This window comes from Pseudoalteromonas sp. BSi20429, assembly GCF_000238895.1.
GTDB classification, from domain to species: Bacteria; Pseudomonadota; Gammaproteobacteria; order Enterobacterales; family Alteromonadaceae; genus Pseudoalteromonas; species Pseudoalteromonas arctica.
Window position 1 is genome coordinate 1 of record NZ_BADV01000100.1, and the last position, 57,671, is coordinate 57,671.

At 38.4% G+C, this 57,671-nt stretch carries 52 protein-coding genes (1 of these 52 running past the window's edge); 17 read left to right on the forward strand and 35 right to left on the reverse strand.

Annotation, left to right across the window (positions count from 1 at the left end; translation table 11 throughout):
* From P20429_RS19950 to P20429_RS01740, 13 genes are all read right to left on the reverse strand, one after another.
* The coding region (locus P20429_RS19950; RefSeq protein ID WP_033027162.1) for a response regulator at positions 1–265 on the reverse strand (265 nt) is incomplete at its 3' end.
* Between the two features lie 37 nt (positions 266–302).
* On the reverse strand, positions 303–3,188 hold the full coding sequence (locus P20429_RS01795) for a hybrid sensor histidine kinase/response regulator (RefSeq protein ID WP_007586673.1): 2,886 nt from the start codon (positions 3,186–3,188) through the stop codon (positions 303–305).
* Positions 3,185–4,351 carry a hypothetical protein gene (locus tag P20429_RS01790; RefSeq protein WP_007586674.1) on the reverse strand — a complete coding sequence of 389 codons (1,167 nt, stop codon included), beginning with the start codon at positions 4,349–4,351 and terminating at the stop codon, positions 3,185–3,187. Before P20429_RS01790 ends, P20429_RS01795 begins: the two co-directional genes overlap by 4 nt.
* A gap of 9 nt (positions 4,352–4,360) precedes the next feature.
* Positions 4,361–5,176 (reverse strand): type II secretion system F family protein, encoded by an 816-nt coding sequence (locus tag P20429_RS01785; protein WP_007586675.1) that lies wholly within the window; start codon positions 5,174–5,176, stop codon positions 4,361–4,363.
* Entirely contained in the window at positions 5,173–6,048 is an 876-nt protein-coding gene (locus P20429_RS01780; RefSeq protein WP_007586676.1) for a type II secretion system F family protein, read from the reverse strand. Before P20429_RS01780 ends, P20429_RS01785 begins: the two co-directional genes overlap by 4 nt.
* Positions 6,041–7,339, reverse strand: a complete 1,299-nt coding sequence (locus P20429_RS01775) for a CpaF family protein (protein WP_007586677.1) — start codon at positions 7,337–7,339, stop codon at positions 6,041–6,043. Before P20429_RS01775 ends, P20429_RS01780 begins: the two co-directional genes overlap by 8 nt.
* 6 nt (positions 7,340–7,345) lie before the next feature.
* Complete coding sequence (locus tag P20429_RS01770) at positions 7,346–8,113, reverse strand: hypothetical protein (protein WP_007586678.1); 768 nt, start codon at positions 8,111–8,113, stop codon at positions 7,346–7,348.
* A gap of 97 nt (positions 8,114–8,210) precedes the next feature.
* Positions 8,211–8,600, reverse strand: a complete 390-nt coding sequence (locus P20429_RS01765) for a hypothetical protein (protein ID WP_007586679.1) — start codon at positions 8,598–8,600, stop codon at positions 8,211–8,213.
* Between the two features lie 373 nt (positions 8,601–8,973).
* Positions 8,974–9,651: a lipopolysaccharide assembly protein LapB gene (locus P20429_RS01760; protein ID WP_007586681.1), complete on the reverse strand. Its 678-nt coding sequence runs from the start codon at positions 9,649–9,651 to the stop codon at positions 8,974–8,976.
* On the reverse strand, positions 9,648–11,567 hold the full coding sequence (locus P20429_RS01755; protein ID WP_033027164.1) for a pilus assembly protein N-terminal domain-containing protein: 1,920 nt from the start codon (positions 11,565–11,567) through the stop codon (positions 9,648–9,650). Before P20429_RS01755 ends, P20429_RS01760 begins: the two co-directional genes overlap by 4 nt.
* 213 nt (positions 11,568–11,780) lie before the next feature.
* On the reverse strand, positions 11,781–12,353 hold the full coding sequence (locus P20429_RS01750) for a tRNA-(ms[2]io[6]A)-hydroxylase (protein WP_007586685.1): 573 nt from the start codon (positions 12,351–12,353) through the stop codon (positions 11,781–11,783).
* A 47-nt stretch (positions 12,354–12,400) separates the two neighbouring features.
* Positions 12,401–13,033 carry a sulfotransferase gene (locus P20429_RS01745; protein ID WP_007586687.1) on the reverse strand — a complete coding sequence of 211 codons (633 nt, stop codon included), beginning with the start codon at positions 13,031–13,033 and terminating at the stop codon, positions 12,401–12,403.
* A gap of 14 nt (positions 13,034–13,047) precedes the next feature.
* Positions 13,048–13,419 (reverse strand): MAPEG family protein, encoded by a 372-nt coding sequence (locus P20429_RS01740; RefSeq protein WP_007586689.1) that lies wholly within the window; start codon positions 13,417–13,419, stop codon positions 13,048–13,050.
* A 153-nt stretch (positions 13,420–13,572) separates the two neighbouring features.
* On the opposite strand from P20429_RS01740, the gene P20429_RS01735 reads away from it, so the two are divergent.
* The gene (locus P20429_RS01735; protein ID WP_007586690.1) at positions 13,573–14,919 is read left to right on the forward strand and encodes a DUF2254 domain-containing protein; all 1,347 of its coding nucleotides are present in this window, start codon (positions 13,573–13,575) and stop codon (positions 14,917–14,919) included.
* Between the two features lie 134 nt (positions 14,920–15,053).
* Here P20429_RS01735 and P20429_RS01730 read toward each other — a convergent pair whose 3' ends face one another.
* The 3 genes from P20429_RS01730 to ggt all read right to left on the reverse strand — a co-directional run bounded on the left by P20429_RS01730 (position 15,054) and on the right by ggt (position 19,549).
* Positions 15,054–15,779 (reverse strand): SIMPL domain-containing protein, encoded by a 726-nt coding sequence (locus tag P20429_RS01730; RefSeq protein ID WP_007586691.1) that lies wholly within the window; start codon positions 15,777–15,779, stop codon positions 15,054–15,056.
* 154 nt (positions 15,780–15,933) lie between these two features.
* Positions 15,934–17,628: an NAD-dependent malic enzyme gene (locus P20429_RS01725; protein ID WP_007586692.1), complete on the reverse strand. Its 1,695-nt coding sequence runs from the start codon at positions 17,626–17,628 to the stop codon at positions 15,934–15,936.
* A 142-nt stretch (positions 17,629–17,770) separates the two neighbouring features.
* Entirely contained in the window at positions 17,771–19,549 is a 1,779-nt protein-coding gene (ggt, locus tag P20429_RS01720; protein ID WP_007586693.1) for a gamma-glutamyltransferase, read from the reverse strand.
* 97 nt (positions 19,550–19,646) lie between these two features.
* Here ggt and rrtA point away from each other — a divergent pair, with 97 nt between their 5' ends.
* Entirely contained in the window at positions 19,647–20,255 is a 609-nt protein-coding gene (gene rrtA / locus P20429_RS01715) for a rhombosortase (protein WP_007586699.1), read from the forward strand.
* Positions 20,256–20,344: 89 nt separating this feature from the next.
* Here the strand turns inward: rrtA and P20429_RS01710 are convergent, their stop codons facing one another.
* The 5 genes from P20429_RS01710 to P20429_RS01690 all read right to left on the reverse strand — a co-directional run bounded on the left by P20429_RS01710 (position 20,345) and on the right by P20429_RS01690 (position 27,664).
* Positions 20,345–22,849 (reverse strand): prolyl oligopeptidase family serine peptidase, encoded by a 2,505-nt coding sequence (locus P20429_RS01710; RefSeq protein ID WP_007586701.1) that lies wholly within the window; start codon positions 22,847–22,849, stop codon positions 20,345–20,347.
* 132 nt (positions 22,850–22,981) lie between these two features.
* Positions 22,982–24,157, reverse strand: coding sequence for an endonuclease/exonuclease/phosphatase family protein (locus tag P20429_RS01705; RefSeq protein WP_007586703.1), 1,176 nt, complete (start codon positions 24,155–24,157; stop codon positions 22,982–22,984).
* Positions 24,158–24,279: 122 nt separating this feature from the next.
* Positions 24,280–25,428, reverse strand: coding sequence for a 5-(carboxyamino)imidazole ribonucleotide synthase (locus tag P20429_RS01700; protein WP_007586704.1), 1,149 nt, complete (start codon positions 25,426–25,428; stop codon positions 24,280–24,282).
* Between the two features lie 2 nt (positions 25,429–25,430).
* A complete protein-coding gene (gene purE, locus P20429_RS01695) occupies positions 25,431–25,913 on the reverse strand; it encodes a 5-(carboxyamino)imidazole ribonucleotide mutase (protein ID WP_002962540.1) in 483 nt (160 codons plus the stop codon).
* Positions 25,914–26,074: 161 nt separating this feature from the next.
* On the reverse strand, positions 26,075–27,664 hold the full coding sequence (locus tag P20429_RS01690) for an ABC-F family ATPase (protein ID WP_076915491.1): 1,590 nt from the start codon (positions 27,662–27,664) through the stop codon (positions 26,075–26,077).
* 903 nt (positions 27,665–28,567) lie between these two features.
* Between P20429_RS01690 and P20429_RS01685 the strand changes: the two genes are divergently transcribed.
* Positions 28,568–29,776, forward strand: a complete 1,209-nt coding sequence (locus P20429_RS01685) for a porin (protein WP_007586708.1) — start codon at positions 28,568–28,570, stop codon at positions 29,774–29,776.
* A gap of 90 nt (positions 29,777–29,866) precedes the next feature.
* Here P20429_RS01685 and P20429_RS01680 read toward each other — a convergent pair whose 3' ends face one another.
* Positions 29,867–30,778, reverse strand: coding sequence for a LysR family transcriptional regulator (locus tag P20429_RS01680; RefSeq protein WP_007586709.1), 912 nt, complete (start codon positions 30,776–30,778; stop codon positions 29,867–29,869).
* Positions 30,779–30,886: 108 nt separating this feature from the next.
* Between P20429_RS01680 and P20429_RS01675 the strand changes: the two genes are divergently transcribed.
* Both P20429_RS01675 and P20429_RS01670 read left to right on the forward strand, forming a co-directional pair.
* Positions 30,887–32,059 (forward strand): MFS transporter, encoded by a 1,173-nt coding sequence (locus tag P20429_RS01675; RefSeq protein ID WP_007586711.1) that lies wholly within the window; start codon positions 30,887–30,889, stop codon positions 32,057–32,059.
* 24 nt (positions 32,060–32,083) lie between these two features.
* Complete coding sequence (locus P20429_RS01670; protein ID WP_007586712.1) at positions 32,084–33,223, forward strand: MFS transporter; 1,140 nt, start codon at positions 32,084–32,086, stop codon at positions 33,221–33,223.
* Positions 33,224–33,743: 520 nt separating this feature from the next.
* Here the strand turns inward: P20429_RS01670 and P20429_RS01665 are convergent.
* The 3 genes from P20429_RS01665 to P20429_RS01655 form a co-directional block, all read right to left on the reverse strand.
* Complete coding sequence (locus tag P20429_RS01665) at positions 33,744–34,625, reverse strand: alpha/beta hydrolase (RefSeq protein WP_007586713.1); 882 nt, start codon at positions 34,623–34,625, stop codon at positions 33,744–33,746.
* A gap of 30 nt (positions 34,626–34,655) precedes the next feature.
* Positions 34,656–35,267, reverse strand: coding sequence for a MarC family protein (locus tag P20429_RS01660; RefSeq protein WP_007586716.1), 612 nt, complete (start codon positions 35,265–35,267; stop codon positions 34,656–34,658).
* 167 nt (positions 35,268–35,434) lie between these two features.
* Positions 35,435–35,917 (reverse strand): GNAT family N-acetyltransferase, encoded by a 483-nt coding sequence (locus tag P20429_RS01655; protein ID WP_007586723.1) that lies wholly within the window; start codon positions 35,915–35,917, stop codon positions 35,435–35,437.
* Between the two features lie 107 nt (positions 35,918–36,024).
* On the opposite strand from P20429_RS01655, the gene P20429_RS01650 reads away from it, so the two are divergent.
* Positions 36,025–36,225: a hypothetical protein gene (locus tag P20429_RS01650; protein ID WP_007586727.1), complete on the forward strand. Its 201-nt coding sequence runs from the start codon at positions 36,025–36,027 to the stop codon at positions 36,223–36,225.
* A 58-nt stretch (positions 36,226–36,283) separates the two neighbouring features.
* Here P20429_RS01650 and P20429_RS01645 read toward each other — a convergent pair whose 3' ends face one another.
* Positions 36,284–36,478, reverse strand: coding sequence for a CPXCG motif-containing cysteine-rich protein (locus P20429_RS01645; protein WP_007586729.1), 195 nt, complete (start codon positions 36,476–36,478; stop codon positions 36,284–36,286).
* Positions 36,479–36,765: 287 nt separating this feature from the next.
* Between P20429_RS01645 and msrA the strand changes: the two genes are divergently transcribed.
* Positions 36,766–37,365 carry a peptide-methionine (S)-S-oxide reductase MsrA gene (gene msrA, locus P20429_RS01640; RefSeq protein ID WP_007586731.1) on the forward strand — a complete coding sequence of 200 codons (600 nt, stop codon included), beginning with the start codon at positions 36,766–36,768 and terminating at the stop codon, positions 37,363–37,365.
* Between the two features lie 226 nt (positions 37,366–37,591).
* Positions 37,592–38,506: a 2OG-Fe(II) oxygenase family protein gene (locus P20429_RS01635; RefSeq protein ID WP_007586733.1), complete on the forward strand. Its 915-nt coding sequence runs from the start codon at positions 37,592–37,594 to the stop codon at positions 38,504–38,506.
* Between the two features lie 96 nt (positions 38,507–38,602).
* Here P20429_RS01635 and P20429_RS01630 read toward each other — a convergent pair whose 3' ends face one another.
* Genes P20429_RS01630 through P20429_RS01615 form a run of 4 tightly spaced genes read right to left on the reverse strand, consistent with a single transcriptional unit; the run spans position 38,603 to position 44,213 of the window.
* Entirely contained in the window at positions 38,603–40,714 is a 2,112-nt protein-coding gene (locus P20429_RS01630; RefSeq protein WP_007586734.1) for a TonB-dependent siderophore receptor, read from the reverse strand.
* A 24-nt stretch (positions 40,715–40,738) separates the two neighbouring features.
* The gene (locus P20429_RS01625) at positions 40,739–42,052 is read right to left on the reverse strand and encodes a DUF3526 domain-containing protein (protein ID WP_007586736.1); all 1,314 of its coding nucleotides are present in this window, start codon (positions 42,050–42,052) and stop codon (positions 40,739–40,741) included.
* Complete coding sequence (locus P20429_RS01620; RefSeq protein ID WP_007586747.1) at positions 42,049–43,497, reverse strand: DUF3526 domain-containing protein; 1,449 nt, start codon at positions 43,495–43,497, stop codon at positions 42,049–42,051. The genes P20429_RS01625 and P20429_RS01620 overlap by 4 nt, the downstream gene beginning before the upstream one ends.
* Complete coding sequence (locus P20429_RS01615) at positions 43,497–44,213, reverse strand: ATP-binding cassette domain-containing protein (protein ID WP_033027182.1); 717 nt, start codon at positions 44,211–44,213, stop codon at positions 43,497–43,499. Before P20429_RS01615 ends, P20429_RS01620 begins: the two co-directional genes overlap by 1 nt.
* Before the next feature lie 456 nt (positions 44,214–44,669).
* On the opposite strand from P20429_RS01615, the gene P20429_RS01610 reads away from it, so the two are divergent.
* From P20429_RS01610 to P20429_RS01590, 5 genes are all read left to right on the forward strand, one after another.
* The gene (locus P20429_RS01610; protein WP_007586752.1) at positions 44,670–45,932 is read left to right on the forward strand and encodes a hypothetical protein; all 1,263 of its coding nucleotides are present in this window, start codon (positions 44,670–44,672) and stop codon (positions 45,930–45,932) included.
* A gap of 2 nt (positions 45,933–45,934) precedes the next feature.
* Positions 45,935–46,381, forward strand: a complete 447-nt coding sequence (locus P20429_RS01605; protein ID WP_007586754.1) for a hypothetical protein — start codon at positions 45,935–45,937, stop codon at positions 46,379–46,381.
* Positions 46,368–47,996: a sensor domain-containing diguanylate cyclase gene (locus tag P20429_RS01600; RefSeq protein ID WP_007586756.1), complete on the forward strand. Its 1,629-nt coding sequence runs from the start codon at positions 46,368–46,370 to the stop codon at positions 47,994–47,996. Before P20429_RS01605 ends, P20429_RS01600 begins: the two co-directional genes overlap by 14 nt.
* Positions 47,997–48,158: 162 nt before the next feature.
* Positions 48,159–48,860 carry a metal-dependent hydrolase gene (locus P20429_RS01595; RefSeq protein ID WP_007586757.1) on the forward strand — a complete coding sequence of 234 codons (702 nt, stop codon included), beginning with the start codon at positions 48,159–48,161 and terminating at the stop codon, positions 48,858–48,860.
* Between the two features lie 334 nt (positions 48,861–49,194).
* Positions 49,195–49,797 carry a hypothetical protein gene (locus tag P20429_RS01590; protein ID WP_007586759.1) on the forward strand — a complete coding sequence of 201 codons (603 nt, stop codon included), beginning with the start codon at positions 49,195–49,197 and terminating at the stop codon, positions 49,795–49,797.
* 363 nt (positions 49,798–50,160) lie between these two features.
* Here P20429_RS01590 and P20429_RS01585 read toward each other — a convergent pair whose 3' ends face one another.
* Positions 50,161–51,654: a serine/threonine-protein kinase gene (locus P20429_RS01585; RefSeq protein WP_007586761.1), complete on the reverse strand. Its 1,494-nt coding sequence runs from the start codon at positions 51,652–51,654 to the stop codon at positions 50,161–50,163.
* Between the two features lie 263 nt (positions 51,655–51,917).
* Positions 51,918–52,553, reverse strand: a complete 636-nt coding sequence (locus P20429_RS01580; RefSeq protein WP_007586763.1) for a cold shock domain-containing protein — start codon at positions 52,551–52,553, stop codon at positions 51,918–51,920.
* A gap of 393 nt (positions 52,554–52,946) precedes the next feature.
* Here P20429_RS01580 and P20429_RS01575 point away from each other — a divergent pair, with 393 nt between their 5' ends.
* Complete coding sequence (locus P20429_RS01575; protein WP_007586765.1) at positions 52,947–53,567, forward strand: trimeric intracellular cation channel family protein; 621 nt, start codon at positions 52,947–52,949, stop codon at positions 53,565–53,567.
* Positions 53,568–53,638: 71 nt separating this feature from the next.
* On the opposite strand, the gene P20429_RS01570 is transcribed toward P20429_RS01575, so the two are convergent.
* Together P20429_RS01570 and P20429_RS01565 are read right to left on the reverse strand one after the other, a co-directional pair.
* Entirely contained in the window at positions 53,639–54,148 is a 510-nt protein-coding gene (locus P20429_RS01570) for a DUF421 domain-containing protein (protein WP_007586767.1), read from the reverse strand.
* A gap of 26 nt (positions 54,149–54,174) precedes the next feature.
* On the reverse strand, positions 54,175–54,534 hold the full coding sequence (locus P20429_RS01565; protein ID WP_007586769.1) for a hypothetical protein: 360 nt from the start codon (positions 54,532–54,534) through the stop codon (positions 54,175–54,177).
* Between the two features lie 211 nt (positions 54,535–54,745).
* On the opposite strand from P20429_RS01565, the gene gloA reads away from it, so the two are divergent.
* The 3 genes from gloA (at position 54,746) to P20429_RS01550 (ending at position 57,659) form a co-directional block, all read left to right on the forward strand.
* A complete protein-coding gene (gene gloA / locus P20429_RS01560) occupies positions 54,746–55,273 on the forward strand; it encodes a lactoylglutathione lyase (RefSeq protein ID WP_007586770.1) in 528 nt (175 codons plus the stop codon).
* A gap of 171 nt (positions 55,274–55,444) precedes the next feature.
* Positions 55,445–56,074 (forward strand): response regulator transcription factor, encoded by a 630-nt coding sequence (locus tag P20429_RS01555; protein ID WP_007586773.1) that lies wholly within the window; start codon positions 55,445–55,447, stop codon positions 56,072–56,074.
* On the forward strand, positions 56,061–57,659 hold the full coding sequence (locus tag P20429_RS01550) for an MASE1 domain-containing protein (protein ID WP_007586775.1): 1,599 nt from the start codon (positions 56,061–56,063) through the stop codon (positions 57,657–57,659). Before P20429_RS01555 ends, P20429_RS01550 begins: the two co-directional genes overlap by 14 nt.
* Here the strand turns inward: P20429_RS01550 and P20429_RS01545 are convergent.
* Positions 57,656–57,671: the 3' end of a hypothetical protein gene (locus tag P20429_RS01545; RefSeq protein WP_007586777.1), read on the reverse strand. The gene runs 527 nt beyond the window's last position; the window shows 16 of its 543 coding nt (coding positions 528–543); its start codon lies beyond the right edge, outside the window; its stop codon occupies positions 57,656–57,658. The two genes, P20429_RS01550 and P20429_RS01545, sit on opposite strands and share 4 nt — an antisense overlap.

A 57,671-nucleotide genomic window follows, 5' to 3' on the forward strand; every position in this document is an offset into this window, starting at 1 on the left:
TTATTTTTAGCATTGCGTCGGTGCCTGTAAATTGCGGCATTACTATATCCATTAAAATAATATCGTAAATATTTTGAGAAACCATAAGTAGCGCCTCTATAGCACTTGATGCGAAATCTATTAAAATATTTTCTTCGTTAAGCATTTTTCTAATTACTATTTCTATTAGCAAGTCATCATCTACTAAAAGCAGTCGTTTAGTTTTATTTATTGGCGTTACTTTAAACTCGATAACTTCAGCCATATTTTCAATAGTGTTTTTCATGTTTTACCTCATTACTGTTCCACTAATATACGCTAATTTATAACGACTTATCTTTTAAAATGCGTGTTATTTGGTTTATTAGTACACCTTGTTTTACTGGTTTTAATAGCATGTCATCAAAGCCCTGGTTAACGTATTTTGAATCTGTATCGGGTGTCGATGTATGCGCAATTATTTTAGTTTTCAAATTGTCACTGTGTTTTTTAATTTTTAACATAGCGTCAGTTCCCGACAATTCTGGCATTACTATGTCCATTAAAATAATGTCGTAACTGTTTTGCGATACCATCAACATCGCTTCTATTGCACTGCGCGCGTAATCTATTTTAATATTCTCATTTTTTAGCATCGCTCTAATTACAATCTCAACAAGAGGATCGTCATCAACCAGTAATAGCGTGTTTTGGTGTTTGTTAGTTACTAAACTAGCTTTTACTAAATCATTATTTGTTAACGAGCTACTTGGTACTTCTTGCTCGTTGTCTTTACCTTTACCTTGTTTGGTTGCTATGTTGACCAACATAGAAAGTGATATTGTTGATTTATTCGCGTTACTACTTACAGTTATCGCTTTACCACCTAACATTTTAAATATTGAAATAAAAAACTTTAACTCTAATGACACATCTTTATCATCTATAAAGCGCGTTATATCATCACCCGATATACTTTTAAGCTCAGTTATGAAGTTACTACTGTCGATCAAATTACTTAATGAAAAATCGAGGTATAAGTAATTACGTTTACTTTCATTTTTAATCTGAGCGTTAATTGAAAGCGTTGTATTATTTGATGAATCCAAAACCTCAGTCACTAATTGAATAACCAATTGAGAAATTAACTTTTCATCGCTTGCGACCGTTAATTCAGGCGTAATATTATTTTTAAGAACGATTCTTTTATTTTCAGCCTCTTTAGCTAAAATCGACATATTATTATTGATCATTTGATTTAGGTTTACGTTTTTGGCCTGAAGCTTTAACTTACCTATTTCCGATTTATTTATATTTACGAGTTGTTGAATTACACTTTCGAGCTGGTCGCATGCATCAGAAATGTTCCCCACATTGTTTTTAAATTCGTTAAAGCTTATTGGATCTTTAGATATTTCAACTAATGACTTTAAAGATGATAAAGGCGTTTTTAACTGACGGCTAAGTCTTGTAACAAATTTTTCTTTTAATTGATTTGTCTGTTTTGATTTTTCGAGAACATCAGCGAGTAAACATTCTTTTTGATGTGCCTCTGTATCATCTCTAAAGTAGCAAACGAAACCATTAAAATCTGTATGTCTTTGTAATACAGTTATCCACTTCCCGTCTGTAAAACCTATATCTATTAATTGGTTACGGTCATCATCAAGCTTATGATGTTCATGGTAGTGATTTATAATATTATGCTGCTGCGCAATACTTATCAGCTGGCTATACGATAGCTGACTGTTTTGTTTATTCACCTGTGCAAATAAAAGATTAAAAGCATTGTTAGTAATCACAGGAAATTCATGGCTATTAAAAATAGCAAACCCATGCGGCAATGCATCCAGAGAACTTGAAAAAAGCTCTTCTCTATTGAGTATTAACTGATTTTTTTGTTTTATTTCATTGTGTAAACGCCTTGGCAGACGTAAAAAATAATACACAAACGCGAATACACAAAAAGAGATTAACCCTAATCTAATTAAACTGTATTTAGTTATTTGTGGTCGTACTATTTTATTCATTGGTTGCACATGCAAGCGCCAAGTAGGAGGAAAACGACCGCTTAAAGCGCTAATACTATTTTTAATTATACTCGGGTTTACTTCTCCTTGTTTTCCTAAAGTAAACTGTGGTGTTGCTATAAAAACGTTATAATTTTCAGTGTTTAATTTGCCAATAACGGCTTTTAAAAACTTACTTAAATCAAATGCTGTAAGCGTATAAATAGAACCTTGTTTTATTTTTATTTCAGAAATTAAGAAGGCCGTATCAGCAACCGTAAATACTTCTACTGCTTGTTTATTCGCTCTTTTATTAAATTTTTCTAACCAGTTTGTGAATCCATACGCGGCTAAATCAAAATTATTTTTTGACCAAAGTGCAAGCTGGTTATACTCAGAATCAAACACAACATACCCTTTGTAAGTTAAATTTTGTGAAACCTGACTCTGCACTAAATTACTAAGTTGCTCTTTTGTATAATTATTTTGGCTTTGCAAAAAGCCTGCAATAACTAAATCTTTTTGAGATATATACAATCCTTGATTATCAAATCGCTCTAATGCATTAAATAACGTTTTACGTAATTGCTGGGTTTGTTGATTGTAATTACTTTGCAGCTCCTTTTTTTCAATAGTATAAAGAAGTAATGCAGTGAATGAGCATAATACTAATGAAATTAAAAATGCGACGGGCGCTAAACTAAATACATGAATATACTTTTCACCATAATTTTTTTTCGCAGGCTTAGTACTTTGATTACTTACTGAATCTGAATTTTTATTTAACTGTGTCTGTAATAATTGAGCAAATGAAATAAACTGATCTTTTTGTGAACCTATTAATGTTTTAGGTGCTAAATCGGCCATCAGCACTACGCCAATTAATTTATTAGTAACACTATAAATTGGATATTGTGCATAAAAACGAATTAATTTGTGCGTGTTGTTTGATACATCATCAAAAAAGGTATCTTCAAATAAATATAGTTTTTCTTGTGTGCAGCGTTGTTGATAGCTTAATAACTCATTTTCGACGCTTCCTTTATCATTGCAGGTTATTAACTGCTCTGAATAAACCTCTCTAAAATCGATAAATTTAACAATTGGAACATCATAAAACTGTTTTAGTAGTGTTAGCGTTTCTTTAATTTCTGTTGATATTTCATCAGTTTGTGTATCTGCTACATTAGCATGTGAGGTAAATATATTTGAGGCGTTCATTGACGTTCTCCTTCCCCTTTTGGGGGAGTATGTATCCACGTTGTACTGTTTTGGCCGCTATGTACTGGCAGTAAAACTTTAAATGGTGGTGTTAAGCTACTAAGTGCAGGTTCGCCTGTAGTGATATTAATTACTTGTTCTGCATTAACTAAATTAAGTGATGTTTTGCAATATGTAATGCCTGGCTCAATCCCTATTAAGCTCAGTGTTTCACTAATAATAAGGTTATTTACTAAATCAATACCGGCGAGGTCAAATGTAGTTTGTAAAATAGTGAAGACGAGTGTCTCTACAATGTTTTCATCTTCTTCTAAGCGTGTCCCTTCTGGGCAGCATATAGTGCCTAGCTCTATATCAACACTTGTTCCAATACCAACTAATGACAGCGCATTAAGGGCTGTATTTAAAAGCGGTTCTACCTGAGGTAAATATAAATCAAGTATGTCACCTTGCGATTCGTACCCCGTTTGGCATGTATCACACGATTGCGATAAATCTTGATCGCTTGTACCTAAAAGTGGATTACCTAAAGCTGTTACCCCAACTAAACAACCGCTGTCGGCCGGCTGCTTATCTATTTCAAAGCTTTCACAAGGTGAGCCTGTTACTACTTTTTGCGATACATAACGAGATAGAATTTGTTCACTATTAGCTGGGCATTGTTGTGGCGTGCTTCTTAATAACTGACCAATAACGGTATTACCTAACTGCCCTATTGCATAATTTGGACCTTGCTGCAGCGCATTTATATAACTTACATTACCGGTATTATTTAACTTGCTAACACCTTGGCTGTCTGTTGCTTCGTCACTTAAGCCCTTTAAACACGGGTTACCTTGGCAATTTGGAGCATCGTAATAAACAGCTTCTCGCGAGGTAAACCTATCGTCTCGTATGCCTATTAATGCCCTGTACGTGTTGTTTGCTCCACGGTCTGTATAAAAAATGAGTGGTGCTTGGTGCTCATCAAAACTTACTGCAATACCGAGTGGTCTATTATTAGCGTCGACTACAGTAATTTGATTATCTACTTTAGTTTGATGGCGCTTGATAAGGGCATCCCTTACTAAAATCACCCCACCAATTGAGCCAATAATTAAAATAGTTATAATCAATATAAGCTCAATAGTTAGTATGTACCCTTGTTGATAATGCTTTTTCATATCAGGCTCCTATAACACTTCTACAAGCATTTTAAGTACGTTCATTACTTGTAATGCTGCGGGAAAAAACACCAATACCAAAAACATCGGAAAACAAATTAAGATAATGGGAAAGGTTGTGTGCATCGCTTTTTTGTTTACCTTTTTAGCGAGTAAAATGTTCTTTTTTAGAGCTAGGCCCTCAAGTTGAGCCTCTACTGCTTGGATAAGTGGCGTACCAAGTTTTGACCCTATTAACATTAAGTTGGCGAGCTTTTTAATTCCTAATACGCCGGTTCTTTCAAAAAGTGAATTAAATGCAAATTCACGATCTTTACCTGCGCTTAGTTCGAATAAAAATAACTTTAGCTCTTTGTATAAAGGGTGTTTTTGACTTAATCCATGATCAACCGCCAGTGCAAATGAGCGCTCTAGTGAAAATCCAGCGCGCATGTAAACCAGTAAAACCCGTAAAAAAAACTCTAAACTATTATTAATAGTGGTTTTGCGTTGATTTTTACGTAATAAAAACCAGCATTCGGGTGCAAAAAAACACATAAAACACAGTAATAATTTAATCGATTGGCTCAGCTCATAACCTGTTAGTTCTATAACCGTAAATGCACTAAAAGTAGCAGCCACTTTGAAGCAGTACAGGCTTATTAATATTTTATTAATTTGAATTCCTGCTTGTCTTAATTGACGTTTAGAGATGATGATTAGCGGATACCAATTAATGTTTTTAGTATCGGGTTTATCTAATTCAACTTTAAGAGATTGCCTATGAATATGGATAAATGACCCCATACTTACTAAAAGTCCGATAAGTAAAAGTATATCAATCATAATGTTACCCTTAAGCTAAGGCGTAGCCATAAAAAACCAAATAGCTGACAAAGAAGCGCAACCGTTATAAATGCAATCCCATTAGGGTCGTTTAATAATGGTTCAAACCAGGTTGGATCGGTATAGCTGAATAAAGGAATTAGTGCGTAAGGTAAAAAACCACTAAATACAGCAGCGTATTTAGTGCCCGAAAGCTTAGCTTTTAGCTGTTGGCGGTCGAGGGTCCGAAGCGACATCATGTTGCATACGCTTTTTAGCATATCGGTTAAATCACACTGGCTTTGTGTATGTGTAATGATGCTATGAGCAAACAATCTTACGGTTTCGCAGTTGTATCTTTCAATTAAAGGGGCAAACGACGTTTCGGCATCACTACCCATGCTCATGCGTTGTATTAGTAAGGTGCTTTGTTTTTTTATATATGGGTCTGCATGTTCATCAGCAAACTGCATTGATTGCTGTAGCGATAGCCCAGTGCTTAAACACGATTGTACGGTTTCAATAAATTCTAAAAAATGATGCTCAAATTTTGCTAATTTATAATGAGCCAAGTCAATCACAGTTATAAAACAGGTTACAAAAACCACGATTGAAATAATAAACGCGCTGGTTGATGCCTCTGGATAATATAATTTAGCTAAAAACCATGAGCTACTAGAGAGCGAGCACGCCATGCTTATAAACCAGGCGTTACTTATGTTTAAGCCTAGCACTCGTAGTGACAGAGTAAGTACGTCTTTTTCTTCTAAAATATCTACTTTTTTAGTGCCTTGTCTGCTTTTATTTTTAGCATACAAAGAAACCAACACACTAGTTGCAAGTACAAAGGTTATAACCGCCGCTATAGCTAATAAATAATCAAGTTTAGTCATTGTTAGCCTCCGAGTTATTGTGCAGTAACGCTTTTAATTCTTTTGCATTTGCCCCTTGGCCTTTCATAAACTCAATAACACTTGAGTTATCTATTAACTCACTTTGTACAGGCTCTGCTTCATTAATACTATAAAGCGGGCTAAAATGTGCGCCGCCATTAACACGCTTAATTTCACCAATACTTTTTAGAGTTCGGGTGCCATTAGTTGAGCGAGAAACATGCACAATAAGTTGAATACTCGACGCGATTAGCGAACTTGTATGGGTATCGCTCAGTTGTGCATTGTGTAACTGCACTAAGGTAGATAAACGAATAACGGCATCATTTGCACTGTTAGCATGTATGGTCGTCATCGAACCTTGGTGACCACAGTTCATTGCTTGGAGCATGTCGATTACTTCGCCAGAGCGTACCTCTCCAACAAGTATTCTATCTGCGCGCATTCTAAGGGCTGCTTTTACTAAATCTCTTAGGCTTACTGCACCTTTACCATCGCTGTTTGTGTCGTGAGCTTCTAATTGCACAACGTGGTTGTGATGCAAATTAAGCTCAGCACTTTCTTCAATGGTTACAACTCGTTCATTCGGATTAATTGAGTTGGCAAGTACGTTTAATAATGACGTTTTACCAGCCCCGGCATTGCCACATACTAAAATATTAACGCCTGTTTTAACTGCACTTTTTAAAAATGATAAGATGTTTTTATTTAAAAAATGGTTATTAACTAAAAAGTCATCGTTTATTTTTTTATGGTTAAACTTACGAATAGACACAATAGCTGCGCTGGTACACGCAGGCGGTACAATAATATGAACACGGCTACCATCTTTTAGTTTGCCATCAACAATTGGCATAAGCGCATTTACTTGGCGACCACAGCCATCAAGTAAGCGATCAACAAATCGGCGTAAATGGCGTTCATCATCAAACTTACTGGCTGTGCAAAGTAGTTTGCCTTGTTTATCAATCCATATATCTTGCGTGTCGTTTATTAAAATATCACTAACCTGATCGTCCAGCATAAACTGTGCAATTGGGCCAAGACCCTGAATTTCATCAAATACAGCCTGAACAACCTGCTCTTGTTGATGTTGGTTAAATGAAGATTGATTAAATTGTGGAATTTCACTGCACAAAGCAGAGATTTTTTCGAGAACATTACTTGATAAAAGCGCGGTTGGTTCTTGTTCGTACTCTTCGATAACGGCATCGTGCAATAGCTTTTTAAGCTCTTCAAAGGTACTTAAACTGGTTTGAACTTCTTCATGTTTGCTTGATAAATTAAACATAAAAACTCACTTAGCTACATATACAGCTTCATTTTTAACGCCTTTAACCACTTCGATTGTGCGACTGGTTTGTAAGCGTGAAAAGTTTTGCAAACGACCCTGTTCAATGTCATAAGCGCTATGCACAATAATTGAAACTTTGTCGGCGTTATCTATACCCGCCAACGAATAAACATCTTTTGGAAGTACCGCAAGGACTAATGAAACACCGCCCGCAGCAGAATTAGACTCTTTAGCTAAATTATCCATTACGCCACTTTTAGCGGCTTGCGATTTAGGACCTTTTGAAACACCAATAAGCTGTACATCACGGGCAACTGTTCTTACTAAGCGATTAGTTTTAGCGACTATGTCGAGTCGGTCACCTTTGTGTATGCGCGAAAGCGGAATATCTAAGGTGTTTAGTTTTAAAGTATATAAAACACGCCCTGCCGGTATGGCTTCTGATAAATTTTGGCTTTTCGCTCTAATAAAATCGGTGTCGAACAAGGGTTGTTCAACCATTTTGTTAGTTGCTAATTTTTGACCAATTAATGCACGTGGGTTTTGAACGCTCAGTGCAATATTTGAATAGTTACTTGGATCTATACTTTTTTGCTCTACATCGTGAACGGTTACTGTTTGACCGGCTGACATATTTTTGTTTACTACCCAAGCTGTTACGCTATTTTCATCGTTTACCTGTCTAATGCCCAAAGCCGAAGCTAACATGCCAGAGGTGATGAGTAATGTGAGAGCCGCAGTGGTTGCGCCTTTGTTACTTTTACTTTTCATAATATTCCTCCAGAGTAACTTTCACTGCCACACTTTTGTGGCAGTGAGCCTTAAGCTTGGTATTCAAACCTGGTTGCCTTATATTGGGTACCTTGCGTTAGTTACCTTGTGAACCGCCTGCTACTGTACGTGTTGCAGCATCGCCGCTTGGTGTTGCATTAACAAGTGCGGCACTTTCACTAAAGTCTGATGCAACAAAAGTGAATGAACTGCCATCGCCTGCGTACACATCAACTGAATCCACAAACCCAGAGCCAGACACTTCAGCAGTGCCTTCGGCGTTAATCATGCCGTCAAATACATAGCTTTGGTCAAGTGAGCCAATTGCTTCAGCTACATCTTCAAGTTCGCTGGTTACCGAGTCACGTAATGTAGATAAACCAATTACAAGTGCTGCTACCATTGAAGTAGAAAGAATGATTAGCTCTGACGTTAGTACAAAACCTTTTTGCTTTTTGCTATTTAAGTTATGTTTAATAGTTTTCATAATCGTAGCCTTTAAATTAGAAGAGCTTATGCTCACTTTACATATTGCGAGGACCATGCCAGCTATAAATAACCATTAAATACAGTTGGTTATGTTTTTAATGGTTATTGTTTATTAGATGTTTTCATTTTTGATTTGCAAAATGCAAATCAATATTAAAAATATTTTAGATAAATAATGCTAGGTTTACGTTATTGAAAGTATTATTAAAACTGATGGATAGTGTAAGGGGGAAATATTAAAAGCAATCTTGTGAGGTTATGTATAAAACGTAGGATGAGCGTAAGCTTTACTCCTATTTTTGATAAATAATAAAGTGGTTTTGGCTTCTTAATAATGCCAAATTTTAGGTATAAAAAAAGGCCCGAAGGCCTTAAGAGTAACAATTACCTAAAACGGAGAGTTTACCGCGCCTAGCAAGTGCTTTTTTATGCGTGGGTTCTGCACGTAAAACTTGCTCATAGTAGCCACAGGCCAATAAATTATTGCTATTAGCTTCTTCAATTAACCCTTTATGGTAAAAATAGGCGGTACTATTTAAACCAAACTTAACCGAAAGCTCTAAGTAGTTTGAAGCTATAACGTAACTGCCCTGGGCATAATGTATAGAGGCCATTTGCAGGTATGGTGAAGCATGTGTACCAAAAACATCGACGCCGTATTGAGCAATGCTTTTTGCTTTAGCTAAATTACCTTGCTCTATTGCTAACGTAACCCCTAAAGTAATTGCATTTAATGGTGGATTAGCTTTATTCAGTAATGTGTTTATAACCTGTTGAGATTGATTAGCACGGCCACTTTTATAAAGTACGTAGGCCGATATCGACAGTATTGCCGTGTTATCGGGGTGTTCAAGCATTAACTGATTCACCTCATGCACTAGGTTCAAACAGTTACTTGCATTTATACCTTCACACTTTAATGGTTGGGCATTTAATTGGTATTTTTTAACGATGTCACCCAGCGCGTTGTAAGGATTTACTGTTGGCTTGTAATCAATATGAGCGCAACCCGATAAAGTAAGCAGTAAAATAATATAAAATATTTTCATAGCCCTTGCTCCTGTATATAGCTAAGTACCTGGGTGTCTATATTTGCCTGCTCCCACGAACGTAATGTATTAATTGGCTCACGCACCAGGTTTGGAGTTACAACAATTATAAGCTCGCGGTTGTTTTCACTTTTGCTGGTTGTTTCGCTTAACTTTCCTAGCATGCTATTGCCGTTGCCATCAGGTACAAAGTCGTGGCTTGCATTGTTATCAGTGCTAATTAAGCCACCAATAATAAGAGGTTGTCCGTCTTTTAAACGCGTTGATGTTTGCATGCTGCGTGTATTAAATGCACTGCTATTTAAACTGCTGCCTGTACTCTGTGCAATTTCGGCGGTTAACGTGGTATCAGGTAATGAAATTACTGGGTTTAGATCAAGTGTTATTCTATCTTTGTCGTCAACCATGGCGCGTACATTTAATTCAACTCCAAATGATTTAAATTCTGTACCGCTAAACACCGACCCACTACTACCTTGCTGCCCGCTTGTAATTCCTGAAGGGCTATAACTTGTAGGTACAGGTACTTCACCACCGACTTTAAACACGGCACTTTCACCGGCTAAAACTGTTATTGTAGGGCGAGAAAGTGTTCGAGAAATACCTTCTTGTTCCAGTAATGAAAATAACATATCAATGGCAAACTGTGAGGTAGAAAGCTGTAAGTTATTAGTTAATTGACCGCCAATTAATTGCAGCGCATTTTCTATTGTTGCAGAGCCAGATTCACGATTAGTCATACCGTCACGGCCAAATAAACCCGCTTCTTTTTCATATCCATTAGAGAGCACGCTAATATCTGGGCGCCATTGCTTTAACCTACGTTGATTTACTTCGTATAGCTGCACCGATACACGCACTTGCGGTAAATCTTCAACTTCAATACTCGACAAAACTTTACCGCCAGCCACTGACAGCAACGTTGCTCTTGCAATGTTTGAACTTACATTACTTAAATTTAATCCTGAGGTAGCATCATTTATTAAACCGCCTGACTCGTTGGCAAGTACTTCAATACCTGAACTTTTATCCTGCGTTGCGCCGCCCATTAAATTATTAGGATCAAGAGGAGAACCCTGAGTTTGTAATGCTTGCTCTGGTTCGAATAATTTATTAATTGTATTTAATAAGCGCACTAGCTCTATCTGGTTTTTTACAGAGCCGGAAAGTAAAAACACATCGTTGTCGTCATTTGATAACTCATCAACCGAGATGCGTTTAATGGTCACTTTATCTGCGCCCATTGATTTAATCACCTCGCTAATACGCTCTTCTTTTGGCTTGGGTGCTTGAGTTACTTTTATTAAATTAATAATAGCGACTTTACTCGAGTTTTGAGAGCTGCCGCCGTTTGCGTTACCCAAGCCTTGCAAGCGTTGAGCAAGTGAATTAAACATACCTTGGTTAGGATTTGAGGTGATAACGGGTTGTGATGCTTGTGAGCTACTGGCATAAAGGTAGTTTTTTGCAGCTTCATAAGCGGCATGACGATAATTTATAGTAGGTACTTCACCACGTAATACAACAGCATGGCGATCAGGCGCTATGGTTAGCTGTACGTCAGGATGGATGTCGTTTAAGGCATTTTCTAGTACGCTGTAGTCTTCGGTTACGCCAAGTAAAAATGTTTCAGAGCTTTTATCGTCGTACCACACCATCATAGATGTACGGCCCAACTTTTTAGCTAAAATTAGTAGCTCACGGCCATTTACCACGTTCACATCAAGTGTTGTTTCGTGGCCAAGTGCAATACGAGAAATATCACGGGTAAACACAAAGCGAGTATGCGTCCATTTAACTAAGTGCGATACCTTTTGTACCCGCTCACCATTTGCATTTTCTATATAATCTAAATGACTTTCACTGCCCATAGCGGTAAAAGATATTAGTAATAGTATAAAAATAAATCTTAACATAAGCCTTTCCCTCAATTTGCTTACTGTATAGGTAGCAAGTATGAGACCAAGGGTTTTTGTATTTATAATCAGTGGATTAAGATGTATAAACGTGTTTTTTATTATTTTGATTCGCAAATTGCAAATCAACAATTCATGAAGAGGTTAACAAAGAAATAAGAGCAGAGGTGTGTGGCGCAAAGCGAGTGAAAATACGCTTTACGCTAGTTTTAATTAATGCAAAGCGGCTGTAAACGGGATGCTTTCACAGATTTTAGCTTCAGCTATAAGCAGCTCTTCTAGACGAACATCAACTTCTTCTTTTTCAAAGTATTCGTAAGCTAGTTCTACAAATAGGTTTTTATGTTTTTCTTCTGACTTAGCAATAGCAACATAAAAATCTTTTTCTTTACCCTCAGGAAGTGCTTGTGCAACTAAAGAAAAACGCTCGTGGCCACGTGCTTCAATTACACCGCCAACCAGTAATCGGTCCATTAAAAAACCATCACGACCATGTCTAAACAGTGCACGTATTTGTTTTATGTACGGGTCTTTTTTGTCGTCACCTAAGTTTACATCTCGCTCTAAAAGCAATTTAAGTACTTGTTTAAAGTGTATTAATTCTTCTAGCGCTAAGTCGGTCATAGCTTTTACTAATTTACGTTTGTCTGGATAATGCGAAAGCATAGACATAGCCATACCCGATGCTTTTTTTTCTGCAGCGGCGTGATCTTGTAAAAAAGTATTAAAGTCAGCAAGGACAACTTCGGTCCATTCAAATGGGGTGTGGTATTTTAATTCAAACATGTTCTGTACAACTTAAATAATAATGCGGGGATTTTAACGTATTTGATTTAAAAAATCTTGTAAGGCAGTAATTTATCTATCCGTCCTTTAGCGGTAGATTCAACTTTTAACGGGTGTTTAATATCGTTCCACGCGGTAACTTTGCCACCCATATTCATTTTTTCAAAATCAGTTTTATCACTTTTTAACGCTAAAAAATTGCATAGCTTTTTATAGCTATCAGGCTTTGCTATATCAATGGATAAAAAATCGTTGTCACGGTTATTAAAGTACGTTTGAGCATCATTAAAATGTGTTTTATAGCAGTGAGCTAAGTAACTATCGTCGCTAATATTATTAAGCGAAAGCTCACTAAACGTATTTAAATAACAGCGTTTTATATGAATATTAAAGCCCCCGTCGCCGCGCGTTAAATTAGTGTGCATACGCGTTAAAAGCTGTTTTATTGATACAAGCCATGCACCAAGTTCGCGCTCTAAATAAATAAACTTAGAGTGTGGGTAATGAATATCAAGCGCTTTAAAGTCATTAAATATGGGAGTGTCGGCAATCGCGTTAGCATTTTCAAAACAAGCATTAGTATACGCGGTATGCGCCGTTGTAATACCAAGCTCTAAAAATGCGTGGCACACACTAGTAGTGCCGGTACGCGGTAAACCTATTATAAATATTTTGCTCATTAACTTTTCTTTAATTAGCCACGTGTCACTAGCAATACAAAGGCGCTAACAATAATCACCAAAAATGTAGTAATGGTACCAATTTGGCGATATTTCAGGCTTTTTTCTACTATGCCTAAATTTTGAAACACACGCCCTATTAATAACGCACCACCTAATATATGACAGTAATGGCTAGCAAGCCCTTGGTATTCTGCTAAAAAAAGCAAAATTAAAGCAATTGGCACGTACTCCATAAAGTTAGCGTGGGCACGCACAGCACGTTGTAGCGTTGCGTTACCATTATCACCAAGTGATATCTGCTCCGCACGGCGCACTTTTATTACGTTAAAGCTCAAATAAATGTAAAAGAATGCAAGTAATGCAGCATAAGTTGAAATGATCACGGCGTTTTCCTGTTATTTTTATCGCATAAGCATGCGCTTTATTATTGTGGGCGTGATAATAACATATAAATTTGAGCAGCATTATCAGAAGTTTAATAAATGCCTATGCTAAGCTAAGGGTATTAAGTAAGTAGAAAATCACATAAGGATTTTATGTTTGTACCTCGCAAAGTAGCCGACAGTTACCGTGAAATGATTAACAGTATTGGCTTTTACCCTTCTATGCTTTCAGTGGGCTTTTTAGTATTTGCCATTATAACTATGTCGGTTGAATATTTAGCCCCTATTGAGCAGCTGAAATCGTTTATATCGGTTGTACTTGTTGATAGCGCCGAAAACGCGCGTACTATTTTAAGCACTTTAGCGGGGAGTATTATTTCGCTTACCGTGTTTAGTTTTTCGATGGTAATGGTGGTTTTAAATTCGGCCAGTGCGAGTTTATCGCCCCGCGTAGTCCCTGGGCTTATTACGCGTAAATCACACCAAATGGTTTTGGGATTTTATTTAGGCAGCATAATTTACTCAATTATTATGCTTATAAATATTAATAAACTTGAAGGTGGCAGTACGGCTATTCCTTCAATTGGTGTATTGTTTGCACTTGTTTTTGGCTTGATTTCATTAGGTCTGTTTGTATTTTTTATTCATTCAATCTCTCGTGCCATTCAGGTTGATAACGTATTAAATGGCTTGTTTAGCCAAACTAAAAACGAAATTAAAACAATAATACAAAGACAACAAGAGAACCCAGTTGAAGACTTTCCAGACTTTAGCAAGTGGCATTCGGTAAGCAGTAAAACGGAGGGATATTATAAAGGCGTACATACCGATAAGCTGTGTGCCATTTTGGCAGAGCAAGATATAAAGGTGTATATCTCTGTTAACCAAGGCTATTTTACAGTTAAAGGTTACCCGTTTTTAAAATGTAATAAAGATATAGCAAACGATGAAGAGCTGATAAATAAAATTCTCGACTGCTTTATTTTTTATATAGAAGAGTACATTAGCGATCATTACCGTTATGGGTTAACGCAAATATCAGAAATTGCAGTTAAGGCAATGAGCCCGGGTATCAACGATCCAGGTACTGCGGTTAAATCAATTGATATGCTGAGTATTTTACTTATTCAACGGCTGTCAATTAACGATATTAACTACTCGTTTAAGCACAGTGATAATGCCCCATTGTTATACCTTCATGAAACAAGCTTTGATGAGTTATTACACGACAACTTTACACCGCTGCGTAATTACGCCAAAGGCGATGCATACGTAATGACAAACGTGCTTGAGGCATTTAAAAATATTTTGTTTGTTGCCCATAAAGATACCGATGCGCGAAACAGTTTATTTAATTATTTAAATGCGATTGTTGATGACATAAATGAACATGTAACTAATGAATACGACAGACGCGAAGTCACTAATATGCTTAACTCAATAGCGCGTATAAGCCAAGAGCAAGGTGAGAAGTTGGTAGCACGTTTTGAGCACCACTAGGGCGTGTTGAATTATTTGGATTGAAATTTGTTCAATCTAGGGGCGATCAAATCGCGGCGCGAGGTTTGTAACCTAGTGGGCTAAGTAAAAACCGAGCAACATAGAGTTAATCGTCCCTAGGAAGAACCTATATTTTAATCTATGTAGTACACAGCATAGCTTGACGCTGTTACTTTAATCTCTCCAGCATGGTAGGCATCAGGTACATAGTTACTTGGTGCGCTATCAGCCATCATTACTTTTTCTGCACGCATGTACGGCTGCGACTGCACATTGAGTGGACTTAGTGACGCGCTATATAATCCTTTTAAATCAACGCCATAATCTTCACTAAACTCTTTTGCTGCATCCCGTGCGTCTTTAATTGCTAACTTTTGCGCTTTTTTATGCAGCTCGTTGTAGTTACTTGCTAAAAATTGCGTTTGATTAATTTCGTTAATACCGTTGTTAACTAAGCTTTGTAGTAACTCAGGGTATTTATTTATATCGCTAAGCTTTACAGTTAATGTACGAGAAACCTTAAAGCCTTTAAATTCTTGATTACCGGTAGTGCGGTTGTATTGGCTATCACGGTTTATTGAAATTTGCCCTGCGTTTATATCTCCCTCTTTAACACCAATTTCTTTAACGAGCTTAATTGCTTTAGCGATGGTTAAGTCGGTTTTATTTTTAGCTGCAATTAAGTCTTTATCAACTTCGGTAATACCTACGCTAAGCTGTACGTAATCTGGCATTGTGGTAAGAGTAGCTTCGCCTTTAACATAAATATGAGGAGCATCGGGAGTCGCTGCCGCAAGTGCATCAAAACTAAGTACGTTTAAAGCCAGTGCACTACCTAAAACAAGAGTCAGTGTTTTCATTAAGTCGATCCTTTAATTTTGTAAATGCTATTAAAGACCTTACGTGGTTAATTAAATATGAACAAGCACAAAAAAACAGGCAATTGCCTGTTTTTTGTTAAGCGTTGTAACTGTGCCTTCAACGTTATTTATTTTTAATTACGTATAAACCTAATTAAACACTACAACGTTTATAGTTACGGTATTTTGGTAACCAGTAATTTTTGTCGATTGCTGCCCATAACGCATCATCCGTAATCTCAAGAGCAACGCCCTCTTCGATTGCTTTTTTAGCAATGGCAAATGCAATACGCTTACTTAGCGTTTCAATTTCAGTTAAGGCTGGTAATAAACTGCCTTTACCTGTGTTGGCACGCGGCGACGACTCTGCAAGCATTTCGCTAGACACACTTAACATAGCATCTGTAATGCGTGTTGCTTTAGCTGCAATAACCCCTAAACCAATACCAGGAAAAATATAGCTATTGTTACATTGTGGGATTGGGAAAATTTCACCGTTGTGTTCAACCGGATCAAACGGGCTACCTGTTGCAACAAGCGCTTTACCGTCAGTCCACTTAATCACATCAGCAGGATGCGCTTCTACCTGCTTAGATGGATTACTTAATGGGAAAATAATTGGCTGTTCACAACCGGCGTGCATTGCACGAATAGCTTGCTCAGTAAACAAACCAGGTTGGCCTGAAACACCAATTAAAATGTCTGGTTGTGCACAGTGCATAACATCAAGAAGTGATGCGTATTCACCGCTGTAAGTCCAATCACTTAACGAGCCTTGCGGTTGTGCAAGTGCTTGTTGGAAATCGCGTAAGCCTTCCATACCCTCTGAAAGTAGGCCAAAACGGTCAACCATAAATACTTGGCTACGCGCTTGAGCTTCTGTAATACCTTCAAAAACCATTTGGCTAATAATTTGCTCAGCAATACCACAACCAGCAGAACCTGCACCCACAAAAACTACTTTTTGTTGGCTTAGGGTTGAATTTTTAACACGACACGCAGCAAGTAAAGAACCGACCGTTACAGCCGCAGTACCTTGAATGTCATCGTTAAAGCTACAAATTTCATTGCGGTAGCGCTTAAGTAACGGCATTGCATTTGGTTGTGCAAAATCTTCAAACTGAAGTAATACATTTGGCCAGCGACGTTTAACCGCTTTAATGAATAAATCTAAAAACTCATCGTATTCGTCTTGAGCAATACGCTTATGGCGTGCACCCATGTACATAGGATCGTTTAAAAGCTTTTCGTTATTAGTACCCACATCAAGCATTACAGGCAATGTGTATGCTGGGCTTATACCACCACACGCAGTGTAAAGTGACAATTTACCAATTGGGATACCCATGCCACCAATACCCTGATCGCCTAGGCCTAAAATACGCTCGCCATCAGTTACAACAATAACTTTTACTTTACCTTTGGTAGCGTTGCGTAAAATGTCGTCAATTTGGTAACGATCTTCATACGAAATAAATAAGCCACGTGCGCTGCGATAAATGTCTGAGAATTTTTCACAAGCGTCGCCAACTGTTGGCGTGTAAATGATTGGCATCATTTCTTCAAGATGATCACGCACTAAACGGTAGTAAAGTGTTTCGTTGTTATCTTGAATCGCACGTAAGTAAATATGCTTATTAAGGTTGTCGGTAAAGCTAGAATACTGCTGATAACAACGCTCAACTTGCTCTTCTATTGTTTCAAAGCGAGGAGGAAGTAAACCAGCAAGATTGAAATTTTCGCGTTCTTTTTTACTAAAGGCGCTGCCTTTATTTAATAGCGGTGTTTCAATTAGGCCAGGGCCAGAATGATGAATATATAAGTAGTTAGGATCAGTATTAGTTGTCATATTTCCAGGCTTTAACGGAGTCTTAAGTTATGATCTGTCATTATCAGTGTTAAAGGTTTAATTGCAACGACAATTAAGCTAGTCAGACCATTGAGAGAAAATACATGCGGGCTTCACTGCCCACATGCATATTATACATAATTTAAAATTGTATAGTGGCGTTATTATCAGTTAAATCAGATAACGCAACACCTTCACGGCGCGGGTCCGCACCACCATATAAGGTATTATTTTTAACTTCAACTGCGTGTAAGCCCGAGTTTAAATCTATAATACGTACATTGTGGCCGCGTTTAGTAAGCGCAGGCGCAATGGCTTCAATGGTTGTGCCTTTTTCAAGGCTGGTGTAATCGTTACGATTTGTTGTACGCGGTAAGTTAATAGCGTCTTGTGCTGATAAATTCCAGTCAATAACACCCACAACAACTTGTGCAACGTAATCGATGATACGACTACCACCAGGTGAGCCTACAATTAAACGTAAGCTGCCATCTTTATTAAATACCATTACCGGTGACATAGAGCTACGCGGGCGTTTACCAGCCTCTACACGGTTTGCTACTAGCTTACCGTTTTTACGTGGCGATAACGAAAAGTCAGTTAGTTGGTTATTTAAAATAAAGCCATTAACCATAACCGTAGAGCCAAACGCCATTTCAATTGAACTGGTCATTGAAACGGCATTACCTTTACTATCTACAATAGAGACATGCGAAGTAGAAGGTAACTCGTATGAATCATCCATTGCATAACTTAAGTACCCTACTGGATTACCGGCTACGGCTTTTTGGTCTGTTTCGGTAATTAATTTAGCGCGTGAGGCAATGTAATCTTTGTTTAAAAGCTCTTGTGTAGGTACTTGAGTGAAATCGGGATCGCCCATGTACATATCGCGATCGGCAAATGCAATACGCGAAGCTTGGCTAAAGTAATGAATCGCCTTTTCGCCATTTGGTTTAAGTGCGCTCATATCTTTGTGCTCAAGTAGGCCAAGCATTTGTAGTACTGCTACACCGCCACTACTTGGTGGCGCCATAGAACACACATTATAAGCACGGTATTGTATACATACCGCATCACGTTCTTTACTTTTGTAATCTGCTAAATCTTCCACACTTAATTTACCAGGGGCAATTTTAGAGTGCTGTACAGCATTAACCATTTGTTTAGCGTTTTCGCCTTTGTAAAATGCATCAATGCCCTGCTTTGCAATGTCTTTGTATAAATCAGCAAGTGGTTGATTCTTTTTAACGCTACCCGCTTCGATTAATTTACCATTTGGGTAAAAGTATTCGTTAATAATCGGCATACTCAATACGCCTGGGTTTAACTGGCGTGCTAATAAGCCATGTAAACGCGGCGAAATTACAAAGCCTTGCTCTGCAAGTTCAATAGCCGGTTTAAAAAGCGCTTCCCACGGTAATGTACCGTATTGTTTATGCGCGCTTGCAAAGGCATGTAAAATACCAGGCACACCAACAGAGCGTCCGCCTACTACAGCTTCAATCCATTTAACGGCTTTACCGTGCTTATCTAAAAACAGCGTTTCGTCTGCATTTGCAGGTGCTGTTTCGCGGCCATCAAAACTAGTCAGCTTATTGTTTGCTTTGTTGTAGTACATCATAAATGTACCACCGCCAATACCTGACGATTGCGGCTCAACTAAAGTAAGCACTAGTTGAGTAGCAATGGCAGCATCTACGGCACTGCCGCCTTGGGCTAAAATTTGTTGACCGGCTCTTGAGGCATATGGATTTGCCGCAGCAACCATGTATTTATCACCTTGCACCACTTTTTTATGGATTAATCCGGTAGCGGCTTCAGGTTCGCGAGTTTCAATTTGAGTTGCTTGCTGTGCAAATGAAGGCAGTGATACTGCGCACAGTCCAATGGCAAATAATGAGTTAAGTTTAAAATGCATAAAAATACTAAAAACACTTAATTACGTAGTTGTATTTGGCATCTTAAAGTTAAACGGGCACAATATGCAAAAATTTTGACTAAAAAAATATAATAAAATGCTTAATTTACCTATTCAACCACGTTATATATTACCGCCTATTATTCTGCTGCTATTTAGTACCATTTTTGCTGCATTTGATTTAAATAATTTACTTGAATTTAACCGAAGCCTAATTGACGAAGGCGAACTGTGGCGAATCTTTTCTAGCCAATTTGTTCATGCTAATTGGGCTCATTTGGGATTAAATGCCAGTGGTGTTTTATTAATATGGCTTTTACATGGCGAATACACATCCCCTACTCGCTACGCTTTTAATACAACTGCGCTAGCGCTGTGGTGTGGGCTCGGTGTTTATTGGTTTTGCCCAAACATACATATTTACACCGGATTAAGTGCTCTACTGCATGGTGTAATTATTTGGGGCGCAGTTAAAGATATAACCGTAGGGCTTAAGTCGGGTTATTTATTATTTGTAGGCGTATGGATTAAAATAGCGTTTGAGCAATTTAGCGGCCCTAATGCTGATATAGGAAAGCTTATTAACTCCACTGTGGCTATTGACGCACATTTAATTGGTGTAATTGGCGGGACTCTGCTTGCCATACCACTGGTTATAGAACTCTTTAATAAGAACTTTAAAAAGAACTTTAAAAATAAAAAATAAAGTTAGATTTTGTTCAATCCAATAAAAACGCCGCATTGGTTAACTAAACCAATGCGGCATTTTTGTTTTTATACTTTAAGGATTAAAGATTAAAGCGTTTCTTTAAATAACTTATGAATACGTCGGTATTCGTCTAACCAGCTTGAAGGCTGTACAAAACCATGTGGTTCAACAGGGAATATAGCTGTTTCAAAGTTTTGCTTTTCAAGCTCTATTAAGCGCTGTACTAAACGCACTGAGTCTTGAAAAAACACGTTATCGTCAACCATGGGTGCATTAATGAGTAAACGTTTGTTTAAACCCTCAGCGTAATAAATTGGTGAGCTGCGCTCATATGCAATCGGGTCAACATCAGGATGGTTTAATATATTAGCCGTGTAACCTGTGTTGTAATGTGCCCAGTCGGTAACAGGTCGTAGTGCCGCACCCGATTGAAATAACTCAGGCGCGGTAAACAATGCCATAAAGGTCATAAAGCCGCCATATGAGCCGCCATAAGTGCCGACTGCTTTGGTATCAACATTGGCATTTTGCGCCATCCATTTAACGCCATCGGCTAAATCTTGTGTTTCAGGTGTGCCCATTTGACGATAAATCGCGGTGCGCCAATCACGGCCGTAACCTTTAGATGCGCGGTAATCCATATCCATTACTATGTAACCTTCATCAGCGAGCAATGAATGGAACATAAATTCACGAAAATAAACCGAAAACCCCATATGTGAGTTTTGTAAGTAACCCGCGCCGTGATTAAAAATAACCGCTTTGCGGTTTTTACCTACTTCACCTTCTACGTAATCAGCTGGGTAGTACACTTTTGCGTATATCGGTTGATCTGTATGGCTCGATGGCACAGCAACAATTTTAGGGGCTGTTAGCTTTTTAGCTAAAAACTCATCCGACACAGTATGCGTTAAGCGCGTGGCTTTTGTATTTGCTTTAGCGTCAGCTACGTAAAGCTCATTAGGCATGGTAATTGTAGAGTGCTTAAGGAGTAACTTAGTTTCATCTGGGCTTAACGTGTAATCAGTCATGCCATTTAAGTCAGTAACTTGCTCGCTATTACCTGTTTGCGGGTTAACACGGTAAATTTCGTACAGGCCTGGGTGCTCAACATTCGCTTTGTAATAAATTGCGCTGTCATCGCTGGCAAGCGTTAAGTTAGAAACCTCAAATTGGCCTTGTGTTAGCGCGGTTGCTTTGCCGTTAATTGGTTTTTTATAAAGCTGGCTATAACCCGACTCTTCCGATAGGTAATAAAGCGTGTTCGAGTTATGTAACCAGCCAAAGTCGTTAAACGCATAAGCAATCCATGCATCGTCATGTAGGCGATGTTGCGACACAAGTTTGTTGTTTTTAAAATCAACGTTCGCAAGCCAGCGGTCTTTGTTGTCCCATGCTTCGAGCATGACAGCTACTTGAGAGCCGTCATCGTTCCATACTATTGGGCTTTGCTCAAAACCCCAGTCCATAATAAGGTTAATGCCACGAGGCGCCTTTTTAGACTTATATGTTTTACCTTTCCGTGCATAATTTTCTTTTTTAACTGCGGCTAAAACATCTTCATCAAAGCCCGGTAAGGTATTAAAGCTAAGTGATGTTTGCTCTTTGTTAGTTAAATTGATGTACACAAGCTTTGAGGTTTCTTCTTTAGCATCGGCTACACGGCGGCGTGCTTTTTTAGGTTCAATGGTTGCATCATTAGTGATGTAATTTGGCATAATATCGCCATCACCGCGCCAATCTGTTTGCTTTTGTACAACGACTAACAGCGCATCACCATTTGGCGAAAGCTGTGCTTCTGCAACTTTATTACCATCACCTAAGTAGTAAGCCGTGTTAGCAATTGAATTGTTTTGTTCATTAATTTGCTCATTACGTGCTTGCTTATCTTTTTTATTTTTTTGTTGAATCGCCACAAACTTAATCAATTTATGCTGCTCTTTAGCAATATACGTGCTTGGCTCTTCAATCCCTTTTGGCTCATCAGCAAGTTTTAAGTTAGCAAGCTCGCTCGTTAAGCCTGTTTTTAAATCAACTTTAAAAAACACATTGCCTTGGCGGTAAACTAAATCGCCATTATTTAAAAATTGTGGTTTAGATTCGCTTGCTGATGTCGCTGTAATTTGTTTAAGTTCACCGGTTTTTAGGTTTTTAACAAACACATTGCCTTTAAAGGTGTAGGCCGCCATTGTTTTATTTTTTGAATAAACAGCTTTATTTGAACCCACAGTATGAAGTTTATTAAGTGCTATCTGCTCTGCTGTTTGGCTAGTAACCGATTGGCTAAATAAATCGCGTAGTGTATTACCTTGCTCTTTTTGAGCATAAATAATAGTAGCCGAATCGCTAGCCCAATAAGCGCTCTCTGGCTGATTGCCCATCCAATCAGGATCGGCCATTGCTTGTTCTAGCGTTATTTTTTGTGAGCCGATATCTGCTGGCGTGTTTACAACCGCAGCAACCGATGTTGCTGGTAAAGCACTTTGCTGTGTTGATGAGGTGTTAGCGGTCGCGCTACAACCTGCAAGCATGACACTTGAGGCAACAGCTAAGGCCACTAACGTTTTAGATGAAGAAAAATTAAAAATCATAGTGCTTCTATACGGTTATTATAATTAAGCCGTATTTAAGCAGAAGCACTCAAGTTATTGCAATTTTTTAAGATAAATAGCCATTAAACAGGGTAAAGCTCAGTTTACTAGCGGATCCCCTGTTAATAGGCGTTATTCAACGATTAAATCAAGCCACACCAGTCGATGATCGCTCGATGCGTTTCTGTCTTTAATTAACCGATATTCATTGCTCGTTTTAGTTGGCCAAAACACACCACCGTCTTTAATTTTTAAGCCGTAGTTTGACGGTAGTACGTAATCAACACGCGCTTGCCAATTAGCACTGTAATTTTGTGCATAAGGCACATCATACTGCTCTTTAGCACCCTCACTTTTTGGAACAAAGTAAGCGTTTATCAATGGATTTTTAAGCAGTTGATCGGTGGTATTTGTGCGGGCTTTATCGCCCTCTGGTGCGGCATTTAAATCGCCTAAAATAACAAACCGAGAGTAAGTTTTTAAACCACCCTTTTCGCCTTTATCATCGTAAATATACTTAGCGTTTGAAACGTAATCGGCAATTAACCTTACTTCATCGTGGTTACGTTTGCCGTTTCTATCCTCTTCACCGTCAAATACAGGGGGTGTTGGGTGAGATGCAATAACATGAATGGTTTTATCATTTACGTTAATAGGTAAATCCCAAAACGATTTAGAGCTAAGTCTAAGTGCTTGCCATTCTTGTACGTTATACCAGTTTTCGCCTGTTTTAGGCATTACGGGCATTTGTGCATTTGGCATGTCTTTATATTTAAAGGTTTGAAGGGTTCTTACTTTATCAAAATCGATTGGGTATTTTGACAAAATAGCCATACCGTAATGCCCTTCAAAAAAACCAAAACCTTGTGCATCGCCCATCACGCCATTTTTCTTGCCATCGTTATCTAAATCAAACTCAGTGGCTAGGCCTGTATTTACAGGGGCAATATAAGAGTAAGGGTAATTAATAGCGGCTTGTTTTTGCTGACCTACATTTAAATAATGTTGATTAAAGTATTCAACCCCCTGCTCTTTTGGGATGTAATCAAATTCGTTAAGTAAAATAATGTCAGGGCGAACACGTTGAATAATTTCCGCTATATTCTTAATTTGCTGGTGGTTTGCTTTAAGTGCATTAACTAAAGCATCACTTTTAACTTGCTCACCTTTAGGTGTGTGATTAGTTGCATCCATACTTACATTAAAAGTAGCAACACGAAGAGAGTCTGATGCAAATGCACTGTTACTAAAAAAAGGACTAAAAGAAGCGGCAACAAGTAGTGCGCTATAAATTGCTTTAAGTTTCATTAAATAATTTCACTGTAAAATTTTAGACTCAATCATTATTTCACAATCTAGGTAACCTTGCGCCTTTTTTAAATGCAAAAAAATGCCGAGCAAGCTCGGCATTTAATAAAACGGTTAGCCATTTAATGAAGGATTAAATTTGCCGCCGCTTTTAAAATACCAGGGTAGTCTTGCTCAGGTAAATATTCAGTAAGCTCACCTAATTTATCTGCTAGGTCGTTCATGCTAGTGGCCGATACGTTTATATGGCCCATTTTACGACCTGGCTTTGCAGTTTTACCGTACCAATGGCTAGTCACATCTGCGTATTTTAGTACGTCAGCTGGAATATTAGGTTGCCCTAGTACGTTTATCATCGCGGTAATGTGTTTAAGCTCTGTATTGCCAAGCGGTAAACTTGCAACAGCACGCATGTGGTTTTCAAACTGTGAGCAATGGCAGCCTTGTTGCGTCCAGTGGCCTGAGTTATGTACACGCGGTGCGATTTCGTTAACGAGTAACGTGCCTTGTACATCAAAAAACTCAATTGCTAATACGCCAACGTAGTTAAGCTCGTTTGCTATTTTTGTAAATGCATCGTTTGCTTGCGCTTCAACGTTGTGATTATTTTTACCGGCAATAGAAAGCGTTAATACACCATTTGTGTGCTCATTTTCTGTTAGCGGATAAATAGCAACATTACCGTGTTTATCGCGCGCACCAATAATAGATACTTCACGATCAAACGGGATCATTTTTTCAGCAATAATTGTATGTGGCGCAAGCTCAGTGCCCGATGCAATAAAATCAGACATTTGTGACCAAATTTCGTCTATTTGACTATCCGATTTTAAACGCCATTGGCCTTTTCCGTCGTAACCTGCTTGGCATGTTTTAATAACAAGTGGCTTGCCTAGGGTTTTAACTGCGTGTTCTAGATGCGCTTTTTCAGTAATTAATTGATACGGCGCACAAGTTACGTTTGTTTTATCAAGCAATGCTTTTTCAAGCGAGCGATCGCCACCGGTTTTAATAGCGGCTTTCCCAGGGTAGAACTTATTGCTGTTACAGCAAAGTGTTAGTACGTCATCAGGAATGTGCTCAAACTCTGCAGTAATTGCATCAGCGTTTAATATTGCTTGCTCAAGTGACGTGCTATAAACCTCACCAGTTAGCGGATGCTTAATTTGCTTGCTGCCTACATCGTATGCAACCACATTTAAATTAAGCGGCGCGCCTGCAAGACTCATCATACGTGCAAGTTGCCCTGCACCTAATATTAAAATATTCATTATTACTCTGCAGGGTTTGGATTAGCTAATATAGTGTCGGTTTGAGCTTTACGAAATGCTTCAATTTTTGCAAAAATTTCTGGATTTTGACACCCTAAAATTTGTGCGGCTAGTAAACCTGCGTTTGCTGCGCCCGGCTCACCAATTGCAAGTGTGCCCACTGCAACGCCTTTAGGCATTTGGCAAATAGATAAAAGTGAATCAACACCATTTAATGCTTTTGATTTTACAGGCACGCCCAGTACAGGAAGCGATGTAAAAGCAGCAGCCATACCTGGTAAATGAGCCGCGCCGCCAGCGCCAGCAATAATAACTTTAATACCGCGTTCTGCGGCTGAACTTGCGTAATCAGCAAGTAATTGAGGAGTGCGGTGTGCAGACACGACTTTAGTTTCGTACTTAATGCCAAAATGCTCAAGCATAAGTGCTGCATGTTCCATGGTTGGCCAATCTGATTTAGAACCCATAATAATGCCAACAGTCATAAATACTCCTCAGTAATGTATTTTTAAAATAGCGGACTTATGTCCTGTTTAAGCCGGGTATTATACCCAAAGCCATATTAATTGCGACTAATACAAAGCCACAAAAACAAAAAAAGCCATGTTTAAACATGGCTTTTTAGGGTTAACGGGTAAATAGCTAATTAAGCTTCTTTACTCGCTAGGTATTCTGCGTAGTTGCCTCTAAAGTCAATGATTTTACCATCTTTAACTTCCCAAATCCGGGTAGCTACCGATGATACAAATTGACGATCGTGCGATACAAACATTAATGTACCTTCGTAGGCTTCAAGTGCTAAGTTAAGCGCTTCAATAGATTCCATATCCATGTGGTTGGTTGGCTCATCCATTAGCAATATGTTTGGTTTATGCATCATAATTTTACCAAACAGCATGCGGCCTTGCTCACCACCTGAAATTACTTTAACTGACTTCTTAATATCGTTTTGAGAGAACAGCATACGGCCTAAGAAGCTACGAACCACTTGCTCGTCGTCGCCTTCTTGTTGCCATTGCTCCATCCACTGAAACAAGTTCATGTCGGTTGCAAACTCATCTGCGTGATCTTGCGCGTAGTAACCAATATTTGCATTTTCTGAGAACTTAAACTCACCGGCTTTAGGAGCTAAGCGTCCAGCTAATGTATTAAGTAATGTTGTTTTACCAACACCATTTTCACCAATAATAGCAATACGTTCGCCAACTTCTACTAAACCTTCAAGCCCAGAAAACAACGTGTTGTCATCAAAACCTTGCGTTAAGTTATTCATTTCAAGCGCGTTTCTGAATAACTGCTTTTCTTGGTCGAAACGAATAAACGGCGTTTGGCGTGAAGACGCTTTAACTTCGTCTAACTGAATTTTGTCGATACGTTTAGCGCGCGATGTTGCTTGCTTAGCTTTAGATGCGTTAGCAGAGAAACGTGATACAAACTGTTGAAGTTCAGCAATTTGGTTTTTCTTTTTCGCGTTTTCGCTAAGTAGTTGCTCACGTGCTTGCGTTGCTGCAAACATGTATTCGTCGTAGTTACCTGAGTAAATACGTAGCTCACCGTAGTCAATGTCGGCCATGTGAGTACACACAGAGTTTAAAAAGTGACGGTCATGCGAGATGATTATCATGGTACAGTCGCGTTGGTTTAACACGTCTTCTAACCACTTGATGGTGTAAATATCCAAGTTATTAGTAGGCTCATCAAGTAGCATTATATCTGGGTCTGAAAACAACACCTGTGCAAGTAGTACGCGCAGCTTAAAACCAGGTGCAATTTCTGACATTGGGCCAAAGTGTTGGTCTGTGCCAATACCTACGCCTAATAGAAGCTCGCCTGCTTTAGATTCAGCAGAGTAACCATCCATTTCAGCAAACTCAGTTTCAAGATCGGCTACTTTCATACCGTCGTCTTCACTCATTTCTGGTAAAGAGTAAATACGGTCGCGTTCTTGTTTTATTTTCCACAGCTCTTTGTGACCCATGATCACAGTATCAATTACTGAGTATTCTTCGTAGGCAAACTGGTCTTGGTTTAGTTTAGCAACACGTTCATTTGGATCAGTACTTACATTACCTGAAGACGCTTCGAGCTCACCACTTAGAATCTTCATAAATGTTGATTTACCACAACCATTTGCACCGATTAAACCGTAACGGTTTCCGTCGCCAAATTTTGCTGAGATATTTTCAAATAATGGTTTAGCACCAAATTGCATGGTGACATTAGCTGTACTAATAATAGCGCTACCCTCCAATGGAGTAATGATGTATTTAAATTGCGCGCAGTTTAAACCAAAATGGCCTGTTTTTCTATGAAAGTTTAAAGGCAAACCTCGTAGTTTAAGGCAATTATTATCACTGAGCTACTCGTAATTATAATAACAAATTAGATTTAGTGTTTTTGTAAATTGTTATTCAACTTAGATAAATTAAAATTCATAAATACATTCATAATAAACCGATATGAGCGTTTAGAATTTGGTATATATATTAGGGTCTGTTGATCTTTTAAGGTTGAATTTTCAGCAGTCTGTTTGGTATTAAGGCAAGGCAGAGTCTATGTAGTGTGGTTATTCCCCATAAATGGGCGATAACGTAGCATTAATGCCAAACAGGCGCTGCCCAAAGGGGTCTTCCTAGGGGCTATTTACTCTTTGTTGCTCGGTTTTTACTTAGCCCACTAGGTTACAAACCTCGTGCCGCGATTAAATAGCCCCTAGTTTGAACGAATTTTAATCCGCAAAGATCAACAGACCCTAGAGTAAAAACACTTTTAACGTGTTTGTGTGTTTACTTAACTCATTTTTGTACAACCTATAACAATAAAAAGTTATATTTATGAAAATAAAGCACTTTTAGAGCTTTTGCACTAGTCGCTATTTTTTAATCAAGATGAAATTAATTCAAATTAGAATTTTAACACACCACTTATTACCAATCCTTTTTACCTAAAAAACAACTAAAAAAACAAACCTCAGCAACACCTGAAAAACAAAATTAACCTCGAGTGAATGTCAATTAAGTTTGCCGTCCAATTTTGTTGATTTTTTTTCACTTTTGAGCCGTTTATTGCTTTGTTAATCTTCGAACCTGAATTTTTACCTACGTAAAAACACTGAAATTTACACAGGGCAACACACAAGATGAGCAAAAAATTAGCGACACTGATTAGCGCAAGTATTGTATTCGCACCCGCTGTTTCGGCAGTAGAGTTATACAAAGATGACAAAAACACTGTTGAAGTAGGTGGATATCTTGATGTGCGTGTAATTAATACACAAAACGAAACCGAAGTTGTTAACGGTACCTCGCGTATTAACTTTGGATTTACCCGAAAGCTTAAGAAAGACTGGACTGCCCTCGCACTCGTAGAATGGGGTGTAAACCCTGTTGGCAGCAGCGATATTATTTATAACAATCGTTTTGAGTCTATTCAGGATGAGTTTTTGTATAACCGTTTAGGTTACGCAGGCCTTTCACACGAAAAGTACGGCCAACTTACCATTGGTAAACAATGGGGTGCGTGGTACGACGTGGTTTATGGCACAAATAATAGCTTTGTATGGGATGGTAATGCAGCTGGTGTTTATACCTATAATAAAGACGATGGCGCTGTGAATGGCACTGGCCGTGGAGATAAGTTAGTGCAGTACCGCAATAGCTATAACGATTTTAGTTTTGCAGTACAAGCGCAGCTTAAAAACAGCGAGTTTTATACCTGTGACGTAACCGACATTTCAGAAGAAGAATGCGAAACGCTTTGGAACTCTGGTGATAGTGCTGCCCAAGAAGTTGAATTTAATTTCACATTTGGTGCGTCTGTAACTTATACCCCAACTGACATGCTAACACTTACAGCGGGTATTAACCGTGGCGAGTTTGATTTAACGTTTGGCGATGGTTCTACTCGCAATGTTGAAGATTTAATTTACGGTGCAGGCATTATGTGGGGCAATATTGATAAGCCCGGCCTATACGTTGCTGCCAACGTAAATAAAAACAAAAACCACGACACCGATAATATTGGTCGCTTAATTGATGACGCAATAGGTATAGAAACATTTGCATCTTACCGCTTTGATAACGATTTTCGCCCTTTTATTGCCTACAACGTGTTTGATGCCGGCGATGATTACGTAATTCAGCCAAACTTTAACGCCGATCCAGACGATGTATTTAAGCGTCAGTTTGCTGTTATTGGCCTTCACTACTTAATTGACGAAGACACTATTGCCTACGTAGAAGCGCGTAAAGACTTTAGCGACTTTGAAAGTGATAACGACGATCAACGAGCACAAATGGAGCAGTCGGAAGATGACGGTATAGCATTTGGTTTTAGATATAAGTTCTAAATATAAGCTCTAAATATAAGTTAAAAAACGAATACAACTTCCCTAAGCACAACCCTTTTAGCCCTTTTAACTTTTTTAACTGGGCTTTTTTTATTCCGCCATACTTTTTTGAATACTCGATTTTGCATTTAAGGCTATTTCAACAAATGCATTAACAGCTGCATTGGTATCTGCTTTTTTAATTTGTAATAGCACCGGGATTTGCGTGAGTACGTCGCTCAGTTTTATAAAATGGCACCCTTCACTATATAATTTACGTACGCAATATGGCGCAATTGCCACACCAAGGCCAGCAGCTACTTCAGTAACTAATGTTTGCATATGCCTAGGTTGGCTAATAATGTTCGGTGAAAAATGAGCTTGTTTGCATTGCAAAATGGTTTCATCAAAAAGACCAAGTGCTTCCTCTCTATTAAAAATAATAAAAGGCTCATTTTTTAGTTTAGCTAAATCAATATTTTTATAATTTGCCAGCGCATGGTTTTGATTAACGATGGCCACCAATGAATCTACATAAATAGTATGACTTACAAATTCATCATTAATTGAATCAGGTAAAGGCCGTGAAAAACCCACATCAATTAAATCATTTTTAAACGCATGTATTTGCTCAGTTGCAGTCATTCCAAACAATGTAACGTGTACGCTTGGGTATTGCTGTTTATATTCTCGAACCAGTGCTGCCATAAAGGTTAAACATGCCGAGCTTAAGTGCGCAATATTAAGTGTACCTACCTGCCCGTTGTGGGCACGTTTAACCTGAGTTTTAGCTTTGTCAGCTAGAGCCAAAATAGCGCGTGCATCTTTTAATAGCTGCTCACCCGCTTGAGTTATTGCAACATCGCGTGAATTTCTTATAAACAGCACAACATCAAGCTCGCTTTCGAGCTGTGCAATATGCCTACTTATTGCAGGTTGCACGGTGTGTAGCTCTTTGGCCGCTTCTGAAAAACTCTGATGCTTGGCCACGCTGACAAAACTTTTTAATGTTTTAATATCCATTACGCACCTTAAATACATTATTTGCATAGATTCTATAAAATAATATCATTTTTGTTATAGGTAAAGAACTCATACCATAGCGGCATGAGTTAACAACACTAGACAGCTATGACCAAACCTGAACAAAATCAGTCATTAAGTCGATTTATTTTATTACTAATGACCACTGCAATTGCCGCAACAGCAGCAAACTTGTACTACAACCAGCCTATTTTACCGCTTATAGCGAACGAATTTAATTTAACTGATTCGCAACTAGGGAGTATTCCCGCGCTTACACAAATTGGTTACGCGTTTGCGTTATTATTTATTTCTCCTTTGGGTGACTCGATTGCTCGCAGGCATTTAATTACTATTTTGTCGTGCTTATTAGTAGTGGCTTGTAGTGCAGCAATGCTTGCACCTAACTTACCTTTATTACTTATATCGGTATTTTTAATTGGTGTAAGCGCCAATATAACCCAGCAATTAATACCCTTTGCAGCATCGCTTGTATCGAGCGAGCAAAAAGGTGCCACGTTAGGCACATTAATGATGGGCTTAACCATCGGTATTTTACTTTCAAGAACGTTAAGTGGGTTTGTAGGTGAGCAATTTGGTTGGCGAAGTGTATTTTTAATGTCGGCAGTACTCGCAGCATTATTTGGTATATTACTGCGCGTGTTTTTACCTAGCAATAAGCCACACACTAATTTGCGTTACTGGCCTCTCATTAAAAGTACGTTGGCGTTGTTTATTAAACATAAATCACTGCAGCATTTTACACTTTCGGGCGCATTTTGGTTTGCATCATTTAACGTGCTTTGGGCAACACTTGCAATTTATGTAAGTAACGAGCCATTTAACTACAACGCTCAACAAACCGGTTTATTTGGTGTAATAGCATTGGCTGGCGTAATTGGCGCTAAGTCGTCGGGTAAATGGGTCAGCAAACTGGGATCTAAAGCTCTAATTATGATTGCACTTACGCTTGCGGCAATCGGCTTTGCTATTACAGGTTTGTTTAATGGCAGTTTAGCGTCGTTAGTTATTGGCATTATTTTAATCGACTTCGCCATATTTAGTGCACAAGTGGCTAACCAAGTGCGTGTTTTTAGTATTGACCCCACTGCGCAAAGTCGCATAAATGGAATTTACATGCTGGGTTATTACATTGGAGGCGCTGTTGGCTCAATGGTTGGTGTTAAAGCATTTGCACTTTATCAATGGCCTGGCGTTGTTGCTGTAAGCATTATATTTATTTTGCTAAGTGGCATTTTTAATTCATTTGCTAAAAAGTAATCGCTTAAAACTTAAGGAGTAAAAATGGGTACGTTAAAAACAGCGGGTAGCTTTACATTACTGTGTATCGCCAGCTTAACTATTATGGTGGGAACCCTACTTGCGCCAGGTTTAGTAAGTATTTCACAAGGATTAGGTATAACCGATAACACCGTACTTTTAATTACGTTGCCATCGTTAGGCGCTGTGGTTTTTGCGCCGCTAGCAGGAAAATTAATAGATAAATACGGAGCTTATAAACTTTTAGTAATTGGGTTATTTTTATATGGGGTTGCAGGTGCCAGTGCTTACTTTTTAAAAGGCCCAACGCTTGTATTTGCTAATCGATTTTTACTCGGCGGTATAACTGCTTTGGTAATGGCAAGTTGTACGGTTTTAATTTCTGCTTGGTACACAGGCGAAGCACGCCTTGGCATGATTGCAAAACAAGGCATGGCGATAGAGTTAGGCGGTGTTATATTTTTATTTTTAGGCGGATTATTAGCGTCGCAATTTTGGGCGCTGCCATTTTCACTTTATTTAATAGCGTGGGTATTTTTGGCCATGCTTTTATTGTTTGTGCCAAGTAAAAACTCACTGGCTAGTAATAGCGATGAAGTGTCAGAACATCTACACCACAAAGCTAATAATGGTCTCTCGTTAAAAAGCGTTTATGTAATTTCAACACTCGCGATGACCATATTTTTTACGTCTACTGTGTTACTACCCATTACAATGAACGAAGAAAACTTTAACGAATCACAAATAGGCCAACTACTCGCATTTATATCTTTAGTGGCTGTAGTTACCTCAGGCTTTATGCCTAAAATAACAAAGAAGCTTGGTGAGCCCAAGGTTTTGGCATTTGCCTTTTTAGCGTTTAGTTTATCGTATATTTGTTTTACACAAGTAAGCACCCTACTTTTAATTTTAGGCGCAATATTAATAGGTATAGGATTTGGTTTTAGTATCCCGCTTTTAAACCATATGACGGTAGAGCTCAGTGATGTGAAAGTACGCGGCCGTAATTTATCGTACTTTACGATGGCTGTATTTTCGGGTCAGTTTTTTACCTCATTTATGCAGTACATACCTGGTGGTGAAAAAAACGTATTTATAATTTGTAGCGTTTCAGCATTTATAATTGCACTGGTATTGTTTTTTAAACCGATCAAAGCAAAGTAGTCGTAACTTAAAAAAGAGCATTTTTATAAATGCTCTTTTTTATCTAAACCTCCCGCTTTATTATTTGCACTACCTCACTGATTATTTTTTTTAATTTGACTCTATTGCTAAGTCTAGCGTTATAATAACATTTAGTATGATGTGTTCTTTTACTATAAAGCCACCAGCTAATTTATATTAACTGCATTAAGAGTGTAAAAAGATGGTGAAATTATATTGAAATTGCAAAGTACTTACACTGCTTATTGCTGATCACAAAGGCGTAAGGCTGATTAAAAGCAGTAACAAATAGATGTGTATATGCTCATAGGTACGTACTGCATTCTAACTCAATAGCTATACACTGTATATAAACACAGTGCGTATATTTCCTGTGCAAATATAAATTAAACCAACTTTCCTTTGTAAGTCGTTAATAATATTAAACTAAGTAAAGTGCTATAAAGCTGATTGAGCATTCTAAATACACAAAATAGCGTTAACTGTATATGCATACAGCTAACACTTAAACCTATCTAACCTACTTTTTAATAAACGCACTATAACCAGCTAATGCCTTTGATACACTAAGTGGTGGATTATCTGAATGCTCAGCACCTTCGTTTATAGCGCTTTGCCACGCAAGGTTATTATTAGGGTTTGCTTTTAAAGCAGACTCTAAATTATTAAACGCTTTTAACATTAACGGATGCTCTGCCCCACCCACCGAAAGATATAAATAAGTAGGCGCCTTAACTTTGTTAGCTTGAGTAGTTAAAAACGCTTCTACATTATTAACCACAGTCATGTCGTCATACCAAGCCGCTGGGCTAAATGCAAAGTAGCCATTAAACAGTTCAGGCCTTGTATGCAGTGTATAAAGTACAAAGCTGCCACCGGCCGAAAAACCACTTAATACACGGTTATTACTAAGCTTATATTTTGCCGATAAATACGGGAATAACTCAGTTTCAATAAACGCTAAAAACTTGTCGGCTTCACCATTAGGCTCTATAAGTGTTTCGCCCTCTGGGCGCGCTTGTGTATTTACATCTTGGCGAGCATAAGGAGGCACTAAATCGCGATTACGTGTATCTGTAAAAAACAAATTAGGAATAGACACCAATATAGCCTTATCCCCTTTTTCGCTCTTAGCTTGTTTTGTAAGTGCTTTGTCCCATGTATCTAAATTAAAGTTACCATCGGTTTTAATAATTAACGGATACGCTTTTTTAGGATTGTAATTAGCGGGTAATCTTATAAACACTTTGCGCGACTCGTTAAGCACGCTTGAGTTAATTGTTACGTCTGTATAGGCCGATACATAATGGTTGTAATAGCGTATGGCTAAAATACCGATAGCAAAAATGATTACGGCTAAACTTAAATTAATAAAATAGTGTTTTGTTATTTTTATTGCCATGCGGCATTCCTTTAAATGTTTAGGAGTTATTTAATCGAGCTTAACCCATTGTTTTATTTCAAGCGCGGTCATAATAAGCTCAACCGAAAACGCGGCTAAAATCATACCCATCACACGCGTTAAAATAGACGCGCCACCAGTACCAATAAGCTTAATTATTTTACCCGAAAGCAGCAACAGTATTAAAGTAATACCCAACACACCAATTGTAATAAGCGCTGTGCCTATTTGAGTAGTAATTGGGTGTATGTGGTTGTCGGTAAGTAGTATCACCGCCAAAATAGCGCCAGGGGTCGCAGTTGCTGGTATAGCTAGCGGAAACACCGCAATATCGTGATCGGGGTCTTGTTTAGCTTTGTTAGAATCGTTTCCAAATATCATTTGCAGGCCAAACAAAAACAATATAATTCCGCCCCCTAACTGAAACGACACCAACCTAATTCCCATCGCATTAAGTATTAGCTGCCCAATTAAAATAGAACCCAATAGTACGCAACCAGCATAAAGGACCGTTTTAAAGGCTGTTTTACGACGTTGTTGATCTGTTAAATGAGAAGTAAGCGCAGCAAACAGCGCCATAGTGCCTATTGGGTCAATGGTAGCCCAAATAACAAGCGCATCTTGAGATAGTTTTTCTAGCATATAAAATCCTTGTTAAGCGTAAATATTTAATAAAACACGGGTAACAAATTCATTTGCTTACGCTTAACTATAATAGAAAGCCGTTATTTTTTGTATTTTATTTGCACTTGGAGATGTTGACCTTTCAGGATTGAAAAAAGATAAGCACTTATAATTGTAGTATTGAGTTAAAGTGATTTATGCCAAATAGAATTTTCTCTTAAGCTAAAACCTAACTTAATAAGTAAATTATGGGAACGTGCATTGTGTGCACTCACCTCAGCCGATAAATGTTTAAGCGGAATATCCTTAAGTAGCGCTTCAATAAAACCGGTGACTACTTCAAACATTACGCCTTTATCCCAAAAGTCGGGGTGCAGCTCAAATCCTATAAACGCACTACTTTTACACGGTGTTAAATTATAAAGCCCACAAGTACCCATTAACTCCCCAGATGTATTATGTTCAATTGCAACTCTAATCACTTCGCCTTCGTAGTAGGCACTAATATCATCTTGTATTAATTGCTTGATTTGTGTTTTGCTGAGCGGTGTTTCGTAGTCGTTAAATTCTGACACATGCGGGTGGTTTAAAATATTAAATAAACACGCAGCGTGTTTGTGGGTAATTAAACGCAGCGTAACGCGTTCAAGCTTTGTGGTATTAAACATTTTATTTAAGTGGTTAGTTAAATTAGCTCTTTATGGGCAGGCATTATTAACTTACCATACCCCATTAACAAGCATTATCTTTAAAGCAAAAAGAGTAAGAGAACGTAATGAGTGACGATTTTCAAGTAATACAACCCACTACCACAGTATATTGCCCAAAGCGCGGCGAAGGCTGGACCTTAACAGGCATTACTAATATTAACGAGTTTACCTCAGTAATGTTTGACGGCACACGCTATACACTTCCAGCACGCGAAATAGTAGAAGAACTTCTTCCTAACCAATTAGCGCGTGAGCAAAATAGCTAACCAAATACATACACAATAAAAAGGCTGCAATTTTGCAGCCTAATATCTAATTAACTAGTTAAAATGCTTCGTCTTCACTGTAAACATTAACGTTTAACTCGTCCTCATCTTCAAATACTACAAACGAAATAGGCTTACAGCATACTTGGCAGTCTTCTATGTATTGCTCATCAATATCTGCTGCATCAAGTAATACTTCTATACTTTCTCCACAATAAGGGCAGCTTATTGATGTTTCTGTTAACTGGTTCATTTATCACCTGCTAATTTATATCTCGAATGTTGTCACTTTAATGAACAAGCCAGCATAATTCAACACCCCATTAAATAACGCTTATTTGGCTAACCCAATTAAACCATGCTACTAACTAAAAAGTGATCTAAATACCAGCTTTACGTTTATAAAACATCTTAAGCACATTAGTTTGCACCATATATAAGTTAGCCAGCTAAAACTATGCCTCTACAATGAAATAGTATTAGCATTTAGCGGGTCTAACTTTATAAGTATTTAAACTCACAATTCAGGTGGATAATTTTATGAAAAAATCACTCGCACTCGCATTAACATCTGCCGCAATATTGTTTAGCACATTTACTCATGCAGCTAAAACCGAAAAAGCCGTTTTAGCTGGAGGTTGTTTTTGGTGTATGGAAAGTGACTTTGAAAAGCTAGAAGGCGTAACCGATGTAATATCGGGCTTTACTGGCGGCAAACTTAAAAACCCGACATACAATGGTAATCATAAAGGCCATTACGAGGCCGTAGAAATTACTTACGATCCGGCCATAGTAAGCTATCAAGGTATACTTGATCATTACTGGGTTAATATTGATCCTTTTGATGCCAGAGGCCAATTTTGCGATAAAGGCCCTAGTTACTTAAGCGCTATATTTGTTGAAAACGACGAACAACGTAAATTAGCTGAAAAAACAAAAGCAGCTGTTGTAGCCGAGTTTCCTAATCAAACTGTGGTTACACCTATACTAAACGCAAGTACCTTTTACCCTATTAAAGGGAGGGAAAGCTTTCACCAAGATTATTACAAAAACAACCCAATCCGATACAACACTTATCGTTGGCGTTGTGGTAGAGATAGCCGCCTAGAAGATATTTGGGGCGACAGAGCAACCCACTAGTATTTATTAAGCAACTTAAATTACACCAACAAAAGGCTGCGTATTGTGCAGCCTTTTACATATCTACAAAGCTAGCTTTCTCTGCTTCAAAAAGTATACAAACCTTCATTATCAATAAATAGTATATTCTGTTTCCTAAAGCAGGCTGTTTATCTACTAAATCAAATGCAATAAATTGCACTCCTAGATTGATATAAACCAAATTCAACAACTGGAGTTACACAAAATGTTTGCCAATCAATTACAGCTAGCGCGTGCTCTAGAGTTACCAACACGCCAAGCCATGCTTTACCGTGAACCATCAGTACAACACTTTTGGAATAACAACACCGACCTAATTACAAACGCGTGGAGCGAATGGGAAACAACATCAATAGATGGCTCAACGTTTACGGTTGACGACACACTACTTGATAAAAACCTACGCGAAGCAGTAAAGCAAGCATGGGAAGATCCATCAAAAGAGCTGGCCGTAAAAGCGTTATTACACGAAGTAGCGCCTGATGTATTTCAATTTCAATTTTTTGATCCAGAGCGCCTTGCCGTTTTACGCGGGTATTTAGAACAAGTATGGAATTCGCAAATTCCTATGCGCCCACCATATGGCATAGTGTTAAATCGCCGTGGTGCCATGCTTGATAGTCGATCAGAAGGTTATTTAGCAGCGCCAAGCTTTCAAGCGTTTTATAACGAAATACTAAACACTTACATGCGCCCTATTTCGCGTATGTTGTTCCCTGAGGTTACGGGGTTTGATACACAAACATTTGGTTTTTCTATTTATTATGAGCCAAACACAGATTCGTCAATTCGCCCACATACCGATGCATCGGCCGTAACGCTTAATATTAACTTAAACTTACCAGGCGAAGAGTTTACAGGGTCAGAAGTTGACTTTTATCACCCGTACACAGGCGACATTAAATCACTTACGTTTAAGCCCGGCACTGCCATGTTACATCGTGGCAATATTGCACACGCAGCAAAGCTTATTACCAGTGGTGAGCGAACTAATTTTGTTTTGTGGTTGTATGGAGAACGCGGGCGATTACCAGCACAAGGTGCACCACGCATTCCTATTGATGCTAAACAGCGCTGGATTAACCCTAAAAAAACGAACGACGGCTATACACCGTTTTAATCGAGTTTTTAACTAAGTTTTTAACTAAGCTTTTAACTAAGCAAAAAGGCTGCTTAATTTAAGCAGCCTTTTCGTTAGTATCGTTTTAGTTTACGTTTAAAACTTATACGTTGCAGATAGCCTTACACTTCTGGGTGTGCCCGGTTGAACCCAGGCATCAGCAAATGAGTTAGTGTAATAGGTCTCATCAAACAGGTTATCTACTTCTGCACGCAAGCCAATTGCCTTAGTTACATCAATATCTATAAACGTGCGCGCTGTTGTATAGCTTGGTAACTCAAAATCGGTACCAAAAAAGCCGTTTCGAGAGTCTACATAAACTAAACCTGCGCCAAATTTAATTGCTTTGCCATATAACTCGGCTGATTTAACAAGCTGTAAACTAAGTTGATGTTTAGGAATATTTAATAAAGAACTGCCCGCTTCAACGGTATAGCCAAAGTTAGCATCAAAAAATGAGTTTTCAATAGTTGCATCAACATACGCATACGATAACCAAAGGCTAACATCATCCGTTAGCTCACCGTTTATATCAATCTCTATGCCTTTGCTTTGTGCTTCCCCTATTGAAGCAAAAGTAAATGCAGTGGGATCGTCAACCACCAGCATGTTGTCTTGCTCTACTTTAAACATCGCGATAGTGCCAAATAAAGCGCCATCGTTTAAAGTAAATTTAACTCCCAACTCTGTTGAAGTAGATTGATTTGGTTCAAACCCATCGCCATTTGTATCAGTGCCTGATAAAGGCCTAAAGTTTTCGCCATAAGCGGCATAAACAGATACAAACTCGCTCGCCTCATACACAACACCTAACTGAGGACTAACACGTGACTCATTTTGTTTTGATTGTGTATCAGCTAAACGATTATTAAGTGTTTGTTGGTAGTCATCAAAACGTATACCAATACGTACATCAAGCTTATCGGTTAGGCTTATTTGGTCTTGTATAAATACACCTAACGACTCTTGCACTTCTAACTTATCGGTATTGGCCGTTGGCGTAGGTAACTCATATGCTCCATATACAGGATTAAAAACATTTATATACTGATCGCCACGTACACGAAGAACAAATTGATCATTTTCGAACTTATCAGAATCAACCCCAATTATTAAACGGTGATCCAACCCTGCAACCTCTAAATTACCTGTCACCTCTGCTCTAAATACCTGATATTTTGCATTATAATCACGGTAGCGCCTAAAGCGATTTACCTCACCATCAACAACACCTGCAAAACCGGTTTCGGTAGCAAACCCTTCAAGCGAAGTATCACGGTAGTTAGCGCCCAGCAATACGCTCCAATTATCATTAAAGTCATGAATAAACTCTAATTGATGGCCAAGTACGTCAGCCTCTATTGGGCCATCACCTGGCTCACCTAAAAAGCGGCTCTGTGGTATTAAACCAAGTTCGCCATCTATGGCTAATACGCCTCTATCAAAAGGGACCTCTTGGTCGCTGTATTCAAGCTCATATATTAGCTGGCTATTATCATTAATATTCCATGTTATTGATGGGCTAAAGCCTTGTTTAGTAGTTTCTATTGTATCGCGAAAGCTTTTTGCGTCTTCATAAAAACCAACCAGTCTAATTGCTACGTCGTCGCTAAGGGGCGTGGTGTAATCTACATCAGCGCGGTAGGTGTCAAAGCTGCCTACGCTTAGCTTTAGCTCGCCGCTTGTATCAAACGTTGGGCGCTTAGTAACTAGATTTACTGTACCGCCAGGTTCACCACGGCCAAATAAAGCAGCACGTGGACCTTTTAACACCTCAACCGATTCAATACCCGACAAATCACGTGAGCCACCAAAACCACGCCCGGCATTAAACCCATTAACAAGGTAATTACTTGGCAAGTTTTCATCGCCTACAAAGCCGCGTAGCGCAAAGCTATTCCAAAGTCCGCCAAAGTTATTTTGACGCGCTACCGATGCCGATAAATCAAGCGCTTGATTTAAATTTATAGCACCTGCGTTTTCAAGCGCTTCTAAATCTATTTTTAATTCTGATTGCGGTGTTTCTAAAGGGCTAAAATTGCCTTGATAAGCTTGGCGCGAGCCAATCACTGCTAATCTTTCTATAGGGCTATTATTTACGCTGTCATCCTTTGGGGTTTGTTCAGCAGCCATAGCGTGGCTGCTAAACAAACTGACTAAGCATGCGCTTAAATAGCTGAGCTTTAGCCCATTTTTATTGGTATTCATTATAAACCTTGTTAATTAGTTGACTCATAAATTTTCTTTTAGCTTAACGCCTGTAACGTCAGGCTCATCCGTTTCATTAAGCATTGTTTTTTTAAAGCTAGGCATACTCTTAAGCGCAGCTTTAGGTGGATTGCCTTTTATAAACAGCCAAGGGTAGTAAAACTCCCTTAAACTTTTATGAAATCCTCGCATACGGTATTCGTATCTAAATGCAGCTAAAGCATCAGTGCTCGCCAATCGGGTAAAACTGCGTTGTAGCAATAGTGGTGGTGAAAACCACGATACAATCCCTGCTAGCTGATACTTTGTGTGCGCTGCATCACGATAAGCATGTGAAAGTTCACCTGCTTTTTCGTCTCCAACTTGCTGAAATGCGTAATACCATTTCCACTCAAACTCGCTTTGCATATCAACATGATCTTTCCACTGTGGATTTGATGCTACAAAAGCATCCATTGTGGTTTTCTTTGGCAAGTCCCATGCATCGTTAACCGCCTCACGCTGAGTAAGCACAATGTCGCCGCCCTTTGGTGAGTGAACCGTTTTGTTTATAACTAAATCGCCTAAAATAGGAATAATAAAGGCAACTAACACCCAAAAACCGATTAATGTTGAAGCAACACGCGGCGCACTGTTGGCATTTTTGCCCCACCACACACTGAGCAAAGTCCAAAACGCAATGTAAATTACACATATAAAAGTAACAAACCCCACATCAGCAAGGGCCGAATGACTAAGCAACGTACCTACATAAAATGGCAACATTAAACACACTATTACTGCTATTAACCTTACAGCTATACGCGCCCCCCATAATGCAAAGTACGACTTAGCCGTAGTCACTAATAAGTCATGCCTGGCGCTTGTTCGCTCATTAGCAAATAAATCATGAAATAGTAAAATAACTATCAGCGGTGCTAATGCACTAATTACAAATACAAAATCAATTTTACCTGCCTGCGCTAGCTCTGCGTTTTGTGAATCGCTCTCGTAAATTTGTCCCTCTAGGGCAAGTAAATTTAAGCGGTGTTTCCACGGATAAATATCGCGCTCGCCTAAAGCAGCAAACGCTAAATTTGAAGGTGCTGAATACGTTAAATGAAAGCTGTAATAGGCAAGCGAACCAGCATCACTGTATTTATTTTGTACGTTAGCTAATTCAGTTAAATCAGCCGTTTTTAAACGCTCAATAGTATGTTGTTGCTGGCTTACTTCACTAAGGCCGCTGAAAACTGCAAACCCCGATATAGCAAATGTACATGCTAGTAATATCACTAAATATTTTTGACGAAGTAAAAAACGCCATTCACGAATTAGCTGTGAAAATACATAACTCATACCAAACGCTTCCCTACAAATTTAATACCGCCTAACAGCACTGCAATCCAAAGAAATAACTGTAAAAATGCAGGGATACTTCGCTGCGCTCTCACTTGTGCGCTATCTACATTAAAAGTAAAGTTTTGCAGTACTTGCCAATTTTGCGCACTTACACGAGCTTGCTTAGTCGCTTCGGTACTGGCATTGCGGTTCATATCGTCTTGGTAGCTAAGCTTTTCTACATGAACTTTGTTAAGCCCTTGCACAAAATCAAAACGAAGCTGCTCGGTTTCACGCAAAAAGCGGTGATGAGTTTCAATACTCGTTCCTACTACAATCATCGATAACGACCGAATAGCCACCATAGGTGAAACCCAACCAAAATAACGAGATACCTTCGTTTGTTTAAGCTCTGCTTGCATACGTTGCTGGGCAAATTTGTTTAGTACGTTAGTCAATTTTGCTTCAGATTCGCTGGCTACTAATCCTCTAAAATTAATCGGTAGCTCATCTATACTTTTAACGTTGTACTTTTTAAGAAGTGATTGTTTAAATTGCATAAAGGCAGGGTCGTTTGCGTTATGGCCGTCGCCTAATTTTCTAAGTTGTGCTTTTACAGCAAAGTCTGTTTCTATTTTACCGGCAGATAGCACAGCCGTTGAGGCACTGGTACTTGCTACGCGTGGCATAACAATACACAGTAAAATCCACACAAAGGCAAGTGCGGTAAAGCTGCCACTGTTTTTACTAAACACGCTCGATGCCAGTAAAATCAGTAATACCCACACAGTTAAATATAAAGCGTAGCCAACAACAAAACTTACAACTGCCAGTAAGCTTTCGCCCGCAGCAACCGTAAATAAAGCCGATACCGTAAGCGGAGTTAAAATTAAGCCCACAACAGAAAGTAGCGCTAATCCTTTACCTGCAATTAGCGTTACACCCGATGTACCTTGCGATAACAAATAAGAAAGCGTTTGCGATTCGCGCTCTCGGCTAATACCGCTGTAGCCAATTAATATTAATAATAACGGTGCGAGTGTTTGCACAATAAATGCAGGCGTTAAACTGCCTAATTTAGTTAATGCAGTCCCTTGGCGACTATCTGCAAACATTGCGCTGTTTTGTCTGTGCCCTTCTAAAAATATAGAGTTGCCTGTATAAGCGTCAATACCAGGGTCTAGCGTACTAAGTGGCGAAGGCGTTCTAAACGCATAATGCCCGTAATGCACCATTCTGTGTGGATGGCGGTCGGGTTGATCAACAAAGCTTTTATCGCTTGTTGTTTGTAACTCATGGCGAGTATGGCTTAGCTCCATCATGGTAATAGCCGTTACAATTACCGAAGCAAGCGTGAGCACCAAACCTATAGCAAGCACGGTCATTGCTAATTTTGAGCGTAGCCAATAACGCCACTCATCTTTGGCAACAATCACCACCTTTGAAAAGTTATTTATACTCATTAAGCACCTCTTTTAGCGTGATGCCCAAACGCAGCGTGCACTTGCTCGGTATCAATACGCCCACTTTGGGGCGCATCAAACTCTCCCACCAGCTCACCGTTTTTAAGTAAACCAATTCGATTAGCGACTTGGCAGGCACCGTATACATCGTGGGTAACCATTAAAATAGTCGCACCAGTTAATGCAAGTTCACGTACAAGTTGATTAAATTCATCAATAGCAACAGGATCAAGGCCAGAGGTTGGCTCATCAAGTAAAAAAATGGGTGCTTCACGCATTATCGCAAGTGCAATTGCTGTTTTTTGCCTCATACCTTTTGAATAAGTTTGCATGTGGCGATCCCATGCATCGTGTTGCAATGCAACACGATTAAAAGCCGCGTTAATTTGCTCATCTGATTTTTTAATATCAGCGAGTGATAAAAAATATTCAACATTTTCACGAGCTGTTAAATGCGGATATAACGTAGCCGACTCTGGCAAATACGCTGTTTTACCTCGCACAAAATCAAGCGCTTTACTCACCTCTTTACCCGCTACTTTTACAGAGCCTTCGGTTGGTTTATTAAACCCAAGTAACGTTTTTAACGTGGTTGATTTACCCGCACCATTACCACCAAGTAGCGCATAAACCTCACCTGCAGCCACACTAAAGCTTAAGTTTTTTAAAATAGCGTTATTTTTAATACTAAAATTTAAAGAACTCACTTCAATCATCGCATCACTTAGGACGGCGTCTGCATTGCTAAGTTGTTTATCAAAAGTTTTAGGGGCAATTGTTGGTGTTTTATTAATCGCGGTAGGTGTTGTCACACTCAAACTCTATTTAGGAAAATCAGATAGTGTGAATGTTATACCATATCAAATACCAATTGCAACAATATAACATCCCAACAATTAACAAATAAGATAATTACGGTTACTTCGTTAATAAATTATTACTTTAGGAGGTAAAATTAAAGCAACTTTAATAACCCCTTTTATATGGAATTTAGGATGGTGTTATGTGTATTTATTTGCGATTTAACGTAAATTAAAAATCAAGCATAAAGAGTGTAATTTTTTTAGCTTTGCCATGCTAACGCCTTTGGTAAAATCTTATGTTGGGTAAGTTGGTAATTTTAAAAAATGTGCTATCTTTTTATTATCCATATCATAAAAATAAGCGCTAACATGTTGTTCCGAGGTACAATTGCCATAGCCATATTGGTAATTTCTGCTGCTAATAAAAGCGATGCAAATGAAATAGACGTGCAATTTAGTGGTTTTGCATCTTTAACACTCAGTTACACTGACGATTCAGATATCGGCTTTGCATCAAATTATTTAAACGAAAACGATACAGGCTTTTCAGCAACGCGTGATTCAATTTTAGGTGGGCAAGCTAATATATCGCTCTCAAAAAACTGGGACTCTGTGGTACAAGTCGTTTTACAAGATCATACCTTTAAAAGTCTTGATAACTTTTTAGAACTCGCTTTTGTACGTTATCGCCCCTCGCGCCATTGGGCTATTCGTGCTGGCAGGCTAAACAGCGACCTTTACTTACTCTCCGAATATCCTTATGTAGGATACGCCTATTTGTGGATCCGCCCTCCTCATGAATACTACTCTTTTGCAAACATTGCAGGAAATTACGACGGTGTGGATATTGAATACAGTAAAGCCACTGATGAAGGTTTTTTACGTTTAAAGCTCGCATACGGAAGCTCAACAGCAAAGTTACAAGCGTATAACAAAGATTTTTTTATTGATTTTGATAATTTAACCACCTTTAGCGCAACCTATACACTAGATGCATGGACTGTACGTTTCTCTTTATCTAAATCTGATTTTGGTGGCTATAAGTTAACCTCATTAGATGAGTTTTTAGCCTTACTAGACGCAGTACCACAAAGTATATGGCCACAAGCAGAGACTATATCTAACAAATTTAATACCAAAGGCCACAGTATAGAATACGCGGCATTTGGACTAACCTACGATCATAATAATTGGCTTATTCAATCTGAAGTAGGTATTTCAGAATCCGATTGGATAATAGCTCCATCAGTATTCAGTACTTATATTAGCGCTGGTTATAGGGTAAACAATGCAATATTTTACACTAGCTTTTCAGCAGCAAAAAATCGTCACGATGTTATACAAGTAAACGAACCTGTTTTTTCACCAGGCATACCCGATCAAATTTCAGAGCCAATACAACAGCTAGCACTTGCAACACAGGCTGCTATTAAGGTGCCTTATGTTCATCAGCATTCAATTAACATAGGTGTAAAATGGCAACTGTCGGAGCGATTAGCGCTAAAAGCTCAACTAGACCGCTTTGATATAAAGCCCGAAGGCGCGGGTTTATGGAGTCTTAGTAATCCTGCCGATGTAGACAAAGGCCACAAAGTACATATGCTAAGTTTGAACGCTAGTATGGTATTTTAACAATGATGAGCTATCGTAACTCACTCCTTTATGTGTTGCTGCCGCTTTGCCTGCTGCTTGTTAGTGTTAATGCCAAATCTACAGAGTTTGTAGTGGTGGTAAATAAAAACAATACAATTAACGCTTTATCTAAACGCGAAGTTATTGATATTTATATGGGTCGCTATTTAACGTTTCCTGATGGTGAAACCTCTAAGCCACTTGATTTACCGGCGCAATCAACATTAAAAAATGATTTTTACCTGCAACTAGTCAACAAAGATGAGCAAAAAATTAATGCTTATTGGGCAAGGTTATTATTTTCAGGGCGTGCAAAGCCCCCATCACCGTCAACATCCGTTGAAGATGCGTTAAACAAAATAGCTGCATCACAATTTGCAATTGGTTATATTCCTCAATCGCAAGTTACAGACGCAGTAAAAGTGGTATACACATTTGATAAAAATTAGCCAAGCACTCTACGTACGCGTTGCTCTATCAATCGCAATTGTCGCCATTGTAGTTACGTTAGTGTCGTCAACACTTTCTTATTACTCGGGTCTTAAAGAAAAGAAAAACACCAATTACCTACTCGTGCAGCAGTTAGCACAAACAATGGGAAAAACAGCCGCCATAGCAGCCTACCTAAACGATCGTGAATTAAGCCAAGAAATTATTAATGGCTTGCTAAGTAATGATTTAGTGCAAGGCGCAAGCTTAGAAGGAGAAGTAAACCCAAAAGGAGAAATGGATTTATTTATTGCAAGTGGCTCTACTAACAAGAAAAAAGAAGCTGTTTTAATTAAATTAGTTCACCCATTTATAGAAGACACTTTTATAGGTGTACTGGCCATATACCCCGACGATAACTTTATTGAACAACAAGCACAGTCATCACTTATAAAAGAATTTATTTTAATGCTGATTCAATCAATCGTCATCGCTTTTTTTGTGTCGCTGGTTGTACGCAAATGGCTCACTCAGCCTATTCAAAACCTAACAGACAGCTTTGCGACAATTGATCCTACCAATCCCGAAACCATGACAATGCTAGAGTTTAAGCAGGGTAAGCGAGACGAAATAAGCAGGCTAACACAAGGTATAAACGCCTTAATGCATGAGTTAAAGCTAACCATTAGTAATGAGCAATCTCTTCGTAAAAAAACTCAAGAACTAGAAGCTAAATTTAGACTTATTTTTGAACAAGCCAGCGCCGGTATTTGTTTATTAGATGACAAAAATATTATCACCACCTTTAATCCCGCGTTTAAACATTACTTTACCGTACCCGGCGAAGAAGAGTTATCAACCTTGCACTTTCCTGCTCTGTTAAATAGCGTTGATGAATTACAAAACCTACTTGCAGATATACGTTGTGATAAAAACCCACCACAAGCAACCCTAGATATAGAGTGCAAAGTGGGCCATAAAACCATTTGGCTGCACTGTTTATTTGTTAGACTAACAGAGCAACGTGAAACAAAGCGAAGCGTTCAACAAGAACACTTAGTTGAAGTAATTTTACATGATGTAACTGAGCGCGCCGAACGCGAATTTCAAACTCGCTTTGAAGCCGATCACGACCCACTCACTGACCTACTTAATCGCCGAGCCGGCGAAAAGCGTCTTAAAAAAGCACTGCGCGAGTGCATTAAACACAATCAGCACCTAGTACTAATGATGATTGATTTAGATAAGTTTAAACCCATTAACGACACCTACGGCCACGAAGCCGGTGATAAAGTACTTATTGAAATAGCACACCGATTTAAAAAGCACTTTAACCAAGAAACCGACATATGCATCCGCCTAGGCGGTGACGAGTTTATTGTTGCAAGGCAGGTTAATACCTACAACAAAGCAGCAACGCGTGAGCAATCAATCGCTATGCTAAAAGAGTTACAACAAGACATTTATATTTCACAAAATAAAACATGCGCCGTGGGTGCAAGCATTGGTATTGCAGTCGGCCCTAATGATGGTGAAGAGCTACTCGAATTAATGATCAATGGTGACAAAATGCTCTACCACGTAAAAGAAACAGGTCGAGGGCAAATTGCATTTTATGACGAGTTTAAAAAGTAAGATGGTTAATTGAGCTCTTTCAACGCAGTTAGCACTAAAAATGGCTACTAGAGAGTGATTTATAAGCAGAGCCAAGGTTATTTAAGCCCAATTTTTAAAGAACATTGAACAATAAACTTTTCAATTGATAGAATGCCCTACTTTTTCCCATCAAGAGATACAATGGCAAACTTCAATACTCATCTTAATACTGCCGTAATCATCACAGGCTTAGCCTCAGCCACCTTATTATCTGCAGGACATATTGAATTAAAGGGCGCACTCTGGTTATGGTTTTTAGGCTCAATCGGCGGCTTATTACCCGATATAGATTCAGATAACTCAACATCACTCGATACTATTTTTAACTTATTCGCACTCAGCGCTGTATTACTGGTACTGCATTACATAACCACCGAACTCATTATTGAAATTAGCTTTATCGAGTTAATCGTAGTGCCATTACTGGTATACGGGTTTATGAAATACATTATTAGACCCATTTTTGAATGGATCACAGTACACAGAGGTAGTTGCCACTCTTTACTATTTATACTGTTATGCGCGCTATTAACAACTCAAGTAACATGGAAGCTGAATGACCAATCAACCACACAAGCAGCCGTCTTTGCCTGGTTAACGGGTGGATTTATTTTACTCGGCGGGTTAATTCACTTATTGCTGGATGAAATTTACAGTGTAGATTTAAGTAATGTCAGAATTAAACGCTCTTTTGGCACTGCGCTAAAAATAGCCGACTTCGATAATAAATTAATTACGCTGGCTTCAATTATTGCCATTGCAGGTTTGATCTATGTTGCCCCTCCCACAGAACAAACTATTACAGCGTTAAGTGACTGGTCTCATTTTACGTTTTTATCTTAACGCCATAAGTAATAAGCCGTTTAACCACATACTCAAAATGTATGCCCTCTTGGTAATTAAATGTTGATTTACTAAGAGGGCATGAGGCACTGCGCTTTTAGATACATGCATCGCTAAACCAAAGCGGCTTTGCAAAGTTAGGTTTAATTAAAAGCCTGAGCCTGTTTGTTATTAATTATTATTTTTAAAGGTTTAAGTGAAATAATTTACTCGCTTTACCTGTCTTATACCTACAACGATAAACGCTATTTAATACAAATACTAAGCAGTTTGATACATTCAAATCCGCAACAGCTGTGGAAAGCGTCAAATATAAAATCAAAAGAGGTCCATAATGGAATTTACACATAAACGCACCACCCTAATTACAGCATCGTTATTGTTGGTATTGGCGATATCACAGGGTATTTATTCAGCCCTTTACAGTGCTGAAATTAGTTTTTCAAGGCAGGTGGCTTGGGGGCTAGAAGCACTGGTATTTACTTTACTTGTTGCCTTTGCAGGCACAGCTATGGTGCAAGCAAAAAACGCACAACTAGGCTGGTCGGCTATCGCGTTTAGTGCAGTACTTAACATAGTGCAGGTAAGCATTGGACTTACTTTGTTTTCTACATTTGGAAAAGTTGCGGGCACAGTAGAAGGCGCACAACCTTTAATTGGTGGCGTGGTTTCGTTGTCATTCATGATTTACTACGCAGCCAAGGTACTATTAGGGTTAGCAGCACTTGTATTTGGCCTGTCTTACTTAGCTAAAGGTGGCAAAGCCATTGGCGGCCTTACAGCCCTAGCAGGCACAGTTGCAGTGCTTGCCAATGGCATTTTAATCACCTTTGGTCGTGATGGATTCCTTCCATCAGCTGTTGCTGGCGCTTCAGGCATGATTGCAACGTTACTTTTAGCAATATGTTTAATAAGCCTTTACCGCAAAAAAGACTAAGGCTTAATGCCTTATCAGTAAGGTAGTTACTTAAATAAGTTATAAACATCGGCGTGTATTAGAGATGCTAATTCGCCGATGTTTTACGTTTAAAGCGTTTAAAGTGACAGCCATCTTATTTCTTAAGACTAATTCACAAAGAGGATATGAGGCGTTGCGCTTTTAGAGGGTAAAAATAGCTTATATCAAAAGCTTTTAACCGATTTATGTTTTGATATATGAAGTCAAGATTTGATCCCTTAACTTTTTAAGTCTCCTCAAAGTAATGAGGAAGTGTCCACTAAAACGAGTGAGGTGCATTTTCCGTTTGAAGTTCTTGTTATATGGCTTTAATCCACTATATAAACAACAACTTAGAGTGAATTATAAAGCACCGGAAATAAATTCGATTACATCATTAATATCTAGTTGATTAACATTTAAATTATAAATATGCATAGCACCTACATGACGTATCTCTTTGACTAATTCATCATTTTTAAAGGCAAAAGGTTCGGGTCTATTATCACGATGACCGAAACCAGAATGTGTATTTTTCAATAGATACCAATCACCGTACTCATCAGTTTCAGATGCTACCAATACAATATTTAAACCTGTTCCATCAGAAGATTCAATTCCACCCCAAGCTAAAACAAGTTTACCATTTAGGGTTGGCTTAGTTACATGAAGTCTACGGTCACCCCACACATCATTTACATAGTGACTAAGCACGTCAGCATCATTAATCCTATGAAACCATATATTAATAGCCTTGCGATCAAATCTAATGTCAGTCGTTAAATCTCCCATAACAGTAACTTTAGACATATTCATTTTTGAGGCTGCACCTGAAACTTTGTTGAAATTATCAACAAATTCATTTACTGGCTGAACGATTTCGTTCTTGAACTGAAAGTTTAAAATGTCACTTTTTCTCTTAAGTTCTTTTTCTTTAACTTGCTGCTCAGATAAAACTTCTTCTGCTTCTAAATCTCTCGATATTTTCTTTTGCAATATATTATCAATTGCTGATTTATGATTACCGACATTTTGAGAGGAATTAATTAGCTCTTGCCTAACCTCATCCCATGTTTTAAAACGAGCATTTGGCCTTTTTGCCATTAGTTTATTAATAACAGAGGATACTTTGGGAGATATTTTGGTATTTACTGTATTTAGAGCTAGAGGTACTGCGGTCAAGTGAGCTTGTTCCCAATCATCAGGTGTACCATAAGCATGCTTCATACCTGCTATTTGATAAAACACATGTCCTATGGAATACATGTCCATTTGAATTGTATTCTTTTCTGCTCTATAGGCTTCAGGAGCAATATAAGGGGCAGTTCCCCAACCTTTAAATGTTTTAGAGCGTGTTTTTTCTTCAGCTATTTTTGCCAAACCGAAATCGGCTATTTTAAAAATACCTTTTTCTATAAAAATGTTATCTGGTTTAATATCCCTGTGGACTAAAATTTTATTAACAGCTTCCATTCCGTCTATTATTTGGTGGAATATTTCCAAACAAATGCTCTCCTCCATAAACTCATTTTGGGATAGTAAAAAATCTTCTAATGAACCACCTTCGGCTAAATCCATTATAAGGTAAGGTGTTTTGGGTTCAGATAATCCATCATGAAAACCGCGGTAACAAATTACATTTTTATGATTGATATTTTGAGCTTTTTCCCATTCGTTAATGAGGGAGCGGTGATTATTATCATTAGGAAGAAAATGTTGAAGCGACTTTAAAGCAAACTTTGAATCTCCATGCTTTTCTTCAATAGAAAAAACATGCCCCATACCGCCTTGCCCTAAAAATTTTGAAATAACATATTCTTGACCTTGAAACTCAACTATATCCTTAATTCTGAACATTTATACTTCCTAAATTGATAAATTGGAGATCCAACCTGAATAGCCATATAACAGCTTAATGAACCCCTCTTTGAAGGGTTATAACACACCAAAACGACATCTATTACTTTGTTTGATAATTACACCAAACAACTCGTTTATAATCAGACAATAACAATTGCTACTCAGTAGCCTTTGTAATTTAACCCAAAACGACTTTTAATAATGTTCTGGGAAAATTGCAAATAACTGTATTTATACACAGCCATTAATTAAATCTATTTTTATTTAAAGCTGAAAGCTTTATAACCCGACCCTTTAAATCGTGAATCACTCTCGCAAGGTTTTCCATCCCCATCACCATCCATTTTTGTATTCGGGCAGTTATTAATAAAAAATACAGCCTCTTCTCGCGAATTCATTTGGCTACAATGCTGCCTGCCGTCACAGGTAAAGTTTTGTGTGTTTTTTGGTATCACTACTTTCGGGTATTGTGCATCAAAGGTGGCTAAATCGGCGTTGGTAATAACGGGAGTATGGTTATTAAATTGCTCGTTAGTTTTATAATGGTTGTATTTATTTACTGCGATAAAGCCAAGCACGGCGATAATGCTAATTGAGGCAACTTTGCCCAAAAAGCTACTAGCAAAATTAGATTTGGCAATGCGATGTGGCTGTTGATTGTGTTTTTGATAAGGTGCTTTAAGCTCTGCAACACCTTCTATACGGCAGTTAATTGCTTTGGTTTTACCGTCGGGCTGCGTTGCAACGTCAAAGTAAATGGTATCGCCAACTTTTGGCTTGCGGCTCATGTGTTTGAGCGCTGAAATGTGTATAAATGTGTCGTGTTCTAGGGTGTCTGATTTAATAAAACCAAAACCTTTGTCGGTTTTCCACGTCTTTAACAATCCTTTGTTCATGTATCTACCTGCTCTGCTTAAGCTGCGTTTTACGCAAATTCCATTTAGTTAACACTTTTTATTATACGTTCCTAAATTAAAACCATGCAACCAATTATTCATATTGCGTTAACTTTTACGCTTTACCTAATAAAATAAACTCAAAAATAAACGTGCTAAAAACAACTAAAACTCAACCTGTTTTATTTATAATTTGCGGCCAAATGTCCTTTAATTCATATCAGCAATTACGCACTCACCCACTAGCTTAACAGCTTGTTTACACAAGGTTTTGTCATTAGCTATTTCTATCTGAATTAGCCGTTTTTAGTACGATTTTTCATTCGTTATTTACTTAATTTATCTATACAATCCACACCTTATTTTTACGCACGTATTTTAAGTGATTATCTCATGTTACTAACCGTTGTTTATATTATTGGTATTACCGCAGAAGCCATGACAGGCGCACTTAGCGCAGGACGAATGAAAATGGATTGGTTTGGCGTAGTGCTAGTAGCCAGCGCCACGGCAATTGGCGGTGGTAGCGTACGAGATATATTACTAGGCAATTACCCGCTTACGTGGGTACAACACCCAGAGTATTTATTAATTACCTGTATTGCCGGTATTGTCACTACGTGGCTGGCTAAATGGGTAGTTAAATTTAAAGGCATATTTATGCGCTTAGACGCCCTGGGTTTAGCTGCCTTTAGTATTATTGGCTGCCAAGTGGGGCTAAATATGGGCCTGCATTATGGTATTTGTGTAGTGGCTGCGGTTGTAACGGGTGTTTTTGGTGGCTTACTGCGTGATTTAATATGTCGCCAAGCACCGTTGGTATTACATAACGAGCTATACGCGAGTGTATCGTTACTTGTTGCCTGTTTATACTTAGCGCTGCACCATTACAATATTGACGACAACATCAGCATTATTGTGAGCTTGGTTGCAGGTTACTTAATACGTATGGCATCAATACGCTTTAAATGGCGCTTACCTACCTTTAGTTTATTAGAGCAGCACGCTAAATAAAAATAACCTTTAATACAAAATAAGGCAGGTAATATACCTGCCTTAGTTAATATAACTATTAGCGTATTAATTTAATGCCCGCTTACATCACTTAACGCGGTTTTTAACCCGCTGTTATTTTGCTTAAGTACGCTAAAACTGCCATCGGTTTCTAACACTACTGCGGCTACATCTTCTATGGCTAGTATGCCTGCACCACGAATAGCGGCGCGAATTTCTGATTTTGTTACCCGCTGCGATTTAAGTGCAGCCGTGCAGTATTCACCATCACTCAGTAAAAGCGTGGGCTCTGCTTTTATAAGCGCTGCAAATTTTGACGAGCGCACACTAAGCCACGTAATAACATATTGCAGCCCTATTAATACTACAAAGGCGAGTATGCCCTCAGCTAACGGAACACTTTTTGAAATAATAACAGACGCTAATATAGAGCCCAGCGCAATGGTGACTATAAAGTCGAACACGTTCCACTTTGAAAGCGTACGTTTACCCGATACGCGCAGCCAGAACACCAGTGCAATATAACCCAGTACGCCTATTGTAAGTACACGTAATAACCCCTGAATATCATCGTAAAACATAATGGCTCCTTTTTTGTAAGTGCTCGTTATGTACTTACACTTTTTAATCTAATTAATTGCTTAATACCTAAAAACGTACCAAGTGGAATAAATAAAATCCACAGGTAGGCATAAAATTTTGAAATATTTATAAACATGGCTGAGCTGTTTATGTTTTTATTTAACCTACTATTTAGCACGTACGTATTTATAAAAAGCCCAATTAAAGCAGGAATAATTTGTATAAGTGATACAACAATGGCTGATGAAATATGCCCCGCGATTAACTTCGGATCGCCACCAGCAAATACTGTATACGCATTATAAAACCCACTAAAAAAACTCGTGAGTGCGAGTAATAAAAAAGCCTGTAATATTAGACTTAGTAAAGGTAAAAGTGTTTTCAAAAAAAACGTCCTAGTTTGTGTTAATAATATGCACAAGAGATGTTTAACAGCCCATTAGTTTTAATTATACGCTTTGCAAATACTGTGCAAGTAATTTAAAGGCAATTATAACGCGTTGAATTACCTAGAATGGTTTTAATTTAAGTGGGGGTTGATTATGATGGAACACGTAATACTTACACCCTTTTTATAATTTTCAGTAAGGATCACCATGTCTAACTATAACGAATCTCCAGAACAAGTTGAACAGGCCACTCAAGGCTTTGTTATGCAACAAACTATGTTACGTATTAAAGATCCAAAGCCGTCGCTTGAATTTTACCAAAATGTATTAGGTATGAAGCTGTTAGGTAAGTATGATTTTCCTGGTATGAAGTTTACGCTTTACTTTTTAGGCTACGAGCAAGAATTGCCAAAAGGTGATGATAAAACTAAAGCAGAATGGGTGTTTCGTCGCCCTGCGCTAATTGAGTTAACCCATAACTGGGGCACTGAAAACGACGACAGCTTTGAGGGATACCACAGTGGTAACCAAGAACCTAAAGGATTTGGGCATATTGGTATTAGCGTACCGGATGTTTACGAAGCCTGTGAGCGCTTTGCAAAATACGATGTTGAGTTTGTTAAAAAACCAGATGATGGCTCAATGAAAGGCTTGGCATTTATTAAAGACCCTGACGGCTACTGGATTGAAATACTATCTGCTGAAGGTATTACTGAAATTATTCTTTCTCAATAATAACAATGAGCTGATGTAAAAAGAGCTTAGTTGTAATCTCCACCAGCAACTAATTACCAATTTAGAACCACTGGTTTTGTTACCTTGCTTTTAAGTGAGGTAACCCATTTAAAACGTTTTAGGTAATTAGTTACCCGCCCCGCTGTATTTTAAGCATAAAAGGAGATTTAAATGCTCATTGGCATCATAGAAGATCATCAATTAGTAAGAGACAGCTTTAAAAAGCTTTTAGAGTTACAACCAGATTGGAAAGTAATTATTGAAGCCTGCAGCGTAACAGAAGCCAAGCTGGCTGTAGAACTTGAACAACCTGATATATTTATTGTTGATATATCGCTTAACGGGACTGAAACCGGCCTTTCTTTTTTGTCGTACCTTGAAGAGTCTTTCCCGCATATTAAAAGTATTGTGGCCTCCATGCACGACCACGAACCTTATGTAAGCAATGCTTTGCGATTAGGCGCTTTGGGTTATGTGTCTAAGCGTTCTGCCTCTGATGAGCTAATAGATGCAGTTAAAGCGGTCGCTTTAGGTAAAAGGTACATTAGTGAAGACGTAAATTTTTCGATGAGTAGCGAAAATTTAGCATTAACGGTGCTTACTAACAGAGAGCTTGAAGCCCTTCCGTTATTTTCTAAGGGATTAAACGCTAAACAAGTGGCGCAAATACTCGAAATAATGCCTAAAACAGCGCATGTACACAAAGCAAACATATACAGCAAACTTAATGTTACGACCTCGTTTGAACTGCTAAAAATTGCAATTGATGCGGGAGTAATACAGTTAGATGAACTTACCTAACGTTTCTTCTTTATCTAATGCTAGTTTTACTACCGCATACAAAGAGGTAGCTAAACAGTTATTGGTGGGGCTAATTTACTTTATTGCTTCACTCGCCGCTTTTTGGGTTAGCCAAAACCTTGAAACCGTACCCGAGAGCAGCGCGATATTTATTCCCGCAGGCGTAAAAATTGCGTTTTACTTACTCACTCCAACACGCTATTGGCTCACCTTATGGGTTGTGTCACGCGCTTTAGCTGCACAGCTTGGTTTAACATACAGCGGGGTTTGGGAGTTTGATTTATTTCATGGCTTTTGGCAGGAGCTTTGTTTTATAGCGCTTGTTTATGTGTTTAAAAATAGCCGTTGGCCGCCAAGCATTAACGACAGCCTAGGTATACTTTCGTTAATACTGCTTTGTGTTGCGAGTACATCTATAAAGTGGTTTTTGTTTGCCAGTGCGTTTGAATTTACAAATGTATTGGTTGCAAAAGAGCTACTGCAGTATCAGTTAAACATGTGCTTGGGCGATATTACTGGCTCGTTGTTAATTGCCCCTTTTATTATGTTAATTTACGATTCTAAATACAGTTTTAACACAGTCAGGCTCACTAAGTTATTTGGCCTAGTAGCCACTTTAGTGTGTTTTATATTAATTATATTTTTTGTCTATGCGGTTCGCCCAGACACCTACCCGCTATTAAGGCTTGCATCGTTATTACCTATAATTTGGTTTTCGTATAAGTATGGCTCGTTAGGGGCTGTAAGCAGTGCAGCGCTTATTAACGCGTTAATAATTGTTGAAGCAAGCATTACGCACGAGCCTAGCAATACCTACATTAGCCAGTTATTTATTTTAGCAAACGCAATTACCAGTATGGTTTTAGGCGCTGCAATTACTGAGCTTAAACGTAAAAACAACGAGTTAAAGCAAACCAATAAAGAGCTTAAAGAGCAGCTAACTCAAAACACGGCGCTGGCTGCCAAAATGGTGTCGGTGCAAGAAAACGAGCGAAAGCACCTTTCGCAAGAGTTGCATGACGAATTAGGGCAAAACCTAACGGCATTAAAAACAGATTTAGCTATTTTGTCGCACCTTAGTAACGAAGATACCCAATCGTTTGTGACTACATTAAAAAACAATGCTAATTCGATGTATGACTCTGTTTATCAATTAATGCATTATCTTCGCCCGCGTGAGTTAGATGAACTTGGTTTAGAAAAGGCAATAACACAAGGGCGACTAAAAAGCTTACTGCACAAGGCAAATATTAAGTATCAGCCACAATTTAAGTTAGATAATAGCCTTTCAAAAGATCACGAAATAGCTATTTACCGAATTTGCCAAGAAGCAGTAACAAATTGTATGAAGCACAGCAATGCCAGCAAACTAGTTATAGATATAATAAACAGCGACGAATTTATTGAGTTAACAATTAGCGATAACGGGACTTTAGTAACCCCAACAGATAACTCAGGTCACTACGGTTTGGCGTTTATAGAGGAGCGAACTACAGCGTTAGGTGGAACTTTTAAGGTGTTTAAACAAAATGGCTTTACCATTAAAGTAAAGCTGCCTTTGAGTTTTGATGGCGCAATTAACTAGCAAACATGAACT

Bases quoted from the DNA above. Each gene is read 5' to 3' on its own strand.
- P20429_RS01790 (WP_007586674.1), bottom strand. From the start codon at position 4,351: ATGAAAAAGCATTATCAACAAGGGTACATACTAACTATTGAGCTTATA.
- P20429_RS01775 (WP_007586677.1), bottom strand. From the start codon at position 7,339: ATGTTTAATTTATCAAGCAAACATGAAGAAGTTCAAACCAGTTTAAGT.
- P20429_RS01700 (WP_007586704.1), bottom strand. From the start codon at position 25,428: ATGAATATTTTAATATTAGGTGCAGGGCAACTTGCACGTATGATGAGT.
- P20429_RS01585 (WP_007586761.1), bottom strand. From the start codon at position 51,654: ATGTTCAGAATTAAGGATATAGTTGAGTTTCAAGGTCAAGAATATGTT.
- P20429_RS01575 (WP_007586765.1), top strand. From the start codon at position 52,947: ATGTTACTAACCGTTGTTTATATTATTGGTATTACCGCAGAAGCCATG.
- P20429_RS01795 (WP_007586673.1), bottom strand. From the start codon at position 3,188: ATGAACGCCTCAAATATATTTACCTCACATGCTAATGTAGCAGATACA.
- P20429_RS01550 (WP_007586775.1), top strand. From the start codon at position 56,061: ATGAACTTACCTAACGTTTCTTCTTTATCTAATGCTAGTTTTACTACC.
- P20429_RS01625 (WP_007586736.1), bottom strand. From the start codon at position 42,052: ATGAGTTATGTATTTTCACAGCTAATTCGTGAATGGCGTTTTTTACTT.
- P20429_RS01730 (WP_007586691.1), bottom strand. From the start codon at position 15,779: ATGAAAACACTGACTCTTGTTTTAGGTAGTGCACTGGCTTTAAACGTA.
- P20429_RS01685 (WP_007586708.1), top strand. From the start codon at position 28,568: ATGAGCAAAAAATTAGCGACACTGATTAGCGCAAGTATTGTATTCGCA.
- P20429_RS01645 (WP_007586729.1), bottom strand. From the start codon at position 36,478: ATGAACCAGTTAACAGAAACATCAATAAGCTGCCCTTATTGTGGAGAA.
- purE (WP_002962540.1), bottom strand. From the start codon at position 25,913: ATGACTGTTGGCATTATTATGGGTTCTAAATCAGATTGGCCAACCATG.
- P20429_RS01735 (WP_007586690.1), top strand. From the start codon at position 13,573: ATGTTTGTACCTCGCAAAGTAGCCGACAGTTACCGTGAAATGATTAAC.
- P20429_RS01755 (WP_033027164.1), bottom strand. From the start codon at position 11,567: ATGTTAAGATTTATTTTTATACTATTACTAATATCTTTTACCGCTATG.
- P20429_RS01610 (WP_007586752.1), top strand. From the start codon at position 44,670: ATGTTGTTCCGAGGTACAATTGCCATAGCCATATTGGTAATTTCTGCT.
- P20429_RS01710 (WP_007586701.1), bottom strand. From the start codon at position 22,849: ATGATTTTTAATTTTTCTTCATCTAAAACGTTAGTGGCCTTAGCTGTT.
- P20429_RS01705 (WP_007586703.1), bottom strand. From the start codon at position 24,157: ATGAAACTTAAAGCAATTTATAGCGCACTACTTGTTGCCGCTTCTTTT.
- P20429_RS01630 (WP_007586734.1), bottom strand. From the start codon at position 40,714: ATGAATACCAATAAAAATGGGCTAAAGCTCAGCTATTTAAGCGCATGC.
- P20429_RS01670 (WP_007586712.1), top strand. From the start codon at position 32,084: ATGGGTACGTTAAAAACAGCGGGTAGCTTTACATTACTGTGTATCGCC.
- P20429_RS01555 (WP_007586773.1), top strand. From the start codon at position 55,445: ATGCTCATTGGCATCATAGAAGATCATCAATTAGTAAGAGACAGCTTT.
- P20429_RS01660 (WP_007586716.1), bottom strand. From the start codon at position 35,267: ATGCTAGAAAAACTATCTCAAGATGCGCTTGTTATTTGGGCTACCATT.
- P20429_RS01765 (WP_007586679.1), bottom strand. From the start codon at position 8,600: ATGAAAACTATTAAACATAACTTAAATAGCAAAAAGCAAAAAGGTTTT.
- P20429_RS01595 (WP_007586757.1), top strand. From the start codon at position 48,159: ATGGCAAACTTCAATACTCATCTTAATACTGCCGTAATCATCACAGGC.
- P20429_RS01620 (WP_007586747.1), bottom strand. From the start codon at position 43,497: ATGAGTATAAATAACTTTTCAAAGGTGGTGATTGTTGCCAAAGATGAG.
- msrA (WP_007586731.1), top strand. From the start codon at position 36,766: ATGAAAAAATCACTCGCACTCGCATTAACATCTGCCGCAATATTGTTT.
- P20429_RS01650 (WP_007586727.1), top strand. From the start codon at position 36,025: ATGAGTGACGATTTTCAAGTAATACAACCCACTACCACAGTATATTGC.
- P20429_RS01780 (WP_007586676.1), bottom strand. From the start codon at position 6,048: ATGACTAAACTTGATTATTTATTAGCTATAGCGGCGGTTATAACCTTT.
- P20429_RS01725 (WP_007586692.1), bottom strand. From the start codon at position 17,628: ATGACAACTAATACTGATCCTAACTACTTATATATTCATCATTCTGGC.
- P20429_RS01785 (WP_007586675.1), bottom strand. From the start codon at position 5,176: ATGATTGATATACTTTTACTTATCGGACTTTTAGTAAGTATGGGGTCA.
- P20429_RS01680 (WP_007586709.1), bottom strand. From the start codon at position 30,778: ATGGATATTAAAACATTAAAAAGTTTTGTCAGCGTGGCCAAGCATCAG.
- P20429_RS01655 (WP_007586723.1), bottom strand. From the start codon at position 35,917: ATGTTTAATACCACAAAGCTTGAACGCGTTACGCTGCGTTTAATTACC.
- P20429_RS01675 (WP_007586711.1), top strand. From the start codon at position 30,887: ATGACCAAACCTGAACAAAATCAGTCATTAAGTCGATTTATTTTATTA.
- P20429_RS01745 (WP_007586687.1), bottom strand. From the start codon at position 13,033: ATGAGCAAAATATTTATAATAGGTTTACCGCGTACCGGCACTACTAGT.
- P20429_RS01605 (WP_007586754.1), top strand. From the start codon at position 45,935: ATGATGAGCTATCGTAACTCACTCCTTTATGTGTTGCTGCCGCTTTGC.
- P20429_RS01590 (WP_007586759.1), top strand. From the start codon at position 49,195: ATGGAATTTACACATAAACGCACCACCCTAATTACAGCATCGTTATTG.
- P20429_RS01570 (WP_007586767.1), bottom strand. From the start codon at position 54,148: ATGTTTTACGATGATATTCAGGGGTTATTACGTGTACTTACAATAGGC.
- P20429_RS01750 (WP_007586685.1), bottom strand. From the start codon at position 12,353: ATGTTTGAATTAAAATACCACACCCCATTTGAATGGACCGAAGTTGTC.
- ggt (WP_007586693.1), bottom strand. From the start codon at position 19,549: ATGCATTTTAAACTTAACTCATTATTTGCCATTGGACTGTGCGCAGTA.
- P20429_RS01665 (WP_007586713.1), bottom strand. From the start codon at position 34,625: ATGGCAATAAAAATAACAAAACACTATTTTATTAATTTAAGTTTAGCC.
- P20429_RS01580 (WP_007586763.1), bottom strand. From the start codon at position 52,553: ATGAACAAAGGATTGTTAAAGACGTGGAAAACCGACAAAGGTTTTGGT.
- rrtA (WP_007586699.1), top strand. From the start codon at position 19,647: ATGCTTAATTTACCTATTCAACCACGTTATATATTACCGCCTATTATT.
- P20429_RS01770 (WP_007586678.1), bottom strand. From the start codon at position 8,113: ATGAAAAGTAAAAGTAACAAAGGCGCAACCACTGCGGCTCTCACATTA.
- P20429_RS01615 (WP_033027182.1), bottom strand. From the start codon at position 44,213: ATGATTGAAGTGAGTTCTTTAAATTTTAGTATTAAAAATAACGCTATT.
- P20429_RS01760 (WP_007586681.1), bottom strand. From the start codon at position 9,651: ATGAAAATATTTTATATTATTTTACTGCTTACTTTATCGGGTTGCGCT.
- gloA (WP_007586770.1), top strand. From the start codon at position 54,746: ATGTCTAACTATAACGAATCTCCAGAACAAGTTGAACAGGCCACTCAA.
- P20429_RS01635 (WP_007586733.1), top strand. From the start codon at position 37,592: ATGTTTGCCAATCAATTACAGCTAGCGCGTGCTCTAGAGTTACCAACA.